Origin of the sequence: Alteromonas sp. CyTr2, from assembly GCF_947311905.1 — a bacterium.
Lineage (GTDB): Bacteria > Pseudomonadota > Gammaproteobacteria > Enterobacterales > Alteromonadaceae > Alteromonas > Alteromonas macleodii.
Genome location: NZ_CAMZMZ010000020.1, coordinates 1 through 57,671 on the forward strand (window position 1 = coordinate 1; position 57,671 = coordinate 57,671).

The window sequence follows — 57,671 nt, forward strand, 5'->3', positions numbered from 1 at the left end:
TTCCGGCCATTTACTTTCTCCAGCTAAAGTTCAATTATATCCTTAACTGGACTGGTCAACTCAATTAAACCACCTCACTTTTTTGGCGGTAAACAATTTAAAGGAATAAATGAAAACCGTTTAATTGGGTACTACAAAAAAGCAATAGTGTATCGAAAATCGCAGCGACTACCAGTAGATATGGTAACGCACGAAAAAAATCAACTAAAGTACTATCGATTTAAAGCGAAAGCTGAAGATGTCGTATTATTAAAACAAGTTGATCGGACTACTAAGTTTTCGCCCACGACCCAATCGCAATGGTGTTTTACTCCAAAGAAATATATTAACGTCGTTAAAAATATCTCTTTTTCAAAAGGTTCCATAGAAAAAAACTCTCCCAGAAAGTCTGGTAGAAAAAATACACCTTATTTACAGCGTATTGAAGTTGAGCGGAAAGCTGTAGCATTAACGATAACGCATTATGAGGAGTTCGGTTATGAGTATATCAAATCCGTAGAAAGCGAAAACTGCGGTTATGATCTAGAGATAGGTAAGGGTAAAGGTAAACTATGTGTAGAAGTAAAAGGTAGAGGCCAACAATCTCCAGACATAACATTGACTCCGAACGAATATAAGTATTTTAAGGAAAGAAAGAAAAACTATCGACTCGTAATTGTTACAGGATGTATGACCGATGAACCAAAAATTTTTATTTGTAAATTTAAGAATAAGAAGTTAATTGTCATAAACAATCAAGAAATGTCAGTAGTTGGAAAGACTGTGGAATCTTTCAGGTTACAAATTAATTAATCATGGGGTGAGACTTTTCTAGATACTTTCAATAATTACAAGCTTAGTTTTTATATAATACAATATTTATAGAAAAACTCAGTAAAGTGATAGTCATGGCAACTTTTTTACTTAGTACTACATAATTATAAAGTAGTTAAGTGTCTAGAGAGTTCTAGTCGATTCACTGGGCTAATAAATACACGCTTCATTACAGGTATACCGTTTCGTACTTGATTGGCGCTAGCAGCTTAAGAATACGGTTTTCTTGCTGATAGGTTAGCCCCACATCGCGCATCGCGCCTTGGACATACTCCACCAATATGTAAAATTCACGCTCCTTAATATTGAGACCCGTGTGAGACTCCAACATTGTTTTTCCATCGTATTCGCAAGGCCCGCCAATAAGCTCGCATGTTTGCAATACAAGTTGATCTCTTAAATGTTTTTTGGGAACACCTTTGAAGTAATGACCAATTACGGGGTCAGTGTAAATTCGCGTAATCGCTACGCCGTATATGGTATTGAGCGTTTTATGGCCGCCAATTTCTTCATAAAGGCTTTGTTCAGGAGCGCTGGCGCATGCGATTATCAATACGCTTAACGCAGCAATTACCATTAACCGGAAGCAGTGTCTGATCATTTCGTTCCCCTATCAAAAAGTGCTGTTTACCGTTAGATAAAATCCTGAAGAACTTTCTTGCAAAGGTAAATTGCCCAAATCCACATAGGCAGCGGTAATCGAAATAGATTTATTTGGGAAGTAGGCAATAAAGGCATCAACAACGGTGTCTTCTTCAGCTAAGCCTCCTAATCGATTGGTTTGCGTTCTAAACTCTGTGCCAATTGCTGTGGTAGGGCTAATTAATACTGCTAAAGAGCCCTCCCATTCGAGCTTAGCGCTATCGTTGTTTTCAGAACCAAATCCAAGTAAGCCAAACACATTCGCCTTTGTATATCGCGCGGTAAGATTGGTGAGTAAATTATAACCTGATGGAGTGCCTAACCACAGTTTCGTGGCTGAAAGGTAAACGTCGGTACCACTGTCGTCTTTCGCACCTAGCAGCATTGGTACGCCTACGCTGGGCAAGGGGGTCGTACCGTCGGGTAGCGAAAGAGAGCTGTCGTAGTCTCTGTTTTTCTTGTATTGTGCGCCGATGGATACTTGGGGTATCCATGAGTTTTGAGTAAAGACGCCATCGCCAAGAACCTTAACTTTTGCACCGATTATATCTTGCTCAATGGTGGTGCTGTTGGCGTTTGTAATAGCACCTTCTGTGAGTAACGCGAAAACGTTGCTTGTTAACCCTGAAGCAATATCGAGGCGCTGTCGCTGCACGCTAAGCTCTATACGGTCAAACAAACTAACGCTTGCCCCTGCTGTTGTAAGGGAATAATCGCTTAGGCTTAAGTACTGAATATTTGCCGAATAACTGACCTCTTCTTTACTCGCGTATCCGCCAATAAATGCCCAAGGCGTAATGCCGCCACCCGCTGTGCCCTCGAAACCTGTAATACCACCAGATGCAATTAAGCGAGATCCACTGTCTGCGAGTACGGGAGACGATGCGAGAAAAAGAGGGAGAAGCAAATGCCTAATCATAAGGTAAACCTAATGTTTTTAAATGGTTTTTTGTAATTCTATTTATCAGCATAGCGCTTAACCCATGAATTGTGAAATGCACGCTGCTGGCGATACTATCTATTATCGAATTTTTATTATCAAAAAATATTTGAAACTGATTCGTTTTTTATAGGGCTTATCATTGAAAAGCCGAATCTATACCATACACGCCATATTCATTGAGTACTTTAATTTTCTGTTCGCAGCATTCATGCGTGAACAACAAATAGCAGACGTATTGAGGAGTTAATTGTGTCTCATCCAATTATTGAAGATTTAAATAAGCGTTACACGGTTAAACAGTACGATGCGAGTAAACGCATTTCAGCTGATGATCTGGCGACAATTCTTGAGGCGTTGAGACTATCTGCGTCTTCAATCAACTCTCAGCCATGGAAATTTGTGGTTGTTGAAAGTGATGAAGCCAAGCAGCGTTTACACGATAGCTTTGCCAATAAGCATCAGTTCAATCAGCATCACGCTAAAGAAGCATCGCATACCATTCTGTTTGCCTATGATCCTAAATTTACGAAAGAGAAATTTGTAAAGCGTGTCGATGCAGAAGTAGCGTCTGGTCATTTGCCCGAAGATATGCGTGAAAACTTCATGGGCGCTTACGCATTTGCGGAAGCGAACACCGATGACAATGGCAATAACGCGGCGTGGACCAAAGCTCAAGTTTATCTAGCTCTCGGTAACGTACTACATACTTTGGCTCGCCTGGGGATCGCTTCTACACCTATGGAGGGTGTTGATCCTGAATTACTTGGTGAGTTGTTCAAAGATGAGCTGGATGGTCACGTTTGCGAAGTTGCACTTGCCATGGGGTACCCTGATACTGAGAATGATTGGAATCACGGCCTTCCAAAAGCACGCCTAGCGAAAGAAGACGTTATTACAATCGTTTAACTTGTAGAAATGTGACGTTCAAACAAACGCACGTCACTCGTAAATACGAGATGTAAAAAGAGCCCTTAGCATGGGCTCTTTTTACTACAGCAATTGAATTTGCTTTTTTAGCCCCCACTGTACTTTGCTTACAGACAACAATCACTGCTTCTTACTGCGAATGGAACTCTGGTGAATACAACCTTTAAACGCTTTTACCCCTCTACATTTGCGCCTTTCCTCATGGCGTGGGTATTGTCGTATCTGGTTGTTAGTACCGGGTTTCAGCCACCTGATGTAGCGAGTAATGCCGAGGTAACATCACAGTCACCACTTGCTAAGTTTGTTCATAACTCGCAAAGCTACTCTCTGCGATTTAACGCCAGCAAGCTGACGGACAACAACAGTGAGCAGCCTACCGATGCCGATCTCTTAGGGTTAATACCTGCTTCGTTGCACTCGGTTTATACCGGCCTTTTTGCTGTCAATACACGTTCAGCAGACGTTCCTTTTCAGTCACAAAAGTGGGTTAAACCAAGCCCTCGCGCACCACCCTCTATCCTGATTTAACAACTCATATGCGTCAACGTGGGGGCACACCTGTTGTGTTCTTAAATTTGGCGACCTTAAAAACATTATTATTCAGGATTCTAAAATGGCACGATTTTCATTTCGTGGCTTTGTGTATGTGCTCATCGTTATGCTCGGTTTACTGAGCGCTGCGCCCAACATATTGCCACAATCAATTAAACAGCAGTTACCTACGTGGTACACCACTTCCACACTATCTTTAGGCTTAGATTTGCAAGGTGGTTCGCATCTGCTATTAGCCGCAGACACCAACGCCTTGTTTGAAAAGCAACTCAATAGCTTTTCGAGTGACTTACTTAGCGAATTGCGCAGTCAAAACGTGCGCTATACAAAGACGTCTCATTCACTCACTCATAAAGATAGTCGTTCTGGAAGTATCGTCTTTACATTGCGTAGTGCAGATGATGCGAGAAAGGTAAAAGACACCGCATATCAAATTTCCGCTCAGCCAAATGGTTCAAGTGCACTTGATGTAGAGATAAAGCAAAGCACCGTTACCCTTACGCTTAACGAGCTATATACCGAACAACTGGTTAAAGACACGTTAAGCCGAAGTGTTGAAGTAGTTCGAAAGCGTTTGAACGAAACGGGGCTTACTGAGCCTAGCGTTACGCTACAAGGTAAAGACGCCATTTTAGTTCAGATGCCGGGTATGTCTGAGCCCACTCAAGTTAAAAAATTATTGGGCACTACCGCACAAATGACTTTTCACTGGGCCGCGAATAGCCAGTCTGAGCAGGTTATGAATAAGCAAGATGCGGCGGGTAATACCTATCGCTTAGAGCAAAAAGTGGCGCTAGAAGGTGAGCATATTACTGATGCGGCAGGTGTCTTAAGTAGTGAAAATGGCCAGCCAGTAGTGACGTTCCGATTAGACAGTGCAGGTGCCAAGCAGTTTGCCACTATGACACGTGACAACATCGGCCGTGTGCTTGCTATCGTCCTTGACGACAAAGTGGTTACAGCCCCCGTTATTAATAGCGTGATCCCAGGTGGTCGTGGCGAAATAACCGGTAACTTTACATTGCCCGAGGCGGGCAACACCGCATTAATGCTTCGCACTGGTGCGTTACCTGTGCCACTTACCATTATAGAAGAACGCACGGTGGGGCCAGATTTAGGCAGCGATGCAATTCAAACCGGAGTGGAAAGCGGCGTGGCAGGCGCGTTACTGGTATTGGCATTTATGGTAGCGATTTACGGCAGGTGGGGCGCTATCGCAAGTTTTGCTCTTTGTATCAATATGGCGTTGGTGTTTGGCGCATTAACCCTGTTTGGCGCAACACTGACGTTACCGGGCATTGCAGGTTTGATCCTAACCATGGGCATGGCGGTGGACGCGAACATTTTGATTAATGAACGTATTCGTGAAGAAAGTAAAAAAGGTCGTCCGGCAGCCAGTGCAATAGAGGTGGGTTTTGATAAAGCGTTCGCGACTATTGTGGATTCAAACTTCACCACACTAATAGCGGTAAGTTTGTTGTTTATGTTTGGAAGCGGCCCTATTAAAGGGTTTGCAATTACAATTGCCCTTGGTCTGGTGTCTTCGGTATTTACTGCTGTAGCCCTAACTAAAATGTTAATGCTAAGAGTGGTTAAGTCGAAGCAAAAGAATACGCAAGATCGCGCGCAGCAGCGCGTTCCTTTGCGCTTTTCATCACCGCTTTTGCGGTTAAGCGATAAGCTTAGCGGTATTAATTTTCTGGCAAAGCGTAAAATTGCACTCGCTGTTTCGGTAGTGCTAACAGTGCTTTCAATCGGCTTGTTTGCTAAGCCTGGCTTACATTATGGTGTCGACTTTACCGGTGGCACAATGATTGAGTTGACCGCACCAACCCTTACTACCGATGAGCTAAGGAATGTGATTGAAAGCAATGGCTTTGATCAGATAGCAATTCAAGAATATGGCAGTGAACATCACTATTTATTGCGAGCACCTGTTCTAGATAGCAGTGGCGAGCTTGAAAATAGCAACGCAAAGCAGACTGACGCACTAAAGCGTGCGATTTCGCAAGCCGACAGTGAGGTAAGTTTTGATAAAATTGATATGGTTGGACCCAAGGTCAGCGGAGGCTTTGCCGAGCTATCCATTCTAGCATTGCTTATCGCAGGTGGCGGCATGTTGTTGTATCTGTGGGCACGCTTTGAAGCGCATTTTGCGAGCGCAGCGCTGCTAACCGTGATACTCGATTTAACCAAAACCATAGGCTTTTTCGCGCTTACAGGCATCGAATTTAACTTAACGGCTGTCGCAGCACTGTTGGCGCTCATTGGTTACTCTATAAACGATAAGGTGGTGGTGCTTGATCGCATCCGTGAATTATTGCGTTTAGACCCAAACAAGCCATTGGCAGATACTATTAATGAGGCCGTGAACAGCACGCTAAGCCGCACGGTGTTCACTTCCGTTACCACGCTGTTGGCGTTGTTACCAATGGCTATTTTTGGCGGTGATGCCGTAGAAAGTTTTGCAGTCCCTATGGTTTTTGCTGTCGTGATTGGCACGTCATCGACCTTGTTTATCACCTCTACGCTGCTGTATTTGTTGGGCAGCAGAAGAGAGAAACAAGGTAAAGCGCAGTTAAAGCCTACTGCAGAAGAGATTAAGGCTTCGTTGTCGCACATCCCTTAGGCGGCACAAGTTCCTTAACCCCAATACCTCAGCGGGCTCTTGTACCTCAATACATTGGTGCAAAAACGCGGTAAGGTAGCAGTATTAACAGGAACCCTTGATGCTCTCACGCATACCCGAATAATTTGCGTGAGAGCATCAAGGGCAATAAGGAACGTATAATGTTTGCAGTTGATCACATTATTTTACTCAGTGCAGTGCTTGCCATTTTGGGCGTACTGGCCAGTAAATTGTCCCCGCGCTTTGGCGTACCTGTTTTAGTTTTATTCCTTGGTGTAGGTATGTTGGCTGGAGAAGATGGTATCGGCCGAATCTTCTTCGATAATGCTGATGCTGCGCATGCCATTGGTACATTTGCGCTTATTCTCATCCTATTTGATGGCGGTCTACAAACGTCAAAAAAGTCCATAGCGCAGGCGTGGAAACCCGCCGCGTTGCTCGCCACTTTTGGCGTAATTGGTACGGCAGTGGTCACCGGTATCGCCGCTATGGTTATTCTCGATTTACCGCTTTATAAGGGCTTATTGCTTGGTGCTATTGTAGGGTCGACAGACGCCGCAGCAGTATTTTCTGTTCTGCGCAACGCTGGTATACGCATTCCTTCAAAAATAAAATCCACACTAGAGCTGGAAAGTGCGTCGAATGATCCAATGGCCATATTCCTCACAATCGGCCTTATTACGCTTATTCAAGACAGCACCACTAAGCCAGTTGACTTACTTTCGCTGTTTGCCAGTCAAATGGGAGTGGGAGCGATAGTGGGCCTTGCCATCGGCGGTATTGCAGTATGGCTTTTCAGACGCGTCACCTTAATGGCCATCGGTTTGTACCCGGTATTTGTGATGTTGTTTGGTGTATTGTCTTTTGGCCTTGCTGCGAACTTAAATGGCAGCGGCTTTCTCGCTACCTTTATTACGGGTGTTATCGTGGGTAACAGCCGCTTTGCTTATCAGCGTAATACGTTTGTGTTTCTGGATGGGCTGGCCTGGCTTGGGCAAATTGCTATGTTCGTTATCTTAGGTTTGTTGGTAACGCCCACCGAGCTGTTTGTTAATTGGAAAGAAGGCCTTTTAATTGCGTTTGTGCTTATTTTTATTGCACGTCCGCTGGTGGTTATGCCTATTTTATTGCTTTCAAAATTCTCGTTCAACGCATCGCTGCTTATATCATGGGTGGGTTTACGCGGTTCGGTGCCAATTATACTCGCTATATTTCCGCTAATATTCGGCATGCCATACGCCGAGCTCATTTTTAATGTGGTGTTCTTTATCGTGCTTATTTCTGCCTTGTTGCAAGGTTCCACCTTACCTTATGCGGCGCGTAAGTTAGGCTTAGTGTTGGACGATGAAGTAAAGGAATCGAGCACGCTGGAGATTGTAAAAGTCGCTAAGAGCAAGCGCGAGCTTATAGAAATAGAGGTTTCGAAGTTATCGCCAGCACTACATAAAACCATTAGCGAATTAGCTCTTCCCGATAATACGGTAGTGGCGATGATTGCCCGTGGTGAAGAAACCCTTATACCTAAAGGAAGTACCAAAATAGAAATGGGCGATCAAATTTTCATTATCACCAAACTGCTCGATAAAAGTGCCGTTGAGCACTGCTTTTACAGCGAGCAGGAATAGGGTGCTATTGTAGGGTACTTCATGTAGAATGCGCCGCGGAGTTGGCCAGGCAATCGCCGCTTTCGTAAGAAAGGGGAGGAAAGTCCGGGCTCCAAAGGGCAGGGTGCCAGATAACGTCTGGGCGGCGTGAGCCGACGACAAGTGCAGCAGAGAGAAGACCGCCTAAGCATGTTTACATGCCGGTAAGGGTGAAAGGGTGCGGTAAGAGCGCACCGCACCTCTGGTAACAGAGTGTGGCAAGGTAAACTCCACCCGGAGCAAGACCAAATAGGATCCCTCAACGTGTGGCCCGCATGGGGATCGGGTAGGTTGCTTGAATCAGTGAGCGATTGCTGATCTAGAGGAATGGTTGCCCACGACAGAACCCGGCTTACGGCCAACTCCACTCTTTTCCTAAAAGAAAGTGAAGCCTCTACCTGAAGGGATATTTCCTCAGGCAGAGACATTTATCACTCTTTACTGAAAGAAATAGCGGAACGTCGCACCAATGGTGCGTGGCTGGTTTACCGTAAATCCAAGTCGAGCTCGTCCACCACGTTCTCTATCAAAGGATAGCTGGGCGTTTTCGTCGAACAGGTTGTTTGCATACAGTAATATTTCATAGTCATCGTAGGTAAGACCGAAGCTCATATTAAGCGTGCCGTAGTCGTCTAACAACAAGTCTAATTCCGTTGTTTCTGCGCCAGTGGCACCGCCAAAGGCAAGGCCTGAAGTGAATATACCTGCGCCTGCAACTTGGTCACTAGGCTGGGTTATACGGTCTCCCACGTACTGGTAAGAGCCTTGGAAATAGGTGCTGTTTGAAGAGAATAAAGGCTGCGCTAAATCGTAGGTAAATGCGATGGCAAAGCTCTCTTCAGGTACTGAAGCTAGGCGGTTACCGTCTTCTACGCCACCTAGTACCGCACCATCACCATCAACAACGGTTGAATCGAACTCGGCTTCAATGATACTACCCGTTAATGAGAAAAAGAGCTGGTCAGTAAACTGACGCGTAAGCTCAAATTCAATACCTTGGGTGTGGGCGTCCGGCACGTTAAATGATACACGTGACGAGCAAGAACCAGCATCCAATGTAACCTGAAGATCTTCAATATCGTTATAGAAAGCCGAGATGTTAGCTGACCATCCACGACCTGATGATTTCATACCGATCTCATAGTTGGTGAGCTTTTCATCGTCATAGTCTTGGAACGAACCAAAGATTGCTTCATCTTGGTCGGTACACAGGCTTCTATTTAGCGGGTCATTTACACCGCCAAGTCTAAATCCTTGAGACACCTGAGCATTTAAGTTCACGTTTTCGTTTACGCTATACTGGCCGATAACGCGAGAAGTAAAGCCATCTGATTCTGTAGAATCGGTCTGGTTGTCGCCGTTGGCAAATAAGCCCCCAGAGATAAACTGACGCTCTTCTTCATAATCGTAAAAACGAGAGCCCACGGTCATTTTAAAGTCATCGTTCACTTGATAGTTCACTTCACCAAACACAGCAAGCTGCTTCAAGTCGTATGGTAAATAGGCGTTGTAGGGAGAATCAGCTTCAAAACCATTGGCAACCGCTGCTGACGTGCCTTCACCTAAGGTGGCGTCGGTAAATGCGTCGTACCCAGGGGTAGGGAGTGATTGGTCGTAAACACGCTCTGTAGAAGAGTAGAAAGCGCCAACTAGCCAGTCTAGCGCGCCATCGCCATTGGATGCGGCGCGAAGCTCAAAGGTATCTTGCTCTACTTCCGTTCTGTCTAATAAGTTCGACGGTAATAGTACGGCTTCATCAGGAAAACCTAAGTCGATACTTACTGAGCCCGAAAGCGCGCTGGCATCACGACTTACAAGAATATCGCGGTCGGTATAGCTATAAACAAAGGTAAAATCAGCAACGTCGGCTTGATATTCAGCAGTTACGTCAGCAATCAAGGTATCGTCAGAGAAGCCTTCTTCAAGCAGCAGGTACTGTTCTCGTTCACCCAATTGAATAGCTGGGCGGGTCGTTGTGTAAGGGTTAGCAAACACATTATACACTTCCTGTCTGTTAAACCCGTTCATTTCCAATTCTTGGAAGATAAGTCGTGGTGTAATCGTGAGCTTATCGTTGGGTGCGATAATGAAAGCTACGCGTCCGCCAGTTCTATCGCCGTCGTTAACGTCTTCGCTAAACGCGCCGTTTTCACCTAACGCATCTATAAAGCCTGCGTAATCAGTGCGGTATACCACCGCGCGCATGGCAATGGTGTCGGAAATAGGTACATTTACCATGCCCTTAACGTGACCGCCCACGCCACCGTCTGTCACACTATTAAGATTAGCTTCAAACTTACCTTCAAAGGTATCTAACTCGGGCTGATTGGTGATGTAGCGAAGGGTTCCGCCGATAGAGCCAGATCCAAAAAGCGTACCTTGCGGACCGCGCAGGGTTTCAATGCGGTTAAGGTCGAAAAGGTCGAGATCTGGAGTAAATAAAGACAGCGAGATCACGCTTTCATCGAGGTATACGCCGACCTGCTCCTTAACGCCTGGTTGGTCTCGTACAATTTGACCCGCTGAAACGCCACGCATAGATACTTGGCTTTGGCCTGGTCCTAAGTTCTGAATTGATACGCTCGCCACGTTTCTTGCGACGTCTTCTAAGTTTCCTGCACCGCTGCGTTCAAAGTCTCGCTGCGTTTGTGCGTTGATTGAAAAAGGAATGTCTTCAATGGATTCTGCACGCTTTGTTGCAGTTACTATGATCTGCTCAAAGTCATCGTCATCCTTTTGTTGTGTGTCCTGCGCCATTGCACCGGAGCTAAGCAGCCCCATAACCGCAACGCTAAGTGTGCTTCGTCTAAACGACGATTTTTCTATTTTAAACATAAGTCCATCCAGGTTGGTTGTTTCTATTTTGTTATCAGGTAAGGGCGTAATGTGGCAAAAAAGTTGGGTTATTTCCATAACTTGCGAAACAAATATTTCATTTTTTGTTGTATCTAATGCGGTACGTTTTTCTTGTTAATTTAGTGTTAATTGTAAATGTGTGGGGAATGTGCGTCTAAAAGGTCAAAAGAAGCGTCTATCTGGCTAATTACAAAAGCAATAATCTAAGTATCATCTTTATGAGAGAGGTGTTGACCCTAAGAGCAAAAATGACTGGGCGATAAAAGCAAGCGGCAGCAAGCGGTTTATATCAGCGTCACAATAAAAGCTGATGGGTTAATTAGAAAGTACAACATGAAAGCATTGTTCAACAGTTAAAGCTAAAAAGGTGAGTAATAGAGTGGAGAAAGCAGTGAATACAAGCGATGTAGTAAAAGGGATATTAGCAATTGTTATCGCAAGCTTTCTGTGGGGGACAACAGGCACTGCCGCTCAGTTCGCCCCAGAAATCAGTCCTCTGGCAATCGGTGCCTTTGCAATGGGTATAGGCGGTGTATTGCTTTGTGTTTGTGCCCGAAAATCACTGATAAAGGATGCACCTATTCTTTTTTCTACACCACTGACCTTTCTGTTTGGCAGTGCATGTGTTGCAATTTATCCGCTGGCCTTTTACAGCTCAATGCGTTTGTCAGGCGTTGCCATAGGCACTGTGGTTTCTATCGCCAGTGCACCACTATTCGCTGCGCTTTTAGAGTACTTTCTAAGTAAAAAGCCCGTGTCTTTAAAATGGTTTGTTAGTTTTGTGTTTGGTGCGTTTGGGATTGGCATGTTAGCCATGGGGAAGGCACACGACGCAATGGCGTTGTCAGTATCTAAAGATGATCAGGTGTTCGGCGTTCTATTGGGTTTAATTGCAGGTTTAACTTATGCTGGGTACTCATGGGCTGCGAAGCAACACATTGACGCTGGCGCAAATTCAAAATCTGCCATGGCCGGACTTTTCGGTTGCGCTGCCGTTGCTCTGTTGCCTTCCCTCTGGTTTACCGGTCAAAACATGTTTGCTAATACTATCCACATTAGCGTTTCACTCTATATGGCTGTGGTGCCGATGTTTCTTGGTTATTTGCTATTTGGCTATGGTCTTCGCACCACCGAAGCGAGTAAAGCTACGCTTATTACGTTAATTGAGCCACTGGTTGCGACACTTTTCGCTATTTTTCTGATTGGTGAAGTATTCAAGCCGGTGGGATGGGTTGGCATGACGCTGGTGTGTCTTTGCCTCTTAATCCAATCGATAAAATTTCCATTTGCTTTAAAGCGCTATGGCAAAAAAGCAACGGCGTAATGTTGAAACCGCGTGTGGCTTATAATGAAAAGTCAGAATACTTGTTAAGTATTCTATCAATTTGACCCGTTTGTTTTAATTCAGCAATGGCGCGGTTAATGGCGGGGAGCTTATCTTTATGTCGATTGTGAACACGCAACGCCATTTGGCCTGCCGTATGGATGGGGCCCAGCGCTATTTTTACGTTGTGCATTGAAGACCAGTAACGCGCCGCTGCTTCCTCCATTATGATGACATCTATCCGTTTCATGCCAAGGGCTAAGATAAGGTTACTCTCGGCTTGAAAGTCCATTCTGACGAACTTATCAGAATCAAAATACACATAGCCGGAGATCATCCCTACGGTTTCACCGTAGATAGAGGCGACGGTTTGGTATCGGCTATGGTTTTCAGGCAGAGTAATAAAGTATTCTGTGATGTCTATAATGGGATCTGAGAAAGTGAAGTCGCCCGCGGGCTCATCTTTAGACAGCCAGCTTGGACTGAAAAAGTCGAAATCAAGAGCGCCTGTTTTAAATGCAAGCATGGCACGTTTGGTAGAGAGCATGACTTTTTCTGTCTTAATACCTGCTCTATTCATAATAAGGGGAAGGATTTCAACTAGAATACCGGCCCTATCTTCGTCGACAGCATTTTCGTACGGGATAGAGCTGCCTGACGTTCCAAGATTATACCGTAGTACTTCATCGGCAGTCGCGCCACCGCCAAAAAGCGAAACGTTAATCAATAAGATAAACGAAATAACTTTTTTGATGTGAGGGGCTAATCTCGCTAAGGCGTTCACTCAAGATGTTCCACTACAATAGGTTAATGAACGGCGCTTTCTTCACTATTTCTTTCAATGCTTGCCCAATGCTCAACTTTGTCGATGAGGTCAATAGCATCAAAAGGTTTACTTAGGTAATCGTCCATTCCGGCGTTAACGCAGCGCTCTTTGTCACCTTTCATGGCATTGGCGGTTAGTGCGATGATCGGCACGTTTAAATAGCGTTCTCCGGCCTCACCATTTCTTATGCGTTTAGTTGCTTCAAAGCCGTCCATTTCTGGCATTTGACAGTCCATCAAGACAACATCAAAGGTCACTTTCATTTTGTTCAACGCTTCAAGTGCCTCTAGGCCTGATTTGGCACTCAATGTAGTGTGGTTATTTAGGTGCTGTTTAACAATAACCTGATTAATGTCGTTGTCTTCGACAATTAATACTTTGCGTTTTTTCCCTTTTTCCCGTTTCACTCCTGAGGAGTGGTGAACTGGCTTAAGCAGGGCTTCGTCGGCTTGTTCAAGCATAATAGTGAAAGAGAACGTGCTTCCGTGACCTTTAACGCTCTCGAGTTTTATATCGCCGCCCATGAGTTCGCATAATTGTTTGCTAATAGAAAGGCCAAGGCCTGTTCCGCCGAATTTGCGAGTTGTAGAAAGGTCTTCTTGGGTAAAGACATCAAAGATTGTACTTTGCTTATCTTGTGCGATACCAATGCCGGTGTCTTTTACGCTACATAAAAGCTTAAGGCTGTTATCTGCGTTTTGCTGAATGCTGGTGGTGACTTCAATGCATCCACTGTCGGTGAACTTCACGGCATTACCTAACAAGTTCGAGAGTATTTGTCTAAAGCGTACATCATCGCCTTGTACAACGTGAAAGCCTTGTAAATCAAAGTGAAAATGTAGCGCTAACCCTTTTTCTTGGCACATAATCGCGTACTGACTTTGAAGGTTTTCAAGCGACTCTAAAATGTCGAATGGGTTTTCTTCAATTTGCAGTTGGCCTGCCTCTATTTTAGAGAAGTCCAAAATATCATTTACGATATGTAAAAGGCCCTGGATACTAAACTTAGCAAGAGACAGGTAGTGCTTTTGCTCCTCAGTGAGTTCAGAGCTAGCCATTAACTGCAAAACACCAGAAATACCGTGTATTGGCGTGCGTATTTCATGGCTCATACTAGCGAGGAAACTCGATTTAAGACGGGCAGACTCTTCCGCTTTTTCTCGCGCATCCTGAAGATACTGTTCGGTTTGTCGTTGTTGAGTAACGTCCTGTTGAAACCCGATATAGTGAGTGACTTCACCATTTATTTTTACCGGCGTTAAATTCAAACGATTATAAAAGGCGCTGCCGTCTTTTTTATAGTTGAGCAGCGTCGTTTCAATAGGCTCGCGCACTGCAATAGCCTCGCGGATTTGGTCAACTGTCTGCTTGCTGGTTTCATCGCCCTGCATCGACCTGCAATTATGACCGATTATTTCTTCACGACTGTAGCCTGTAAGCTCTTCAAAGGCACTGTTTACGTATATTATTGGTTGGCCGACGCGCTTAATGTCCGAAATGATGATCGACACGGTTGCTTCATCCATAGCGTGAGTGAGCACTTTAACGTGACTTTCAAGAGAGCGTTGTTCAGTTTCGTCGCTACCAACATAGATATCACCACGAATATTACCATTAGCATCGGCCAGTGATGTTTTAGTCCAATGAACAAACCGCTCTTGGCCGGTTGATACCGAAAAGTGTGTAAGTTCATTGCTCTGTGAAGAAGCAAGCTTTTGCATAATGAACTTCAAAATACCGTTCTTTTCACCGTACTGGTCATGACAAAAGTCGTCGAAGCGCTTGTTAGAAAGTAAAATTTGCTTGTCTTGATCAACCACAACAAGCATATCGCCCATTGACTCCAACACGTTGGAAAACTGTTCGTTAGACAGCGAAACCTCTGTCAGATCCCAAATCAGTTTGTCAAACGCTTCGCGAATATCCGCAAGTTCTTGGGCCTCAACGTCACTATCAAGGCGTAGTGAGGTCTTATCATCACTGTTTAGTCGATTCTTAATGTCATTGTACAAAGTCGAAAGTGTTCGCTCGGCAAGCGTTCCCGTCATACTCACCATATGCAAAATGATAAATACGAAGCCTACAATCATTGCCAGCAATACAATCCCAGTCCATGCGGCTTCTCTGTATGCGGTGATGGTGGGTTTTACGCTGTATAGGGTTAGATTTTGCCAGTCAGCCTTTTTTATAGCGTAGCCGCTGTCATCAAAATCGGAAAAGCTTGAGTTGGGAGCAATGAGTGAGGGCTCACTGCTAAACAGGACATGCCCACTAGAGTCGGTAACAAGCTGGTTAGTCAGTCTGGGGTAAGGAGCGAGCAAAGACTGCAAGCTATCCACATACATAACAAGCGCGCCTTCCGCTACGCCTCTAAGTAACACTGGAACGCTTATTAATACGCCGTACTTTGATACCGAGGAGTATGCATTCGATGAACCAAGGGTTTGCTGGCGCCATGCACTACTGAGCGACTCGGGGATAACAGCATTCCAGTTTTTATCAATCACCCGGTTCCCGGCAAAATCAAATAGTGCAAACTCGACACTTTTCGCCTGAGTTAAATTTAACGAGCGGAAAAACATGGGAAGGTAATTATCCCTTTGCTCGAAATCAACCAAAGAATTGATGATGATATCGTTAGCTGCCAAGTCTGCTAGCTGTCTAGTGGTGTCGCTAACAATGTAATTGATATCTTGTTCTAAACCATCAACAGATTGTTGTTGAAGCTGGTCGGTTTGTTTAACAATGAAGTGGAAAGAGAGAGCAAACAGAATGATAGACAAAACCGCGACGAGTAAAACCAGTCGCGGTAGCATGCTTGAAAGCAGAAGAGAGCGTAACCTTGGGGGCTGCTGCATCATTGCACGCCCGTTGTTACCAAGTGACCTTTTTCGTTAAACGTAGTCATAAAATAATCCTTTGCCCAGAGTGCATCGTGTCTGTCCTCTGAAAATGGAGCTGTGTAGTGCTTCACTGCACCTTGCACATTTTGAAGAGACTCTAGCGCAGCGCGTAATGCGTCTACTTCTATACTACCAGCTTTCGCGGCAGCTGCCGCGATTAAATGAGTTAAATCATAAGCATGAGCCAAACCTGTCACACCACCAATCGCAGTCGCATCCACCAAGCCATACTTATTATAATAGGCTTCTAACAAGCTTTTTGCTTTGGTATTTTTCTGGTGGTTGAAGTGGAAGGTTTGAAGTACTGACACATTGTAGTTAGCGATGGGCTTTGCAAGTAAAGAGGCGAACTGACCCGACGCGACTCCCCAATGCGACACAACAGGGAGAGAGGCGATGCCTTGTTTGGCCATCTCATCGAGTACCACAACACCTTCAGGAACGTTAGTGACAAGAATAATCGCTTCCGCTTTCGCGCTTTTTATTGCCGCGATATCCTCAGAAAAGTCTTTCTGCTGCCAATTTATCCAATGGGTTGCTGTTATATCAATATCATTATTACTTGCAGCTTGTGTTAATGATTCAAGGTTTGAGCGTCCCCATCCTGTTCTTTCCAATACCAACGCGATATTTGATAGCCCCATATATTTGACGTGATTAATTAGGACTGACGCTGCTTCAGCGTCGCGTACCGACACGCGAAATATGTTATTCGGTGAGTGCCCGTTGTCGATAATAGGCGTCCCCGCTGCCCAAGGAACCAACATCAAAATGTTTTTTTCGTGTATTGGGTCGATTTCAGCGAGAACTACAGGTGTATGAACGCCGCCTACTACCGCAAGTAAATTGGGAGTTTGGGAAAATTGCTCAATGTTATATACACCTCGAGCTGGGTTGCCGCGATGGTCTTTCGCAATAACTTTTATTTGACGACCTAGAATCCCACCAGCGGCATTTATTTCGTCGACGGCAAGCTCGACCCCTCTTGTAATAGCGATGCCACCTTCAACAGCTACCGCTGAAAGATCGGCATCAATACCAATCACCAGAGGCTCCGTTGAACTTAATGCTTTACTTGCAGTAAAAATTGAAAAGACGCAAGCCAGCGAGAGAAAGATAGAAAGTGCACGCATGAATAGGCTACCTAAATGTTAACCTTAAAAGTGTATAGCAATGTGCTCAGTCTTTTAGCGTAAACGTCTTATCCTTTAGTATAAGTTTAATGCTTTTTTGAGAGCTTTTACGAGATTTTTGAGCGCTGGCGACGGGGTGGTGTACTAAACGAGTGCGCATTAATTTTGGCACGATTCTACTATTAGCTTATATTTCGAGAAGAGTGGTTGTACATTTGCTAAACAGTGTTCGACGTTGTTTAGTTGTTCCTCTGGTGACGAGGTAGCAGTAAAACCGCCTGATAAAAATGGTTTGCGTATGTTGCAAGCAAGGATAAACAGCGGTTTGGAGCGTGAGTGCGAAAGAATACCCTGCCAACAATAATAGACATTGAAGCAAGTGGATTTGGCGCAGCGAGTTACCCTATTGAGATAGGAATCGTGCGCTATGATGGTGCAAAGTGGTGTAAGCTACTTCGGCCCTTTGACTCGTGGGTTCACTGGGATCGAAAAGCGGAGTCACTGCACGGCATAACGCAGCAGATGCTGCAAACTCGAGGAGAAGAGCCTCGAAAAGTCTGTGTTGAGTTAAATAATTTCCTTGGCAATACGGTTGTTTACAGTGACGGTTGGGTCGTTGATAACCCGTGGCTAATTAAGCTCTACGCCGCAGCGCAGGTAGAAATGTCTTTTACGTGTAGAGCATTGGAATATATTTTGTCTGAAGCACAAATGAATCAATGGCATGAGGTGAAAAGCCGCCTTGCGAGCCAACTTGATGTTAAGCGTCATAGAGCGAGTTCCGACGCGATGGTAATTCAACAGACTTACGCAAAAACCTTATCATTGGCATAACGGCAACTACGTTTCGTCTTTATGATGGGGTGTAATACTAAAAGCGCACTGTGAGTGCAATGTAGCGGTGACCTAAAACAAGGATGACTTAAAACAAGTAATTGACGCCCAATGAGAGAGCCATATTCTCTTCTTCCCCAACTTGCCTATGTTCAAGTTCTACCGCCATGTTTAATCCCTCGCTTTTGCCAAGCAGCCAGCCCAACCGAGTAAAAGTACCTACATCATGTGGTAAATAAAGCCACTCTGCGTAATGCTGAAAGGCGGTATTGTTGGTTTTGTACGTTGCATAGACCTTTTGCGGAACCCAAGTGTTAAACCGCCTGCTGGCGCTAAACATACCTTGTGACCCCGCTGGGTAGGTATAACTGTTGTCGTATAGATAAGTTTCGGTCGTAGATTGAATGCGGTACATACTATTTAGCTGCCACCGGGCTATTTTTTTGCTTTTGAATTGGATAGGGCTGTAGTGGGGAGCATTCATTTCCGCGAGCACGGGGGAAGCCGCCATAGACGCAGCCAAAGTAAGTGCCAGAAGAATACCAGTAACCACATTCATGGAAGAGCCCAAGTTGTTATCATGGCTTGTAAACAACCAGAAACTACAAGCGATAGTGTGTTCGTTATTTAAGCATAGCTGCAAAAAATAAAGGATGAAAATATTCTTTGCCGTTTTTTATTTGTTTCGTTGATTTTGCTAGCCAAATAAAAAACGCCGCTAGTTTATACCAACACTTTTATGCAAAGCGTTATATAAACTGAGCGGCGCATTTAAAAGCGTTATTTGGTTATCGAATTAAATCGATGCTTTTAACGCTTCTGCTTTATCTGTTGCTTCCCAAGGGAATTCATCACGACCAAAGTGACCGTACGCAGCCGTTGGGCGATAAATAGGGCGCTCGAGGTCTAGCATTTGAATAAGTCCATAAGGGCGTAGGTCGAAATGTTCACGGACCAGTGCTACTAACGTTTTCTCATCTACCACACCTGTACCGAAGGTATCGATGCTGATAGACGTTGGCTCTGCCACACCGATTGCATAAGACACTTGGATTTCACAGCGCTTAGCAAGTCCTGCTGCAACAATGTTCTTAGCAACGTAACGACCCGCGTATGCTGCACTGCGGTCTACTTTTGATGGATCTTTACCAGAGAACGCGCCACCACCGTGACGGGCCATACCACCGTAAGTATCAACAATGATTTTACGACCAGTTAAGCCACAGTCGCCCATTGGACCACCGATAACGAATCGTCCCGTTGGGTTAATGTGAAAGCGTGTATTTCCATCAATCCATTCACTAGGCAGCACTGGCTTAATAATTTCTTCCATTACCGCTTCGCGAACTGTTTCAGTGCTCACTGAATCACAGTGCTGGGTTGAAAGCACAACTGCGTCGATGCCAACAGGCTTGTCGTTTTCATATTTGAAAGTAATTTGGCTTTTAGCATCTGGGCGTAACCAGTCTAGCTTACCAGATTTACGCACTTCAGCTTGTTTTTGAACAAGGCGGTGAGAGTACGTGATTGGCGCAGGCATTAGTACGTCAGTTTCGTCGCTAGCGTAGCCAAACATTAGACCTTGGTCACCAGCACCTTGTTCTTCAAGGCTTGCGCGATCAACACCTTGATTGATGTCAGGTGACTGTTTGCCAATAGCATTTAATACCGCACATGAATCAGCGTCGAAGCCCATATCTGAGTGCGTGTAGCCAATTTCTTTAACTGTTTTTCGGGTAAGCTCTTCAATATCTACCCATGCAGAGGTAGTTACTTCACCACCCACTAAAACCATACCGGTTTTTACATACGTTTCGCAGGCCACCCGAGCGCGAGGATCTTGTTCTAAAATAGCGTCAAGAACCGCATCTGAGATCTGATCAGCAATTTTGTCCGGATGTCCTTCAGACACTGACTCGGATGTGAATAAATGCGTGGCCATAAATGCTCCGTAAGCGTTAAATTATCAAAATAGTCGTATATTGTACTAAAACAAGTTATAAATACCAGTCTTTACTTCTAGACGTCTAAAAGTCTCTTCGTTACGAATAGTTGACACAACCCGATCACTTGTAGGGTTATTCAGGTCGTAATTGTTTAAGTTAATGATGTATTTGTGAAACTAGGCGTCAGATATAACTGTTTTTGCTGTAATGGGAATACGTGATGGTCAGGGTATAGACCATTTTTTACTATGACTTTCACTATTGGCAATCAAAACCCATTGAACTGTAAGGTGGCATAGGTAAGAATAACGCCACATTCATTCGTATAAAGAAGTAGAGCGAACGCCTTACCTCTACGCTCGTCTAGCTTGCCTAGCCCGCTAAGATACGAAACAAAAGATACAAAATAAATCAGGAGACAACATGCCCTCTCGTCGTGAACTCGCCAATGCAATCCGTGCATTAAGCATGGATGCCGTTCAACAAGCTAAATCTGGTCACCCAGGTGCCCCAATGGGGATGGCTGATATCGCACAGGTACTATGGGGTGATTTCTTATCACACAACCCTGCAAACCCATCTTGGGCTAACCGCGATCGCTTTGTGCTTTCAAATGGTCACGGCTCGATGCTGTTGTACTCTCTTCTTCACCTATCAGGCTACGAACTGCCAATTGAAGAGTTAAAGAACTTCCGCCAATTGCATTCAAAAACGCCAGGTCACCCAGAGTACGGTTATGCGCCAGGTGTTGAAACGACCACTGGCCCACTAGGCCAAGGTATCAGTAATGCTGTGGGCATGGCGCTTGCCGAAAAAGTACTAGCGGCACAATTTAACAAAGATGGTCACACTATTGTTGACCACCACACCTACGCATTCCTAGGTGACGGCTGCTTGATGGAAGGTATCTCACACGAGACCTGTTCACTAGCCGGTACACTAGGTCTTGGTAAGCTTATCGCGTTTTGGGATGACAACGGCATTTCAATTGATGGCGAAGTGGAAGGTTGGTTCACCGACGATACACCAGCACGCTTCAAGAGCTATGGTTGGGAAGTGATCGATGGCGTTGACGGGCACGATGCAGAGCAAGTAAAAGCCGCTATTGAAAAGGCACAGGCGAATACTGCGCAACCTACGCTTATTTGTTGTAAAACCACCATTGGTTTCGGTTCACCTAATAAAGAAGGTACCGAGTCTTGTCACGGTGCACCACTAGGTGAGGACGAAATTGTCGCTACTCGCGAGAAGCTTGGCTGGAGCCATGGCGCGTTCGAAATTCCAGACGATATTTACGCTGGTTGGGATGCTAAAGAGAAAGGTTCAAACGCGGAAAGCGCGTGGAATGACGCTTTCGCTGCATACGAAGCCGCCTACCCAGAGCTTGCAGCAGAATTCAAACGCCGTGTAAATGGCGAGTTGCCAGCAGATTTCAGCGACAAAGCAGACGCTATCATCGCTGAACTTCAAGCTAACCCACAAAATATCGCGTCACGTAAAGCGTCACAAAATGCACTGAATGCGTTTGGTCCGCTACTTCCTGAACTATTAGGCGGCTCTGCTGACCTTGCAGGTTCTAACCTTACCATCTGGGAAGGTAGCAAAGGCGTTGAAGCAAACGATGCATCAGGTAACTACATTTATTACGGTGTACGTGAGTTTGGTATGTCGGCCATGATGAACGGTATTGCCCTTCACGGTGGCTTTAAGGCATACGGTGCAACCTTCCTAATGTTTATGGAATATGCACGCAACGCGGTACGTATGGCAGCGCTAATGAAGCAGCCTGCAATTTTTGTTTACACCCACGATTCAATTGGTCTAGGTGAAGACGGCCCAACTCACCAGCCGGTGGAGCAGGCGGTTGCGCTACGTGCAACGCCTAACCTTGATAACTGGCGCCCTTGTGATCAGGTTGAGTCTGCTGTGTCGTGGAAGTCTGCTATTGAGCGCACTGACGGCCCAACAACACTAATCTTCACACGTCAAGGCTTAGCGCAGCAAGAGCGAACGGCTCAACAAGTTGCTGATATCGCGAAAGGTGGTTACGTACTTAAAGACTGCGAAGGTACTCCAGAGCTTATTCTTATTGCTACCGGTTCTGAGGTTCAGCTAGCCGTTGAAGCCGCAGCGAAACTAACCGAGCAAGGTAAGGCCGTTCGCGTAGTGTCTATGCCATCAACTGACGTATTCGACCGTCAGTCTGCTGATTACCGTGAAAGTGTACTACCTTCTAGCGTTGTTAAACGCGTAGCGGTTGAAGCGCTGTCTAAAGATAGCTGGTACAAGTACGTTGGCTTTAATGGCGCTATCGTGGGCATGGACACCTTTGGTGAGTCTGCGCCTGCTGGCGACCTGTTTAAGCACTTCAACATTACCACTGACGCTGTAGTAGAGGCTGCACTGTCTCTGTAAGAGGTAATAGATAAGCCTATGGTAAATATTGCCATAAATGGGTTTGGTCGTATTGGTCGTAACGTGTTGCGCGCGCTGTATGAAAGTGGGCGCAACAACGAATTTAACGTGGTGGCCATTAACGACATTGCTAAACCCGAAGGCATAGCACATTTACTTAAATACGATACCGCCCACGGGCGGTTCCGTTTTGATGTGGCCTTAGAAAATAACACGCTAAATGTCGCAGGCGACGATATTACACTGCTCGCGATAAGCGATATTAAAGACCTACCCTGGAAAGACTTGGGCGTTGATATTGTGCTTGAGTGTACGGGCAAGTTTGATGACAGAGCATCGGGGCAAGCACATTTAGATGCCGGCGCTGGCAAAGTGCTTTTCTCGTCACCCGGGTCACCAGATTTAGACAATACGGTCATTTTCGGAACCAATGAAGACACGTTGACCAGTGAACAAAAATTAGTCTCCAACGGCTCTTGCACCACAAACTGCATTGTTCCTGTTATCCAAGCGCTAGACGCTGCGTTCGGTGTTGAAAGTGGTACGATCACAACCATTCACGCGTCTATGCACGACCAGCAAGTTATCGACGCCTATCACGAAGATTTACGCAGAACCCGTGCTGCAAGTCAGTCGATTATTCCCGTTGATACCCGACTTGCTGCCGGTATAGAGCGCATTCTGCCTAAGTTTGCGGGAAAATTCGAAGCCATTGCGGTTCGAGTGCCAACTATCAATGTTACTGCCATGGATTTAAGTGTAACGCTTCAATCTAAGGTAACGATTGAGCAAGTGAACCAAGCCCTTCGCAATGCAAAAGCGGGGCGTTTACAGGGTATTTTGGACTACACCGAAGAGCCTTTGGTGTCGGTAGATTTCAATCACGACCCTCACTCGTGTATTGTAGATGGCACACAAACAAGAGTCAGTCACAAACAACTGGTTAAAACACTGGTGTGGTGTGACAACGAATGGGGTTTTGCAAACCGTATGCTCGATACCGCAAAAGTGATGTTCGACGCAAAATAAAGCATTGATGCTGCCAAGGGTTGGTAGCACCAGCCCGCGCAGCTTTCACAGTTAATTTGAGCGTGTCTTACCTTCAAACACGCTCTACTGAATTTAAATTAACATAGGAAAGACGATGGCGATTCCAAGCATGAGCGATATGGCCCTAAAAGGTCAGCGCGTATTAATTAGACAAGATTTAAACGTGCCGGTAAAAGACGGCAAAGTAACTTCTGATGCGCGTATCAAAGCATCTATCCCTACGATTAAAGCAGCCCTAGACGCAGGTGCGGCAGTTATGGTGATGTCTCACCTTGGTCGTCCTACTGAAGGCGAGCCTGCAGACGAATTCTCTCTTCAACCTGTTGTTGATTATCTTAATGACGCCCTAGACGTACCGGTTAAGCTTGTAAAAGATTACCTAGATGGCGTGGAGCTTGCAGACGGCGAATTAGTTATCCTTGAAAACGTACGTTTTAATAACGGCGAAAAGAAGGACGACGAAACGTTAGCAAAACAGTACGCAGCACTTTGCGACATCTTTGTTATGGATGCGTTCGGTACTGCTCACCGCGCACAAGCGTCTACTCATGGCGTTGCTAAATTTGCACCAAAAGCCTGTGCTGGCCCATTACTTGCTGCAGAATTAGACGCACTTGGCAAAGCGCTAGACAACCCTAAGCGTCCAATGGTTGCTATTGTGGGTGGCTCTAAAGTGTCTACCAAGTTGACCGTGTTAAAAACATTGGCTGAAAAAGTTGACCAGCTGATTGTTGGTGGCGGTATTGCCAACACTTTCATTGCTGCTCAAGGCCATAATGTAGGTAAGTCACTAGTAGAGATGGACCTTACCGAGCAAGCCACGCAGCTTATGAATGAAGCGCAGGCGAATGGCGGTAATATTCCTGTACCTACAGATGTTGTCGTGGGCAAAGCGTTTGATGAGAATACCGAAGCGACGCTAAAAGTAGTCAGTGACGTTGCCGACGACGATATGATTTTTGATATTGGTCCAGACTCTTCAAAGGCGTTAGAGGACATTATCAAGAACGCGGGAACCATTGTATGGAATGGCCCTGTAGGCGTATTTGAATTTGAACAGTTCAGTGCTGGAACAAAAGCGCTGTCTGAAGCGATTGCGGCAAGCGACGCATTCTCAATCGCAGGTGGTGGTGATACACTAGCAGCAGTTGATAAATACGGGATTGCCGATAAGGTCTCTTATATTTCAACAGGTGGTGGCGCGTTCCTAGAATTCTTGGAAGGCAAAACACTACCAGCGGTAGCAGTACTAGAAGAAAAAAATAAATAAGCCTGGGCGCTGCATGTAAACGCAGCGTTTTAAAGCTCTAGATAGCTAAGGCCTAGTACAAACGTTACCCCATAAGTGTCACGCTCAGTAACAGCATTGTTGAGCGTGACCTTTTAATCGGAAACGATTACACCTGCGAAACAGTGAAGTACGCAGGCATAAATACCAACTTTATTACAGATGTGTTTACTTAAGGTGCTGGCATGCTGCGTCTGAGACAAACAGATCTTTAATAGAATTGGTATAACAATAAACCCTACACCTGTCTATTAAGGCAGTAATATACAAAAGGAGTGTTGCAATGGCATCACAAGCTCAGCAGGCAATGCTGGATAAACTGAAGACGCAAACCGGTTTTATTGCAGCGTTAGATCAAAGCGGCGGTAGTACCCCTAAAGCGTTGCGCTTATACGGCATCGAAGAGTCAGAGTATAGCTCAGACGAAGAGATGTTTAATCTTGTTCACGAAATGCGTACACGCATTATCACCAGCACCCCTTTTAGCGGCGAGCGCGTTCTTGGCGCAATCTTGTTTGAAAACACCCTTGATAGAGAAATTGAAGGCATGTCTTCTGCACATTTCTTATGGCAGAAGAAGCGCGTAATTCCGTTCCTAAAGGTAGATAAAGGATTAGCTGAAGAAAGCAACGGCGTGCAGGTAATGAAGCCAATGCCAGGTCTTGATGCACTGCTAGCTAAAGCGGTGGCGCAAGATGTATTTGGCACTAAAATGCGAAGTGTTGTTAAGCTTGCGAATCATCAAGGTATTAAAGACGTTGTTGCTCAGCAATTTGAAGTGGGTAAGCAAATTTTAGCCGCGTGCCTTGTTCCAATCATTGAGCCAGAAGTGGATATTCACAGTCCACAAAAAGCGGAAGCAGAAGCATTACTTAAGCTAGAGATTTTGACGCAGCTTAATCTGCTAAACGAAGGTCAGGAAGTCATGCTTAAGCTTACGCTTCCGACAGAGGCAAACTTTTATAAAGAGCTTGTTGATCACCCTCGTGTACTTAAAGTAGTGGCGCTATCTGGTGGCTATAGCCGCGAGGAAGCAAACGCGAAGCTGGCAGAAAACCAAGGTATGATCGCGAGTTTCTCTCGCGCACTGACAGAAGGCGTATCTGCACAGCAAACTCAAGAAGAGTTTGAAGCAACGCTTGATACTGCAATTGAAGGTATCTACCAAGCGTCTAAAGCTTGATCCTCTCCTTTTAAATTGATTGTAAAGAGCGCCTAATGGCGCTCTTTTTCGTTGTGCGGTTTTGTCACTTCCTATTCCATTTCGCTTTTGTCGATTCTGAAAACGTGCAATCGCTTATTGCCCGCGTTTACTAGCAAGAATGTTTCTTGTAAAAGCGTAATTGCCTGTGTAGCATAACGCCGCAATTTTCCTTATATAATTGAATTCCTGGAATAATCATCGGTGAATAATCATCAGTACATGAAGCAGTACACCATATACGCATTAATTGCGTTGTTGTTTACTTGCTTATCTGGACTTAAACAGGATTACAAGCCGATCACGTTCAAGCATCATTTTGATGCTTCTATCTCAGAATATTCCTTTGAATTTGATACTGAGGAAAGTGCACCGGAAGAGCCCGTCCCGCCACAAAATGTTGTGCTGGATTATCTTACGGACTCCTTCACGGATACCGCAAAACCACGTCCGCGTGGGCTTTTCAAAACATTCCTTAACTACGCAACGCCGTTAACCCGAGCGCCGCCTATTGCTTAGTTTTTTAGGTTTAGCGGTTATTGGCTACCTAAAAAACTCGTTAATTCGATATTCCTAACAACGCGCCAGCGCTTTGCTGGATGTTTTTGCGTGCTTAATTATCAGCGGTGAACCTATTTGCTGAAAGCGCGCTAGTGGCATGCTGTCTTTTTATAAGGCATGTCACGATTAGCCTTTTTATTACGAATTTACATTATGAGCAAAAAAGCACTTCTTGCAGTAAGCATTGTTACCGCACTATTAGGTGGGTGTGGCCATGAGGAACATGCTGCGCATCACGAAAAACTTCAATTCAACGTTACTCATCCCATCGTACAAGACACAACGCTGGTAAAAGAGTACGTCAGTCAGATACGTGCCATTCAACATATTGAAGTTAGAGCTATGGAAAAAGGCTATCTTCAATCGACCTTTGTTGATGAGGGACAAACGGTAGAACGTGGTCAGCCCATGTTCAAAATAATGCCGAACGTATATGAAGCTGAACTACACCGCGCTGAAGCCGAGGCTAAAGCGGTCGAGATGGAGTTCAAAAATACAAAGTCGCTTGTTGAACAAAACATTGTTTCTCCCAACGAACTTGCCGTCATAGAAGCACAGCTTCAAAAAGCTCAGGCTGAAGTTGAACTGGCAAAGACTCACTTAGCATTCACAGATATCAAAGCGCCGTTCACAGGCAAAATGGACCGACTGGAAGCTCGAACGGGAAGTTTGCTTGATGAGGGTGAACTGCTCACCACATTGTCTGATATCAGCACAATGTGGGTGTATTTCAATGTGCCTGAATCAGAGTATTTAAAGTACGCGCAGAACAGCGCATCAAATGATCAAACGTCAGTGCGATTAAAGCTTGCCGATGGCAGTATTTACGCGCATCAAGGCGTGATAGATGCCATTGAAGCTGATTTTGATAATCATACCGGTACCATTGAAATGCGTGCGTCTTTCCCTAACCCAGACCAACTGCTAAGACATGGGCAGACCGGTAATGTCATGGTGGATATTGCCTATCCGGATGCTTTAGTTATTCCTCAGAAAGCCACATTCGAAATTCTCGATCAAAGCTTTGTGTATGTGCTGGATAGCGAGAACAAGTTAGCAACCCGCCACATTAACATCGCTGCAGAACTCCCTAACATCTATCTGGTTTCAGACGGACTAGCGCCGGACGACACTATTTTGATTGAAGGACTGCGAAGAGTTTCGAACGGCGATGAGATAGAGCCTGAACTTATTTCAGCCAGCGACACATTAGCTGAACTGTCATTGCACGCAGAATAAGGGGGCGCTATGTTTGGAGTTTTTATTAAACGTCCAGTGATGGCCATCATGCTATCGCTGATGATTATATTTTTGGGCGTGTTGTCGGTGTTTAGCCTACCCACGTCACAGTTTCCAGATATTGCTCCGCCGCGAGTGCTTATTTCTCTGGCATATCCCGGTTCGAGCGCTGATGTATTGGTGAAGTCATCGCTGGTTACCATTGAGCGTTCAATCAACGGTGTGCCGGGCATGAAGTACATCGTGTCTGATGCGACCAGCGCGGGTGAAGCCACCATTCAAGTTATCTTCGATTTAGATGTAGATCCGAATCAGGCGCTCATTAATGTGAAAACGCGGCTTGACCAGATCATGAACCGGCTGCCCCAGCTCGTGCAGTTAGAAGGGGTGGTACTAGAGCGGGTTCAGCCTAGCATGTTGATGTACATAAACGTTTATAGCACCGACGAAACGGCTGATGAAAAGTTTCTGTACAACTATTCCAATATCAACCTTATCCCAGAGATACAGCGAGTAAACGGTATTGCCAGTGCAAAAATATTGGGAAGCCGTCAGTACGCCATGCGAATTTGGTTAAAGCCCGATCGCATGCGTGCCTACAATGTTTCTGTTGATGAGATCATGGAGTCGATAGACGAGCAAAGCTTGATTGGACGCCCTGGGCGACTTGGCAGAAGCTCAGGCATTACTGCTCAGTCCAAAGAATACGTGCTTATTTACGAAGGACGTTACGACGAGCCTGAAGAATATAAAAATATCATTATTCGCGCCGATTCCGACGGTCGCTTGCTCAAATTAGGTGATATTGCCGATGTTGAGTTAAGTAGTGAATTTTTCGATATTTATTCGAACAAAGACGGATATCCTTCCGCTGCCATAGTACTTAAGCAGAACTACGGAAGCAGTGCCAACGAGGTTATTTCTCAGGTGAAAGGCACTATGGCTGAACTAGAAAAAACGTTTCCAGAAGGCATGAAGTACGAAATCAACTACGATGTTTCCAAGTTTCTAGATGCCTCTATTGAACAAGTGCTGCATACCTTGTTTGAAGCCTTTATTTTGGTTTCCTTGGTGGTGTTCATCTTTCTGGGTGACTGGCGCTCCACATTGATCCCGCTTCTAGCTGTGCCAGTTTCACTGGTGGGAACATTTTTCTGCATGCAGGCCACAGGGGTGAACATAAATCTTATTACTCTGTTCGCTCTCGTATTAGCGATAGGGATTGTAGTGGATAACGCTATTGTTATCGTGGAGGCCGTTCACGCAAAAATGGAAGAGAGCGCCAGCCTAACCCCTTATATGGCGACCCAACATGTACTGGGCGAAATGGGGGGAGCTATTATAGCGATTACACTGGTGATGACGGCGGTTTTTGTGCCCCTTATTTTTATGACGGGCCCGGTAGGTGTCTTCTATCGCCAGTTCTCTATTACCATGTCATCGTCAATTATCATCTCGTGTATTGTGGCGCTTTCATTAACCCCAGTGCTGTGTGCAATGTTGCTTAAAAACCCTCATTCACACACAAGAAAGGCAACGCCATTAAGCAAGTTTATTGATGGATTTAACCATTATTTCAATAAGTTAACCGGTCGTTATACAGGCATTATCAAAGCTATCGTTACACGCCGCAGTGTTACTGTAGTGCTGCTTGCAGGCTTTGTGGTAAGTACCTTTGGCATTAATCAGGCATTACCTACAGGCTTTATTCCCGGTGAAGACCAGGGGCAAATCTATGCCATTATTCAAACACCGCCAGGCAGTACCCTTGAAGCGACGAATACAGTAGCGCGAGAGCTGCAAAGCTTGGCGCTGGACGTTGAAGGCGTCTCCTCGGTGTCTTCGCTTGCTGGCTATGAAATTCTCACGGAAGGACGAGGTTCAAATGCTGGTACCTGCTTGATTAACCTTGAAGATTGGGCTAATCGCGAACAGTCGGTACGTGACATTATTGAAGAACTAGAAGCCAAAACACACCACTTAGGTGCAGTGATTGAGTATTTCGAACCGCCTGTTGTGCCGGGTTATGGCGCGTCGTCGGGGTTATCATTTCGTTTACTCGATAAAACCAACACAACCGACTATCAAGAGTTCGACCAAATCAACAAAGCCTTCATGGAAGAGCTCGGTAAACGTGATGAGCTAAAAGGTTTATTCACGTTTTACGCGGCCGATTATCCTCAATACAAAATTGAGATAGATAACCAAGCTGCAATGCAGAAAGGGGTATCTATTGGCGCGGCCATGGAGAATTTGAATATTCTTATCGGTAGTACTTACGAGCAAGGTTTCACGCGTTTTAATAACTTCTTCAAGGTGTACACGCAAAGTGCACCGGAATATCGCCGTTATCCCAGTGACTTAATGGATTACTACGTGAAAAACGAAGAGGGTGAAATGGTGCCTTACTCGGCCTTTATGAAGCTGATTAAAACCCAAGGCCCTAATGAAATTACGCGCTACAACCTTTATACCTCGGCAGCTATTCGGGCAGAGCCGGCAGCAGGGTATACCTCGGCGCAAGCGATAAAAGCAGTTGAAGAAGTAGCGGCTGCAACCTTGCCAAAAGGATACGACATTGGTTGGGAAGGCCTGTCATTTGACGAGGCTAAACGAGGTAATGAAGCCATTGTTATCTTTGCCGTAGTATTGTTGTTTGTATATATCGTACTGGCATCACAGTACGAGAGTCTGCTTCTACCTTTTGCGGTTATTCTTTCACTACCTACCGGTATTCTCGGCTCATTCCTGTTTCTAAAAGGTATGGGGCTGGCCAACGATGTTTATGCGCAGCTCGGCTTAGTTATGCTGGTTGGTTTACTCGGTAAAAATGCCGTGCTTATTGTGGAATACGCAGTGCAAAAAAATCAGCAGGGCTTATCGATTGCTGACGCAGCTGTTGAAGCGGCCAAACAGCGCTTCCGTCCAATCTTAATGACATCTTTCTCGTTTGTAGCAGGGCTAATTCCGCTTGTTATTGCAACGGGGGCAGGCGCAGTGGGAAATAGAACTATTGGTGCTTCTGCCTTAGGCGGTACTTTGTTCGGCACTGTTTTTGGTGTGCTGGTTATTCCTGGGCTTTACTACTTGTTCGCCAAACTTGAAGAAGGTAAGTCATTAATCAAAAACGAAGATCATGTCCCTCTTACTGAAACTTACCACTATAACGATGAGGTGCTAAGCGATGATAAATAAAAAGCGATTTACTTATAAGCCGCTGTGGTTAGCGCTTAGTAGTGCGTTGTTAGTACAGGCATGTGCCATCCCTACCATTGAAACGCGAAACCCTAATCTAGATTTGCCAGAGCAGTTTAACGCGAAAGTTTCGCAAGTGGATACTCAGGCTGGTCAAGGGATTAACCAGAGTACACAAGCAAATATTCAATGGAGTGAGTGGTTTAACGACCCTACGCTTTCTGCGCTGGTGGATACGGCGGTTAAGAACAACCAAGAGGTGTCTATATTAATTCAACGCATTAATATGGCGTCGAATGAAGTGTATGCACGGGAAGGGGAATATTTGCCTCGACTCTCTGCGGGGGTAGCCGCTGAAACCGAAAAGGTAGGCGAATATACCCGGGAAGGCGCAGTAGAAGAACAGTTAAATATCAAGGAGGATAAAGAATTTCCCGACCCGCTGGCAAACTTAAAGCTAGGCCTTAATGCGTCGTGGGAAATTGACGTTTGGCATAAGCTGAGAGATGCGTCTAAAGTGGCCTCGCTTGAATACTTGGCATCGGTTGAAAGTAAGAACTTTTTCGTTACCCAGTTAGTATCTGAAGTTGCGCGTACTTACTATGAACTGCTGGCGCTAGATAACAAGCTAGAGAATCTTGACTCAACCATTTCGCTACAGCGTAATGTTATTCACACTATTAATGCGTTGAAAGAATACGGGCGGGCGTCATCGCTACCTGTTGCGCGCTTTAACGCGGAAGTGAAGAAAAACGAGAGCGAGCGTTACTTGATTGAGCAGGAAATCCTAGAGAAAGAGAACACGCTCAATCTGTTATTAGGACGCACTCCACAGCCCATTCAAAGGGACAGTAACGTGTTGCTCAGCGCCGAGCTAAAAAGCCCGCAGGTGGGTGTACCCTCTGCGCTATTAGACAATCGCCCTGATATAAAACAAGCTGCACTCACGCTCCAAGCAGCAGAGTTAAATATCGATGTGGCTAAAGCCAACTTCTACCCTTCTTTTGAGCTAAAAGCAGGGGTAGGTTTATCGGCGTTTGATAGTCGCTACTTGTTTAATGTGCCTGAGTCATTGGCATATTCTTTATCTGGTGATGTTTTTGCGCCATTAATAAACCGCAGGGCGATTGAGGCGGTTTATCAAAATGCCAGCGCCGAACAAATTGAAGCGGCTTACGAATATGAACTGACCGTTTTAACGGCGGTAGCTGAAGTAACAAACAGTTTATCGAAGCTTGATAATTTGGAGAAAAGTGCTGAAGCACGGCGTCATCAAATTGCTTCACTCGAACAGTCGATTGATATTGCCAATAGGCTTTTTTCGTCAGCTCATGGTGAATATTTAGAGGTGCTGCTTGCGCAACGAGAAGCACTGGAAGCGCGTAGCGAGTTTATAGAAACTCGTCAGCAGCAAATGGCCGCACTGGTCGATTTGTATCAGGCACTCGGAGGCGGATGGCAGTCTTAAAATAAAAAGGAGAGCGCTCGCTCTCCTTTTTTCGCCTTTATCAAAAGCTGGCTGCGAATTTCAGACTCAACGTGTGACAAAAGCAGAACGCATGCGGTGTTAAATGTTAACGCGTAAAGTTAAAGCGGGCAAAAAAGCGCTCAGCTTCGTCACTATCAAAATCATAGCCATTATTCGTCATCGCTTCCAAAGCATCTTCTACCGTTTCGTAAAAGCCATAAGCAACTTCGGCAGCGTCGTAGCACTGAGAAATCTGATGCTTAGTTGTCAGCATAATGTCGGTATCTAATATCACCACGGCAAGAAACGACAGGCCGCGGGTTTTTCTTACCCGAGTTTGTTTTACAAAAATATCAAAGGTGGAAGGGGGCATCAGGCTTTCACCGTAAAGACAGCTTACTTGTGCCCATTTAGTGCCCTTTTCGAATTTTGAAATGTCAGAAGACATCTTAACTACGCCATTTCTCATGGTTTCGTCATTCCACGGTCCGCGCGCTGAGAAGAGCAGCAACTGACCGCTTACGCTACATTCAAACTCGCCGTGTGGATTATTCATGGGCATTACCTTTAAGCCTTATATAGAAGTTAGCACTTTACCGCTATCACGCAACTAACCATTCGGCTAAAGCCAACGCCCCTGTGTACTGCGCTTAATCGCCTAGCGATGTCGCTCAACGTTTAATCTTTATTGGCTGAATATATTCAGTAATATGGAGACGATAAATGCATCACTACAACGTGATCACCCCATAAAAAAGAACGGATAAGAACAAATAGATTAAGGTGAGATATGTCTTTTATGAGAAATCACAGGTACCCGTCAGTCAAAAAACGGTTTGCTATATGGGCTGCACTATTTAGCGTAGGCACGCTAGCTATGCCATCCACAGCGCTTGCAAGCAATGAGAGAGAATCTCTTACTACCGACTCTGAACGCTATTTTAAATCGGAAGATATTTTTAATTTGGAATACGTGAGCGAAGTTCAGGTGTCGCCAAACGGTAAATATGTTGCGTATGTGCGCCGTTCAAACGACATTATGTCGGATAGCAGTCGAGCGAACGTCTGGCTAGCGTCGGTTGATGGAAAGTCACACCGCCCCTTACTGTCGTCGAAAAAGAGTTACTATTCTATTCGCTGGTCACCAGACGGTAGCCGATTGGCTTACCTTTCTAATGAAGAAGGTAAACCGCAATTGTATGTGCGCTGGATGGATACAGGGCAAACGGCACTCGTAACAAATGTCACCTCAAACCCAAGTAACATCACTTGGTCGCCAGATGGTAAGCACATTGCTTTCACTATGAGCGTTGATGCCAAGGAAAAGCCGCTAGACATTAAAATGCCTAAAAAGCCTGACGGTGCAAAGTGGTCTCCTAGCTTTCAATATATTACCAAAGCGCGCTATCAAGCCGACGGCCGAGGCATTCTTGAACCTGCTTACACCCATATTTTTATTGTTCCTGCTGACGGAGGCACAGCACGACAGCTTACTTCAGGGAACTATCACCACAATGGGCGCTTAAGTTTCTCTCCTGATAGCGACAAAATCTATTTCTCTGCCAACCGCAGTGACAATTGGGAGTATGAGCCTGTTGAGGGGGACATCTTTTCTGTGGATATGATGGGTAATATCGCACAGCTTACCAACGACAAAGGCCTTGAATCATCGCCTGTCGTATCGCCTGACGGAAAGCACATTGCTTACGCACGCCGCGATGACGAAAAAGTGATGTACAAAAATAGCTATTTGTATGTGATGAAGAGCGATGGTACAGATGCTCAAAATTTAACAAAAGACATTGATAATTCAGTGTCTAACTTTCACTGGAAAGATAATAAGCACGTTTATTTTCAGCAGTCGGTTCGCGGTTTAGCGCAGGTAGATGTGGTATCGCTATCGGGCAGAGTTAAAGCCGTAGCTAATGGGCTGGGCGGTACTACGTTAGGACGGCCTTATGTGTTTGGCACCTATCACGCTGTTGATGATGTAGTGGCGTATACCAAAGGACGTACCGATCGCCCCGCTGATTTATATGTCACTACGCGAAACGAGCGACAGCTTACTGCACTAAACGAAGACGTTCTAGGTCATAAGCAACTTGGCGAAGTAAAAGAAATTGTCTATCCGTCTTCTATTGATGGCGAAGAAATCCAGGGGTGGTACATTCTGCCGCCAAACTATGACAGCTCGAAAACGTATCCGCTTATCTTGGAAATTCACGGCGGACCTAATCTCGCTTATGGCCCTGTCTTCACGGCTGAGCTGCAGCGCATGGCTGCAGAGGGCTACGTGGTGTTTTATGATAATCACAGAGGTAGTACAGGTTATGGAGAACGCTTTGCATTGCTACTTCAAGGGAAATACAGTTCGGAATATGACTTCTCAGACCATATGTCGGGTGTTGATGCGCTTATTGAAAAAGGTATCGCTGACCCAGAACGACTGTTTATTACTGGTGGTTCAGCAGGCGGCATTGCATCAGCCTATGCTATTGGCCTTACTAACCGATTTAAAGCAGCCGTAGTCGCTAAACCCGTTATCAACTGGTTATCGAAAGTGCTGACTGCCGATTCAGGTCTATATCAAATCCCTTTCCAATTTCCGGGTAAGCCTTGGGATAACGTAGAGCACTACTGGAAGCGCTCACCGCTATCGCTAGTAGGCAATGTAACGACACCCACTATGCTGATCACGGGAGTGGAGGACAAACGCACGCCAATGTCTGAGACCGAGCAGTTCTATCAAGCGTTAAAGATTCAAAAGGTTGATAGCGTGCTGGTAAAAGTACCTGGATCGCCGCACGGGATTGCTTCTAAGCCATCTAGAATGATTGGTAAAGTTGAAAATATCTTGGCGTGGTTTAAAAAATACGACAGCGTGCAGTCACAAAGTACGCAAGTTGAAGCTCAATAATTAGTGTGCTGAGACTAAGTGGGGCTAATGCGCCGACTCAATCGGTTCAAGGCCCCATTTTTTTAGTATTCGAGTATATTCGCCATTCGCTTTTAAAATCGAAAGCGCGATTGTGAGTGGCGCTGTTTGTCTATTCCACCGCGGGATGTAATTGCTCGATATCAGGAACAACTGTGAGTTTTAAATCAAGCGCTTTCCAGTAGTGGCTTTCTCGTAGCAGGTCAGCTGAGATAATAGGTTTTTCATCTAACCAGCCATCGGGGAAGGTAATGGTCAGTTCGTTCTTTTCTACATTAACAACGAGGTCAGGTACAAAACCCTCTTGGCGTTTAATATTAAGCAGTACACCCAAACGCAGTAACGCGATTAAATGCTTAACCGACTGCTCATCGAAAAGATTAAATGCGGGCAATTCATTGGTTCGAATTTTCTTTCTATGGAATCGCACGAGCGTAGCTAGCAGTAATTGTTGTTCCTGCGTAAACCCAGGCATGTCCACATTACCAAGAATATAGGCGCTGTGTTTTTGTATGCCTCGAGAGTTAATTTGCATGCCGACTTCGTGAAGTAAAGCTGCCCAGCCGAGCATGCTTTTAAAGTCACGCCCTTTAAGTTTCCACGCTTTTTCAACATCGTTGAAAAGTGAAAGGGTTGTATTGAGCACCATAGTGGCTTGGGACGTATCTACATCGTAGCGGGTTGCCAAACTACTCGCGGTTCTGCCGCGAATATCAGCGTGATGAAGCTCATCTTCCATCTGATAAAGTACGCCTTCGCGCAAGGCGGCAGGCGAGTACACCAAGCCTTCAATCTCTAGGGCTTTGAAAACGGCGATAAGAATAGCGAGGCCGCCAGCAATAACCACACGACGATCTTCACTTAAATCTGGGTAGCTTAATTTGTCTATATGCCCTGCGCTTATGAATTGCTTCATTAAATTGCGCAAACTTTTAAGTGTCACCGGAATATCGTGGCCATTAGGTCTGTCTTGCTGACAAAGGGTGAACAGCGAACGAATGGTACCCGACGTACCGATACACTGGACCCAGCCCAGTCTGCGATATTTATTGTCTATTAACTCAAGCTCTTGCTGTGCAGCCGTGATAGCGCGATCAAAGGCTTTTGGCTTTAGCTCACCGTCAGGGAAAAACCGTTTGGTATAGCTTACGCAGCCCATTTGAAGGCTGCGGCAAAGTAAAGGCGTAAAACCTTCGCCAATAACGAACTCAGTAGAGCCACCGCCTATATCAATAACCAGCTGTTGGCCGTCGGAGTGGTTAGTATGTGCAACGCCTGAATAAATAAGTCGCGCTTCTTCTACACCAGAAATGACTTCGATAGGGTAGGGAAGGATATCTTTTGCTGCGCTGATAAAATCGCGGGCGTTACGCGCCCTGCGCAACGTGTGGGTGGCGACAATTCTCACGGAGTCGGGCTCAAAACCTTTCAGGCTCTCTGCTACTACTTTTAGCATAGCAAGCCCACGCTCCATCGCTTCATTAGACAAGATATCGTCGTCGTTGAGACCTTCGGCCAAGCGTACTTTTTGTTTAACTCTATGCAGAATCTGCACAGACCCAGCAACAATGCGTGCTACTACTAAGTGAAAACTATTTGAGCCAATGTCTAGTGCTGCGACTTTATTGACTTCGCGGGTTTCCACGTCATTAAAAACTGATTCGTGCTGGGTCATGTACTAATTTTCTATCCTACAAAGTGTCTTCTAGCTTCTTCAAATAGTCATAAATTTCTATCTGAGAACGAAGTTTTTTACGATTTCCCCTGCGAACGTACTTGTTGCTCTGATCCTTGTCAATCACTCGAGCCTTCAGGGTATCTTTAAATTGTAGCTCCATTATATCAACAATGCGCTGCTGAAGACCTTTATCATACACTGGACAACCTACTTCAATGCGGTTGTCCATGTTACGGGTCATCCAGTCGGCAGAAGAGATATACACTTTTCTATCGCCGCCTCCTTCAAAAATCATCACGCGTGGGTGTTCGAGAAATCTATCAACAATAGAAATAATTTCGATGTTTTCGCTTATTCCTTTTATCCCTGGATTAAGTGAGCACATACCGCGCACTATACCGCGGATCTTAACCCCCGCCTGGCTAGCCCGGTACAAATCATCAATGAGTTCTTTATCAACAAGGTTGTTAATTTTGAAAGTGATTTGTGCCTTTTGACCTTGGTTCAAATGCTGAATTTCTTGACGAATTAACGACTGAATTTTGGTTCTGGCGTTTAATGGCGATATTTGAAGATGCTGGAACTTGTAGCGTCGGTAAGGGTATTGAATAAGATCGAATACCGCCACGCCTTCATCGGCGAGTTCTTGATTACGGGTGAATAAGCTGTAGTCGGTATAAATCTTTGCTGTTTTCTCGTTGAAGTTACCCGTACCGAAATGCGCATAGTTCACCAAACTGCCCCGTTCTTCACGGGTCACAATACAAAGTTTAGAGTGAATTTTAAGAGTAGGCACGCCAAGTACAACGCGTATACCTGCATCAGTCATGCGCTTAGACCATTCGATATTTGCCTCTTCGTCAAAACGGGCGCGAAGTTCTACCACAACGGTTACTTTTTTGCCGTTGTCTACTGCGTCAATCAACGAGTTTACAATGCGTGAATTACTGGCAACACGATAAATATTAATACGTATGGTTTTAACATTCGGGTCGAAAGCCGCCTGACGCAAAAACTCGGTGAAGTGTAGGAAGCGGTGGTACGGGTAGTACAGTAGTATGTCTCGCGCAGTAATGGCATCGAAAACGGTGTTGTACTTAGAGAATGCCTTGCTGTCGATAGCAGGCAGCGGCGTATGCTCTAAATATTCTCGACCCACATTAGGGAAGCCAATAAAGTCTTTAAAGTTACGATAGTGCCCAGCAGCGTGCATGGTATCTAGCTTGGTTATCTTAAGTCGCTTGCGCAAGTCAGATTTCATGTCCTCTGGCATGTTCGTGTCGTAGATAACACGCACAGGCTCAGCGATAAGGCGCTGCTTCATACTTTCAGACATCTTTTCAACGAAGCTTTCGTCAATTTCTTCGTTGATAGAATATTCCGCATCACGCGTCATTTTAAACGAGAATGCTTCAATTTCGTCGAACTTCACGAAACCGCGGAAAATGTCTTCGATACACAGCTGAATCATGTCATCGAGCATAATAATGCTCTTCTTCTTGCGGCTTTTTTGCGGTGGGATCAGCATAAAGCGCGACATTTCAGAGGTAGGAACCTGAATAACCGCAAATTTAGGATTGCGGTCCTTTCTTCTAAGCGCCACATATAAATACACCGACGTACCGTTCAAACGGCTAAGTAGGTCGGTCTTCTTATCTATTAAAATAGGTGCAATGTGACGCAGTGCTTTGTTAACGAAGAAGTTGCGTACCCACTGCTTTTGATAATCGTCTAAATCGTCTTTTCGAAGAATATGTATGTTGTAGCGAGCTAGGGACTTAACCACATCCTTATGAATTTGGTCGAACTTTTCAGAAAGCTGGACGACCTTTTTCTGAATAAGCGCCATAAGAGCGGTTTGGCGTTCAGCTTCCTCTTCATTGCCGTCATTTTGCGCAATGGTAATTTGTCGTTTCACGTCAGCGGCGCGCACGCGATAAAACTCATCTAGGTTATTAGAGTAAATACCAAGAAAACGAATTCGCTCCACGGCGGGATTGTTTTTATCTGCGGCTTCTTGCAATACGCGTTCGTTAAACGCAAGCCAGCTTAATTCTTTGGGATAATATAAAACGTCGTTATCCATAATGTCTCAATTCACGTTCATAAAAATGGTCAAAGACTGCCATCAGTCAGTGACACTACTGTGACAACACGTATTCTGGTGCAAGTGCGCACGCATTGCGTTGTGGTTATTCCATTAACTTTCAATATGATAAGTTCGTAATTGTGATGCGCGGATAGTGTATGGCACCACAAATACGCCCTTGTTTTTATCGCTTCGCGGTAATATCCACCACCAAATCGTTTGCCAACGACTCCAGTGAGTCTTGCAATGCGCCGTCGTCAAAATCTTCTGGCACCGCAATTTCTGCTTTTGCTTTGAAAATTAGGCTGCCCCAGTTAGGCGCGCTTTCACAGTGTGAAGCAAAGGTGAGAATATTCAAATTGAACTGGTTTAAAACAGAGGTAAGCTCTTGGACAATACCGGTTTTGTCATTGCCCATTACATCAACCGTCAATTTGGTGGTGTTGTTATTTTCACTGCTCGCTACCGCTACAGATTGCACCGACAAATCTTTAATGGCGTCTAGCGCATCGATTAAGCCCTGTTTGTTCTCATCGGCAACATGTACTTCTACAAAACCGGTGAACATTCCTGCCATATGCGCAAAGCTCGACCCTTGCCAGTTGCCCTCATGTTTGTATACACACTTAGCCAGTGCGTCTACTAAACCCGGCTTGTCTTTACCCATAATGCTTATAACCAATGATTGCATACGATGCTCCTTATTGGGCGTGTAGAGAAAAACTTTGATCGTCTTCCTGTTGGGTAATACCATAGGCGCAGAGTAGGTTGCGCGAAGGTAATGCTTTAAACTTTCACTTGCTATTAGCATAACAAAACTTACACTGCTCACCAGTGCAATTTAGAGTTATTCTTCTTAAAAATGAAGAATTTCGAAAATAAGAATTACTAAACAGCCGCATGACTTTCGACAGCAACAGCACAAACAAAAAACGCCAGCGAAGCGACAGGTGGTCACGCTATGTAGTGACCGGCTTCGGCGGCCTTGTTTTGTTGACGTTAGTTATTCTTATTACTCATCTAATCAGCCAAGCTCTGCCGTTGGCATATACCCCTAGCTTAAATCATCTGTTGAGCTTGAAAACGTCAGATAATGAAAAAATTATCAGCGCAGGCGACATCATTAACAGTCAGCCAATGCTGGTTAGGAAGTCTGACTGTCGATTGGGATTAAAGTTGCTTAAAGGCGATGCTCTGGTAAGTAATCACGATTATATCCGTCCTTGCGAGCATAGGCTGTCTTCCCACAGTGTGATGGGAGAGAACTATATCGTAGACGTTTCTCCCAACGCCCAAGTGAGAGTTTTACCGGTCAGATCGTTCAATATGACCGACGGTAGCGCAGAGGATATTGCCACAAGTACACCGCAAGCAGCGTTGTCGAACAGCATTACGTTCGCGCTTCCCAAAGGTGAGTGGGAGATACGCAGTGACTGGAGCATTGCACTGTCCTCAAAATGGGCAGTGGTTTCTATCGTTCAAGACAATAAAGTGTTTATCCGTTGGGTAAATCGGCTTCGTCCTACACAGGTTGTGGATAAACGGTTTCATAATATAGACAGACTCGTATTGTTACCCGGCAGTCAGAGCGTGTTACTCCAAGTGGATGATGCGCTTTACCTAAATAGGCTCACGGATGAAGGGGCGTCACTACTGCCAATAGCAGGAAACATCACAGCGTCATTAGATGAGAAGATTGTATTCCCACTTGCTAAAGACCGCACCTTTTTCCTAATGAACAGCAATACACAGGCACTTACTCGCTGGGTGCTGAGCAAAAGCGATAAAGGCCTTACCTTTGAACAAACCTACCAAGTAGCGCTACCAGGAGAGAACGTTAAGGATGTGGCAGAACATGCCAGTATGAACTTGGTGGCTGTGCTGACCGATAAAGCAAGAGTGTTGTTGGTAAACCGTGTATCAGGCGATGTAGTGGCATCACAACAGATAGAGCGTTCTGCTGAGAATATCATTTGGTACGGCAATAAGCTTTATGGCTATTCAGATAGCACCTTATCAGTATGGGAAGGCAGGCACTTAAGCGGCGTTACTACATGGGCCTCTCTGTTTGAACCGCAGCACTACGAAGGGTATGAAACGGAAGAAACCGTATGGCAAACCACCAGTGCCTCTGATTTTCAAGAGGCAAAGTTTAGCTTAACACCGCTATTAATAGGCAGTATTAAAGCCTCTCTTTTAGCGCTGCTTATTGCTATTCCGGTTGCTATCGGTGCCGCAATTTACACCGCGTTTTTTGCTAAAAGCCGCCTTCGCAACGTTATTAAGCCGGCTATCGAATTGCTCGAAGCGATTCCCAGTGTACTCATCGGCTTCATCGCGGCTATTTGGTTGTCGCCAAAAGCTGAGCAGTTTTTATTTTCCTTTGCCTTTTTCCTAATCGTTATCCCTTTTGTGCTTATTGTCGTTGCCCTGGTGCAGCGTCCTGTTGCGGAATACTTACCAAAGAAGCTAAGACACGGAGCAGAGCTACTATTTGCTATAAGCGGAGTGTTCCTTTTAGGTTTTATTAGCGTGGAGTATGCGCCTTCGCTTATTTTCTCGATAATGGGGGGAGACGGGTTTACAATGCTTGCGGCCGAGTCCGATAGTCCCATCGGGAAAACGACTATAGTGGTAGCGTTAGCGTTAGGTGTGGCCATATCACCTAGTATCTATTCCCTTGCTGAAGATGCCATAAACGGCGTTCCAAATGATTTAAAACACGCCTCTTTTGCTTTAGGCGCCACACGATTACAGACCTTACTTCATGTTGTTCTTCACGTTGCACTACCGGGTATTGTTGCCGCGATTATGCTAGGTTTCGGCCGCGCGTTTGGTGAAACCATGATAGTCCTTATGGTGACGGGGAATACGCCAATCTCCAGCTGGGGCTTGATAGAAGGTTTGCGAGCACTTACTGCTAACTTGGCAATTGAACTTCCAGAAGCAGATGTATCATCGGCGCACTATCAAATTCTATTTTTCACCGCGTGTATTTTGTTCCTGTTTACCTTCTTGGTAAACACCATGGCAGAGCTATTGCGACAGCGTATAAGAAGTAGGGCGTACTATGGTTAATCGAACAACGTTTGGGTTAAGTGCGGTACAGCGTCAATCGTTAGTCATTAGCTTAACGGCTTTTTTCACCAGCCTGCTGCTTATTGCGCTAGTTAGCATTCTTATACTTATTAGTTTTCGAGGTACGGCATATTTTTGGCCAGAGCCCATCTATACGGTTACCGGTACGCATCAAGACGGCACAAGGTTTTCGGTGCTTGCGAACCTATTTGATGAATCGACAAATGAGGATGTGACACTTAAGTTCTCAGATGCTCAGCATCCTTATGGCTTTCAAGTCCAGTTATCTCGAGAGGAAATAGAGACTTCTCTACTTGCAAACCAAAGCGCAGAAATAAAACTGTTAGACGGCAGGCGTGTGTTGGCAATTCCTGAATACATCGTCGTGCCATCTAAACCGCCTCAACCTCTTGGTAACATTGACATTGTGCTAGAGGAAGTGGCCCAAATAAGCGCTCAAATTGAAGATTTAAATACGCAACACCTTGCACCTATTCACGAAGCGCTATCTCAATTTGATAAACGTAATGTTGTTGCCGACGCGCCAGCAAGAGAGCGTTTAGTGGCATCGTTTGACGAATACCAAAAGCGTGTGGAAGCGTTAGAAGCAACACGAGCCGAGTATACCTTATTGGTAAGTTTTGCTGACGAAACGCCGTTTGTTATTCCCATATCTAGTATTCAAGATGTGGATTTTGTCAGTCGTCTAAGTACATGGGAAAAGTGGCAGGTGGCGTTTTCGGAAATCGGTGTTTTTCTCACCGATTCCCCTAAACAAGCGAATACCTCAGGTGGCGTCTTCCCTGCGTTGTTTGGTACTGTACTCATGGTATTTTTAATGACCATCATCGTAACGCCCTTTGGTGTATTAGCCGCTATTTACTTGAGCGAGTATGCACCTAACACGGCGCTTACCACTATTATTCGTGTCAGTGTAAGCAACATGGCAGGTGTACCTTCTATTGTTTACGGCGTATTCGGCCTTGGTTTCTTTGTTTATACCTTGGGCGGCAGTATTGATGAGCTATTGTTTAGTGACACACTGCCAGCACCCACAATGGGAAGCCCTGGCGTTTTCTGGGCTGCCTTAACCATGGCAATTTTGACCTTACCTGTAGTGATTGTGGCGACTGAAGAAGGCTTGCGCAGGGTGCCGGAAGGATTGAAAGCGGGCAGTTACGCATTAGGAGCTACCAAAATTGAGACTATAGTGCGTACCGTATTGCCTATTGCGTCTCCGGGTATTATGACTGGCGTAATTTTGGCGATTGCGAGGGCGGCAGGTGAAGTAGCGCCACTTATGTTAGTGGGGGCGGTCAAGTTTGCGCCAACCTTGCCTATAGATGGAGAGTTTCCTTATCTCCACCTTGATAGGCAGTTTATGCATTTGGGCGTGCTTATTTATGACGGAGCGTTTCACAGCCAAACTGATGGAAAGAGCGCAAGCATGATGTTTGCCGCTTGCTTGCTTTTACTCGTGGTGGTGTTTGTATTAAATATTCTGGCAGTTGTACTTAGAGCGCGCCTGCGCAAACGCTATCTCAAAGGATAATACAGGTTTTGTAACATGTTGAAGTTGTTTGAACACAATACGCTGAACGTTAACGACATTGGTGAAGAACAAACTGCGGTAGAGGTTAAAAACCTCAACCTGTGGTTTGGCAACAAGCATGTGTTAAACGACATCAGTATGCGGATCCCAAAAAACAAAATCACAGCGTTAATTGGTCAAAGTGGTTGCGGTAAATCTACACTCATTAGCTGTTTCAATCGCCTTAACGATTTGTATGACGGTTGCAAATACGATGGTGAAATTATTATTGATGGGCAAAACATCAATAGCCGCAAAGTAAATGTGTCACGCCTAAGAACGAACGTGGGCATGGTTTTTCAGCGACCCAACCCCTTTCCTATGAGCATTTATGAGAACGTGTGCTACGGGCTTAAGCTTCAAGGCGTTAAAATTCGTCGACACTTAGACGACGCGGTGGAAAGCGCACTGAAACAGGCGGCGCTGTGGGACGAGGTTAAAGATCGTTTATTTGAATCCGCTCATGTTTTATCTGGCGGTCAGCAGCAGCGTTTGGTGATTGCAAGAGCACTAGCGTTGAAGCCTGACATTCTACTTCTTGATGAACCCACCTCGGCCCTTGACCCTCTGACCACGCTTTTTATCGAAGAACTGATGGATGCATTAAAGAAACAATGCACCATTATTATCGTGACGCACAACATGCAGCAAGCGGCTAGGGTAAGCGACTACACCGCCTTTTTCCATCAGGGCAGGCTGATAGAATATGCAGACAGCGATACGCTGTTTACTATGCCAGAGAAGAAGCAAACCGAAGACTACATAACGGGGCGATATGGATAACGTAGCAGTAGGTGTGTGTTCTAACATGGGTTTGCGCCGTAATGCTTCAATTTGGCAAGATGTAGCGGTTTGTCACGATAGTTCTGCCACAGGTAGCGGCACGATTGATTGTCGTTATTCGTTATGCTTACGCCGCGAGGAGAAAACACCATGCGACAGGTAGCCTTAAACACGCATATTTCGGGTACGTTTAATATCGAGTTGGAAAACTTGCGTAACTCGGTATTAACCATGGGGGGCGAAGTTGAACAGCAGCTGGTGGATACGTTAAAAGCGGTAAAGCACAATCATGCCGCTCTGGCTGAAAAAGTGGTGTTGAACGACTTAAAAATTAACTCCATGGAAATTCAAATTGACGAAGAGTGCTTGCGCATTATTGCAAAACGTCATCCTACCGCCAGCGATCTGCGTTTAATTATGACCATTTCCAAAGCCATTACCGATATAGAGCGAATGGGCGATGAAATCGAGCGTATTGCCAAACTAGTAACGCGCAATAAGTTGCCGAGCTCAGATACCATTAAGAGCAGCATGTTACTTATTGGCGAGCGCGTGGCCGCCATGATGCGCGGCACATTCGACGCTTTTGCTCGTCAGGATGAGGCTGCGGCGTTAGAAGTGTATGACCAAGACAACCGCATTGACAGTGAGTACAAACGGCTGCTGTCGTATACCACCTCCGAAATGCAGAAAAGCACTGACGACATGCAGGATTGGCTGGATGTGTTGTGGGCAATGCGCTCGTTAGAGCGAATTGGTGATAGATGTAAAAACGTGTGTGAATATGTGGTTTATCTCACTCGCGGTACCGATGTTAGACATACACCGCTGGAAAATATGCAGCAAAAGCTGGAAGATTTGACGTAAACCTGTCCAAATGGTCAGTGTTATTTTGCGTAGTAATATTCAAATATGAAAGTTCGTGAAATTTATTTGTCATAAAACTGAAATATTTGGTGGTTTTATCATCGCATTCAAATAATTCCGCATACTTTTATCGTTTTTCAGTGATTTTCGCTATGGCTTCTAACATGATTACGTTATCATGCGCCGCAGCCAAGAACAGATCGTGCAAAATTTAATCGAACCTTATGATAAAACACAATTTGTCTTTAACTTCATTCTCTAGCCTTTGTGGTGAAGAGATCATGCTACTTACTCAAGTAGCGTCCAGCCTAAATCGCGTTTAGATCGGGAGCGATTATCCGTGGAATTTTTTGAAAGTTATGGCCTAATTCTTATAATCCTTGCCGCCGGCGTTGGTTTCGTCATGGCATGGGGTATTGGAGCGAATGACGTTGCCAACGCAATGGGTACGTCAGTAGGTTCTAAAGCTTTAACCATAAAACAAGCCATTATCATTGCTATGATATTTGAGTTTGCTGGCGCCTACCTAGCAGGTGGCGAAGTAACGTCTACCATTCGAAAAGGGATTATCGACTCAACCTATTTTATAGACATACCTGAATACCTTGTATTAGGCATGATCTCATCACTACTTGCAGCTGGAATCTGGCTTGCGGTAGCGTCATGGTTGGGGTGGCCTGTATCTACCACTCACTCAATTATCGGTGCAATCATCGGTTTTACTGCCACTGGCGTCAGCATGGACGCAGTAGCATGGGACAAAGTGGGTGGTATTGTTGGTAGTTGGGTAGTAACCCCAGCTATTTCAGGCATCATTGCTTATCTTATTTTCATGAGCGCGCACAAGCTCATCTTCCAAACTGCCTCTCCGTTTGCAAATGCTAAGCGTTATGTGCCGTTCTATATGGCATTAGCGGGTTTTGTGATGTCGCTTGTTACTATCAAGAAAGGCCTTAAGCACGTTGGTTTAGAGCTAAGTGCCGTTAATGGATATCTGCTGGCGATTGCTATTGCCGTAGCGTTGGGCTTCTTGGGTAAATGGTTTATCGGCCGTATGAAGTTCAGCGGTTCTGAAGATGCAGATCTACAGGCGGCTAACGTTGAGAAAGTATTCGCACTGCTAATGGTAGTAACAGCCTGTTGTATGGCGTTTGCCCACGGTTCAAATGATGTAGCTAACGCTATTGGGCCATTGGCTGCGGTAGTTAGCGTAGTAAGTAGTGGCGGCGAAATTAACTCTAGCACTACGCTTGCACCTTGGATCCTTCCTCTTGGTGGTTTAGGTATTGTTGCGGGTCTTGCGCTATTTGGACATCGCGTTATCAAGACCATTGGTCAAGGTATTACACACTTAACACCAAGCCGCGGTTTTGCAGCAGAACTCGCTGCAGCGTGTACGGTAGTTATCGCATCAGGTACGGGTTTACCTATTTCGACTACCCAAACGCTTGTAGGAGCGGTACTAGGTGTAGGTCTGGCGCGTGGTGTATCAGCGCTTAACCTAGGCATTGTGAGAAATATCGTCGTATCGTGGATTGTTACGTTGCCTGCAGGCGCAATCCTCTCGATTATTTTCTTCTACATTCTTAAAGCGTCGTTTGGCGTAGCGTAACACAGCGCTTACAAACGTTCGTATTAAGCGAAAAGAATTAAAAAAGGCCGTGCTTGAAGTGAAGCACGGCCTTTTTGTTTGTGGAATGTTTTCTTTAATCAATAGAGATAGGCGTTTCAAAGCCACGGGGTTTAACACCCACAACGGCACACTTAAGCTGATGAATAGTTTCTTCTGCGGTGTCGCCCATGATGTAGCCAGGCACACCTAAACGTGCCACTGTGCCCATAACAATAATGTCGGTATCAAGGGATGTGGTTGTGGCTGCAATTTCTCTTCGAGGGTAACCGTGAACAATGTGCTTCTGAGGTTTCAAATACTCTAATACATTGTCATCCAATTCATTGCCTAGTTCTTCAAGCAATTTGTCTAGTTCCGATTCACGCTCGGCATGGATTTTTGCAAGATCGGTTTCCATTCTATCGTTATCAACCGATATGAAACCGTCTCTTGCTATGTTCTCAGGAACCGCATCAAAAACGTGAACAATGTGTAGCTGTGCAAACTCTAACAAGGCTATTTGGCTTGCGTGACGCAAAATGTCGCGATTAAGATCGCGCCTAATAGACACTTCATGCTGTGGATAGTGATAGTTCAAATCCAGTGCTGCAACTACGTTTTTGTACTGACTGCGAGGCTTGTGGTTAATGATCCAAACCGGACAAGGGCATTTGCGGAATAAACGCATATCTAAGCTTCCGAATAGCTTATCTAGAAAGCTCTCTTCTGCCCGTTTAATTACTAGATCGATATTGTTCTTTTTTACATAACGCACAACGTCAATAAGCGGCTGACCTACCGTTACCGCAGTAGACACAGGATAGTGTTTTCCCCAGCTTTCCGCTTGTTCTTTTAACCAATGCTGGGCTTGGGTTTCCATGGTTTGCTGAGAATCAACATAAGAGAAAGACTCCATGACCATACTGGCGTTGGGCGGCAAAGATTCTAACGAAAGCATAATGGTAAGCGAGGCTTGATGCGCTTTGGCGATATGCAGTGCTTGGGCTACCGTATCATCTTGACGATGAGAGTCGCTCAATACACATAAAATGTTCTTATAATGTCCTTTCATACTGCCCTCAATAGTTAATCGCTCTATTGACTGAATGATACAAGAGCGGGTCTTACTTCGCTGTAAAAATATGTTGCGTATAACGCTTTAATTTAATCCTAACGCTACTTATGGGGGCTTTCCAGCGGGAAATGTCAAATTCTCAAAAGCTTCTTATAGATTGCACAATAAACAGAATTATCTACCTCTTTTTTAGGGTGTTGAATACGTGCAGCTGCGAATAATAGAAGATCGCTCTCGTTAACCATGGGCATCAACCCTAGGCGCTATTTAATCTTTATGTTAGATTAATCCAATATTTTTTAATCCCTTTTTAAATAATTGTGAGATGCCCATGAAATGGCCTAATCTTAAGCACCTGCACTATTTGGTGACGCTACATCAAGAGCAACATTTTCACCGTGCTGCACAGCGCTGTAACGTAAGTCAGTCAACATTGAGTACGGCCATTCAGAACCTTGAAGAGCACTTCGGAAGCCAACTTCTTGAGCGTGAACATAAAACCTTTGTGTTTACATCGTTGGGACTAGATATTGTTGAACGCAGTAAAGTACTGCTTCAGGAAGCGGGAGAGCTGGTTGAGTATGCGCAAAACGCGGGCAATTGGCAGCGAGGCACCTTAAAATTAGGTGTTATTCCAACCATTGCGCCGTTTCTTTTTGAAGGCATGATGGGGGCGTTTTCTGCATTTTTACCCGAGATCAACTTAGAAATGCAGGAAGACACAACGGAGAAGTTGCTACAGCAATTGACCGACGGCAGATTAGACTTACTTATTCTAGCGTTGCCAATGGAAACACCAGGGTGTAAACAGATGGTCTTAGGGCATGACCCGTTCCATCTTATAGCGCACAAAGATATGGCTGAGCAACTACCTAATCCTGTCGACATTTCAACCTTGCCGAAAAAGAGTATTTTCTTACTTCAGCAAGAGCACTGTATGACCGGGCATGCGGTAAGTGCGTGCAATCTTCAGCACAGCGACCAAATTAGCAGCGTAGCGGCAAGCAGCTTATATACCTTGGTGCAATTAGCGAATAGCAAAATGGGCTACACCTTCTTACCTGAACTTGCGATAAACCAGTCTATTCTTGAGCACACGGGTCTTAAGAGCTTTCCAGCGGAAGAGCAGGGGTTTCGTGAGATTGGCTTAGTATGGCGTTCAGGCACGACACGTATGCAGCTGTTTCGTCGTATTGGTGAAATTATCTCGCCACTGCTGCCTATTCCCACGTTAAAATAAGCTAGGCGCTGAGCGCGCTACCTTTCATATTTAGCTAAAGCGGTTGAGCCTGTAAGTTCAGCCGTTTTTTATTGCTGACATCAATTATTGTCTTGTGCACCAACCCCAAAGAAGTTCTTCATCCATCGCTTAAAGCACAGTTTCATTGGCGTTATTCCCTAAATGACAATTTATTTATCAATTAAACAAACTTTTTTGCAAAGCTTATCGACTTAATGGTTAAGTAAAAAAACAGAGTGTAAAAACGGGGAACGGCGTGTTTAATAAACGAGATGAAAAACTCGTGGAACAGGCATTAAAGGGTAATAAAAAAGCGTGGTTTACGCTTATATCTCGCTACGAAACCGCTATGTATCAATACGGTATTCGAATGACAGGGAATAGCCAAGATGCAGCAGATTTAATGCAGGAGATTTTTATCTCTGTGTTTCGCAGTCTTGCTTGTTTTAAAGGTGAGGGCAGTTTTAAAAGTTGGCTCTATCGCATTGCCCACTGTCGCTGCGTTGAACTGTATCGCAAGCGAAAGCCGCATTCTGACATTGACGATATACAGGCGCCACTTTGCGGTGCGCCATGCCCTGAAATGCAGCTTTATAGCGACAGAGAGAGTAGAGCATTAACGCAGGCTATGCAGACCCTACCTTTGTGCCAAAAGGCGGTGGTGGAATTGAAGTTCTTCGGCCACTTCACGTTCGAAGAAATTGCACAGCAAATGGATATCTCAGTAAATACCGCTAAGTCGCGACTTTACGCAGCCTTAGCAAAGTTGAAGTTGGAGTTGGAATAATGACCTTATATGACAAAGAAGCCTTATTCTCAGCTTATCTGGACAACTCGCTTGATAGCGAGCAAGAAAAGCAGTTTAACGCGTTGTGTGATTCAGATGCTGAGTTCGCGCAGGCGGTAGAAAATAGCGCCCGTTTGAACAGCGCAAGCTCAAGCTTCGTTGCTCCGGCACTTCCCCAGTGGGACAAAGAACAGACCTTTTTTAAGAAAGATGAACCACGTTCGCTGTCGTCTTGGTTTAGCTTGCCAGCGTGTGCCATGGCCATGTCGGCGTGTGCGCTGTTAGCCGTACTCACCGGCGCAAAGCTGTCGTATAGCGATAACGGTATAGCGCTTACGTTTTCAAACAAAAGCGCCAACACAGTGGATGAAATGGTTGAGCAGCGCGTGACACAAGAAGTCGCTAAAGCTTTAGGTGAGCAACGTGATTTCTATCAACAAGCAAACCAAACACTATTCAAAGAATACGCTCAGGCGCTATCTACACAGCAGCAACAAAGCAGTGCAGAGCTTACTAAGTATTTGTTAGCGTCGAGTAGAGAAGAACGCAAACACGACTTTGCCGAGCTTATTAAATTTATCAACGAGCAGCGTATTGACGATCAAAGATTCTATGCACGCCAATTTACGCGTCTCCAGGATGAAATTGATGACATTGAAATAGGGTACAGCGCGGTAAGTTTATCTAACAGCCGTTCTGAAGTGCCATTAACCATGCCATATGAAACAAACAATCCACAGTCGTCGCTAGATGATTAATGTAATTAGGTGAAATTATGAAACGTTTATTAACTGCTTTACTACTTTGCTCTGCTGCTGGTGGTCTTGCGAACGCACAAAGTGCGCAAAAATATGACACGCTATCGAATGAATTAGAAATAATGTCTGGGGTACTCAAAACGTCCTTACGACAAAATGCCGCAACTGATTCTTGGAGAGTGAGTCAAATTGAAACCAGCTATCTTGCTGGGCAGGGGGCGGTATTTACTTTTTCAGTAAGAGGCCAAAGCGGTAACTGGGTACGAGAGATAGAAACGCTGGTAGAAGGATTAGTTGCCACCGTACCACCTGCACCGCCTGCACCACCAGTTCCGTCTGCAAATTCGTTTAGTGATGTTGATGACATTGTGTTTGAAGCAGCCAGAGAGTGGGAAGCTTACGCAGAAGAAACCAGCCATCGTTTTTCTCAGGCGTTTGCTGACAACAATAGTCGCTTACGCGACTTGCGCAACATGCAGCGTGAACTTGCCTGGGAAGCAAGAGAAGTAGAGCGTGAACTGCGAGATATTACCTTCGAATTGCGTCACGCTGACGAGGCGCGAAAAAAAGAATTACTCGTGCAAAAAGAGCAGTCTGGAGAGCAGCTTAAGCAATTAGAAGCGAAAGAAAAAAGCATGAAGGATGAGCTTAAAGCAATTGAAAAAGAGCAGACTAAACAAATGGAGGCGCGTAAAGCGCAGCAGCAGCAAGCTTACAAAACGTTTCTGGCCGGTTTTGAGTCGGGCATGAGCGAGACCTTATGCAGATTTGGGTCAGGCTTACGCGGTCTGCCGGAAAATGAACATATCAGCATGGTGCTGAAAGATTTTGAGATGGACGAGAGCCGCGAGCGCAAAGACCGAATTTATGTATTTACTCGTGCTGATATAGTGCGCTGTGTTCAAGAAAAAATAGACGCGAATAAACTTCTCACCAACGCTAATATTTATCAGTTTTAAATAAATAAGCTCGGCGCACTTATGAACGCTTTGCTTTGTTAAAACAGCACGCGCGCCTTCGTTGATGAACGTTGATAACGAAGGCGCGCTTTTTATTGGCCTACATTTTAGGTGCAATATGCCCTAATTCTGCTGCCCATGTGAGCTCGGATCTCTTAAGGTTATTTGCCGCACTAGCGCCAAAGCTATGCAGAGCGTTATATGCACTATTGGATGGAACGCGGCAATAGTGGCAAAGGGCGTAAAACAATAAACTACAGCGGTGCTGTGAACCGTCGCAGTGTAAATATATCTTCGCTCCCTCACTGAGCATTTGAGAGAGCTCGTGAAGATACTGATGAAGGTGAACATCTTCGGTTGGCGACGCCGATGACGGATGCATAAAGGGAACCCATAGCCACTCCAAGCCCACGGCGAGCGAACTGTCGCGTATAACTGGTGCATGTTCTTCACTGGTCTGAACCGTTGCAATATGGGTAACACCCAGTGACTTAAGGCGTTCAAAGTCACTTTCAACGGGCTTTTTACCCAAGCATATTTGTCCTGCGTGTAGTGAAAACCACGCAATACCTGGTGTCAACGTAGTGCTGTTTTCCTTTTTCTCGGCGTCTTGCTTGTTTGTTAGCATAAGTTTTTACATGGTTTTGGCATAGCAGCTTAATTTGGGCCTTTTGTTAAACGACAAAAAAATAAATTGAAAAGTAGTGGCAGCTACATCCGCCAATCACGAACATGTGCCAAATTGCATGGGTGTACTTTACCTTTTTTGCCACGTAAAAGCACACGCCTACACTGAAACACAGCCCGCCTGCTACCAATAACCATAGGCCAGCACCGGGAAGGGCGACATAAAGAGGGTAGATAAGACCCAGTGCAATCCATCCCATCAGCAAATAAGTCATCACGGATACCTTTGGGAAACGGTGCTGCGCGACGAGCTTAAACGCCACGCCGCCAATTGCCAAGCTCCAGATAATCGCGGTCATAGTAATACCCAACACGCCACCAATCGAAACCAGTAACAATGGTGTGTAAGTACCTGCTATCAATAAGTATATTGCGCTGTGGTCAAATAGCTTAAGCCATCCCTTTGCCTTTTGATGGGAAATAGCGTGATAAAGGGTTGAGCTTAAAAACACCAGAATGAGTGTAGAGCCATAAATAGCTGCAGTGGTTAACGCGAGCGTATCCTCCGCTCCATACAACATAAATACTAAACCCACGATAGCAGCAATAAAGCCAACCCCATGACTAATACTGTTCAGCCACTCTTCCAGTACAGAGTAGGCTTTTGCAGGAATGCTTTTTGATTGCGGCACAGCCTGTGTCTGAATCTGTTCTTGGATCATCACAGCTCCTGTTTTTTTTTCTTTCTAAGAATAATGGGTAGTAAATGCCCTTAAAGCCTCTTGTCGCACTTTCTCGATAAGACATGCGATCATTTCAGCGACTAACGCTTTCAATTGAAACGTGCAGCTCAGCATTTTCCCTACTACGTCCATTAGGACAATTATAGCGCACACTTGTTCGCTCAATGCGAAAATAATAACAGAAAACGTCAATAATCTGATGACAATCAGATTACAAAAAGAGGTTAAAATACCAATACGCATAGATAATTGCCCACTCACAAGGCGCTGGCAAGTTTCCTAGCAATGCTTGGGAATGTAGGGCTGAGTGGTGATTATCTATCCGGACTAGTTTAAATCTGCATTCTCAAAACAGCCGCCTAATTTGTCCAGTAGGACTTTTAACGTGCGGCTTTCATCTGCAGTCATGCCATTAAGCTTGCAGAGCATTTGCACAGGCACGTCTTCTGCTATGGCTTTCTCCTTCTTGCCCGTTTCAGTGAGTTGAACGCGCTTAACGCGTTTGTCGGCTTTATCTTTAGTGACAACTAAAAAGCCTTTGTCTTGTAGCTTTTTGAGAATCAGCGACATAGCACCACCGTCTATGGCCGTTCTCTCCAGAAGCTCGGCAATAGTAATGCCATCGTTTTCCCATAGCGCCATTAAAGTCACATATTGAGGATAGGTGATATCCAGCGCTTTAAGAAGGGGGCGGTAAGCACGAGTGAATGCATTCGACAGCGTATAAAAACGGTGGCAAAGCTGATTTTCCAACTTCAATAATTCTGACATGATGCTTAACCCTTATCGGTAAGGCTTTTTCTTAACAATAATATTTTGCATACAAAACACTTGATCTGCAAGTTGGTTTGGTGATAATTTATTTTGCATGCAAAGTAGTTGTTTAAATAAACCTATGAGGAGAGTAACATGCATAAACTTCAACAAGTCGTTTATACCGGAAGTGCAACAGCAACGGGTGGTCGTGAAGGAACAGTGAAATCAAGTGATGGTAAGCTAGACCTTAAACTCTCTACACCTAAAGAATTGGGCGGTGCAGGTGGAGAAGGGACGAACCCTGAACAAATGTTCGCAGCGGGCTATTCGGCGTGCTTTATCGGTGCACTTAAGCATGTGGCTGCATCGCAAAAAATTAAGCTGGCCGATGACATTAGTGTAACTGGCAACGTTGCAATTGGACCTATTGAACAAGGCTTTGCTATTGCAGTAAAACTGACGGTAGATTTGGGCGATATGGACAAAGCACAAGCGCAAGGCTTGGTGGAAACTGCGCATCAAGTATGCCCATACTCAAATGCGACCCGCGGTAACATTGAAGTAGATATTAGCCTTGCTTAATTGAACGGCAAACGAGTCAGCGGTTAACGAAGATAGTTAATGCCCTCGTCAGATAGCTACGCCTTCGTCAGATGGCGTAGCTGTCCTGCACTTATTCACGATAACCCTTACTGCTTTTCGAAATATAGCGCAGTTACAACGCAGCTCTTCGAATTAGAGTCGCCAGTCATATAACAGATTGATACACTGAGATCGTATCAATCATCCTTTAGGAAGTTATATGAAAAAATACGGATTACTGGCTACATTCGTATGCGCGCCTGTTCTGTTCGCATGCAGCGACAACAGCAATGTAGACGCAGCCAAGACAGACAAAGATCAAGCCGTCAGCGTAGGCTCGACTTCAGACACTGAAGCACAAAATGTTGCGGTAGCAAACCAAGCTGACGCGGCTATTGCCTCTGGGGTAGATTATCACTCCTTCGCGAACCCTAATGAGATTCGGGTTACCCATCTCAGCCTAAACCTAACTGCAAACTTTGAGACCAAGCAGCTTGTTGGCGACGTAACGCTTGATGTAAAGCGTGAAAAGCCCGACAACAACACATTGGTTTTAGATACGCGAGCATTGGACATTCAAAGTGTTACCGTAGACGGTGAAAGTGTTCCGTTTGACATGGGAGAGGTTGACCCAGATTTAGGTACACCTCTTATGATTACGTTACCTAGTTCCGCAAACGCAGTAACGGTTGCGTATTCAACTTCACCTGATGCGTCTGGCGTACAATGGTTAACGCCAGCGCAAACTGCAGGTAAAAAGCACCCGTTTCTGTTTACCCAAGCGCAAGCGGTTCACGCGCGAAGCTTCATTCCGCTTCAAGACTCACCGCAAGTACGCGTAACGTATGACGCGACCATTAAGACACCTGAAGCGCTGTTGGCGGTGATGAGTGCGTCAAACGATCCTACCACCGAGCGCGATGGTGAATATGAGTTCACTATGCCGCAGCCTATCCCTTCGTATCTTATCGCGTTGGCAATAGGTGATTTAGAATTTAAAGCCATGGGTGAGCGTACCGGTGTGTATGCTGAGCCTGCGCTACTTGAAAGTGCAGCGAAAGAATTTGAAGATACAGAGGCGATGTTAGAAGTAACAGAAGAAACCTATGGACCTTACCAATGGGACCGTTACGATCTGCTAATTCTACCACCGTCATTCCCGTTTGGTGGTATGGAAAACCCTCGTTTGTCGTTTATCACCCCAACGGTCATTGCTGGTGATAAAAGCTTGGTTTCATTGATTGCTCATGAACTGGCGCACAGCTGGTCTGGTAACACGGTAACAAACGCTACATGGCGTGATCTGTGGTTAAACGAGGGCTTCACAACCTACTTAACTTACCGAATTATGGAAATGATCTACGGTCACGATCGTTTTAAAAAAGAAGCGGTGCTCGGTTATCAAGACCTGGAGAATGATGTTGCTGCATTAGAGGAAAATGATGAGATCCTGGCTATCGACCTTCGTGGTCGCAATCCGGACGATGTTTTCTCAAATATTCCTTATGAAAAAGGCGCACTGTTCTTACGTGAAATTGAACAAAAGATTGGCCGAGAAAACTTTGATGCTTTCTTAATGCAGTACTTTAAAGACTTTGCTTTTAAGAGCATTACTACCGACACGTTTATTGCTTATTTAGATGATACCTTGTTAAAGCAGTATCCAGATAAGCTAGACGCGGAGCGCATCCAAACGTGGATTTTTGAACCAGGCATTCCCGAGGGGGCGCCACAGCCAGAATCTGATGCGTTCACTAAAATCGATGACACACGAAGCGCTTGGCTTTCTGGCGACGTGAAAGCGGCGGATATTGAAACCGCGCAGTGGACTGTACACGAGTGGCTATATTTTCTAAACAACATGCCTGAATCGCTAAGCAACGCACAGCTGGCTGAGCTAGATTCAGCGTTTTCACTCACCTCGACTAAAAACAACGAAATTGCTCATAGCTGGTTGATGATCGCAGTAGAGAATAACTATCAGCCTGCCTATGATCGTTTGTATAGCTACTTGGTGTCGATAGGGCGCAATAAGCTTGTTAAGCCCCTTTATCGTGAGCTATCAAAAACATCTGAAGGCAAGGCGTTTGCTAAACGCGCATTTGAAGAAGCGAAACCGGGCTATCACCCACTTACAGTGAAAGCTAATGAAGGCTATGTGAACTAAGACTTTATTAGACTCATGCGAACCGGTCTTGATAAGAAGACCTTCGTTTTTGTGATAACGACAGTAAAGGTCTACGTTTGTAGATTACCGTTACTTGGCTAAAAAATAAAAGCAGCTCAATTGAGCTGCTATTTTTGTGTCTGTCACTGGTATAGAAAACGCGAGAGGAAAAATAATAAAAATTTGAACAATTGTTCAAATAAACGATCTGAAAGTTGGGTACAACGTATAGAATTTTACTTTGATGTGTATCTGTACAAAGCAGCTTATCGCGATCTCGCTTGTACTTTGAAGGATTAAACCGACTTTAAGGAGTTTTTATGTATACGCAAAAAATGCATCCAGCAACGACATTTCCCGATGTCTCAGCAACCCTATCCACAGGGGAAACGGTGTCGCTTACCAATAAAGAAGAGGGATGTGATTGGAAAATGGTGGTTGTTTATCGCGGTAAACACTGCCCAATATGTACTAAATTCCTGAACAAATTAGAAGATTATAAAGGTCGTCTACGTGAGCTCAATATTGATTTGGTGGCTGTAAGTGGTGACAGCAAAGCACAGCTCGATGAGCATCTAGACGACCTGTCGATTACGTTCCCTATTGCTTACGGTCTCTCGCAAGAAGATATGGAAAAACTTGGGCTATACATCTCCAAGCCGCGCTCAGATAAAGAAACCGACCACAATTTTGCTGAACCTGCGCTATTTGTAGTGAATGAAAAAAACGACATTCATATTGCTGAAATAGCAAACGCGCCGTTTGTGCGCCCTGACTTAGAGCAACTCGTATCAGGCTTGGAGTTTATACGTAACCCGGATAACAACTACCCCATTCGAGGCACCTTTAAAGGATAAGGTTAACAGGCCCTAGTTATGTGTGATTAAAAGGTAAGGCTCTGGTGGTTTTCAGAGCCTTTTTTATTTACATATAGAAACCGTCAAAAGCTAGTCTTA

The 57,671-nt window shown here is 45.1% G+C and carries 44 protein-coding genes and 1 other RNA gene; 29 read left to right on the forward strand and 16 right to left on the reverse strand.

The window, feature by feature from the left end; translation table 11 throughout:
- Positions 1-180: 180 nt before the first annotated feature.
- The gene (locus QME20_RS11735) at positions 181-792 is read left to right on the forward strand and encodes a DUF3883 domain-containing protein (RefSeq protein ID WP_281715971.1); all 612 of its coding nucleotides are present in this window, start codon (positions 181-183) and stop codon (positions 790-792) included.
- Positions 793-982: 190 nt separating this feature from the next.
- Here QME20_RS11735 and QME20_RS11740 read toward each other — a convergent pair whose 3' ends face one another.
- Together QME20_RS11740 and QME20_RS11745 are read right to left on the reverse strand one after the other, a co-directional pair.
- Positions 983-1,414, reverse strand: coding sequence for a group 1 truncated hemoglobin (locus tag QME20_RS11740; RefSeq protein WP_101563532.1), 432 nt, complete (start codon positions 1,412-1,414; stop codon positions 983-985).
- Positions 1,415-1,426: 12 nt separating this feature from the next.
- Complete coding sequence (locus QME20_RS11745) at positions 1,427-2,374, reverse strand: DUF3034 family protein (RefSeq protein ID WP_281715972.1); 948 nt, start codon at positions 2,372-2,374, stop codon at positions 1,427-1,429.
- A gap of 273 nt (positions 2,375-2,647) precedes the next feature.
- On the opposite strand from QME20_RS11745, the gene QME20_RS11750 reads away from it, so the two are divergent.
- The 5 genes from QME20_RS11750 to rnpB all read left to right on the forward strand — a co-directional run bounded on the left by QME20_RS11750 (position 2,648) and on the right by rnpB (position 8,519).
- Entirely contained in the window at positions 2,648-3,304 is a 657-nt protein-coding gene (locus QME20_RS11750; RefSeq protein ID WP_187446903.1) for an NAD(P)H-dependent oxidoreductase, read from the forward strand.
- Positions 3,305-3,475: 171 nt separating this feature from the next.
- Positions 3,476-3,853, forward strand: a complete 378-nt coding sequence (locus tag QME20_RS11755) for a hypothetical protein (protein ID WP_239239508.1) — start codon at positions 3,476-3,478, stop codon at positions 3,851-3,853.
- Between the two features lie 85 nt (positions 3,854-3,938).
- Positions 3,939-6,506: a protein translocase subunit SecD gene (secD, locus tag QME20_RS11760; RefSeq protein WP_187446902.1), complete on the forward strand. Its 2,568-nt coding sequence runs from the start codon at positions 3,939-3,941 to the stop codon at positions 6,504-6,506.
- A 161-nt stretch (positions 6,507-6,667) separates the two neighbouring features.
- The gene (locus tag QME20_RS11765) at positions 6,668-8,131 is read left to right on the forward strand and encodes a potassium/proton antiporter (RefSeq protein ID WP_187446901.1); all 1,464 of its coding nucleotides are present in this window, start codon (positions 6,668-6,670) and stop codon (positions 8,129-8,131) included.
- Between the two features lie 37 nt (positions 8,132-8,168).
- Positions 8,169-8,519, forward strand: an RNA gene (gene rnpB, locus QME20_RS11770) — RNase P RNA component class A.
- 68 nt (positions 8,520-8,587) lie between these two features.
- Here rnpB and QME20_RS11775 read toward each other — a convergent pair.
- Positions 8,588-10,984, reverse strand: coding sequence for a TonB-dependent receptor (locus QME20_RS11775; RefSeq protein ID WP_170826494.1), 2,397 nt, complete (start codon positions 10,982-10,984; stop codon positions 8,588-8,590).
- A gap of 400 nt (positions 10,985-11,384) precedes the next feature.
- Between QME20_RS11775 and QME20_RS11780 the strand changes: the two genes are divergently transcribed.
- Positions 11,385-12,329 (forward strand): EamA family transporter, encoded by a 945-nt coding sequence (locus QME20_RS11780; RefSeq protein WP_281715973.1) that lies wholly within the window; start codon positions 11,385-11,387, stop codon positions 12,327-12,329.
- Between the two features lie 19 nt (positions 12,330-12,348).
- Here QME20_RS11780 and QME20_RS11785 read toward each other — a convergent pair whose 3' ends face one another.
- Genes QME20_RS11785 through QME20_RS11795 form a run of 3 tightly spaced genes read right to left on the reverse strand, consistent with a single transcriptional unit; the run spans position 12,349 to position 17,191 of the window.
- Positions 12,349-13,113: a transporter substrate-binding domain-containing protein gene (locus QME20_RS11785; protein WP_281715974.1), complete on the reverse strand. Its 765-nt coding sequence runs from the start codon at positions 13,111-13,113 to the stop codon at positions 12,349-12,351.
- 23 nt (positions 13,114-13,136) lie between these two features.
- Positions 13,137-16,016 (reverse strand): ATP-binding protein, encoded by a 2,880-nt coding sequence (locus QME20_RS11790; RefSeq protein ID WP_239245069.1) that lies wholly within the window; start codon positions 16,014-16,016, stop codon positions 13,137-13,139.
- Positions 16,013-17,191 (reverse strand): ABC transporter substrate-binding protein, encoded by a 1,179-nt coding sequence (locus tag QME20_RS11795; protein ID WP_239245070.1) that lies wholly within the window; start codon positions 17,189-17,191, stop codon positions 16,013-16,015. The genes QME20_RS11790 and QME20_RS11795 overlap by 4 nt, the downstream gene beginning before the upstream one ends.
- Before the next feature lie 336 nt (positions 17,192-17,527).
- Here QME20_RS11795 and QME20_RS11800 point away from each other — a divergent pair, with 336 nt between their 5' ends.
- A complete protein-coding gene (locus QME20_RS11800) occupies positions 17,528-18,025 on the forward strand; it encodes an exonuclease domain-containing protein (protein WP_014948380.1) in 498 nt (165 codons plus the stop codon).
- An 88-nt stretch (positions 18,026-18,113) separates the two neighbouring features.
- Here the strand turns inward: QME20_RS11800 and QME20_RS11805 are convergent, their stop codons facing one another.
- Positions 18,114-18,584, reverse strand: coding sequence for a hypothetical protein (locus tag QME20_RS11805; RefSeq protein ID WP_014975740.1), 471 nt, complete (start codon positions 18,582-18,584; stop codon positions 18,114-18,116).
- A 237-nt stretch (positions 18,585-18,821) separates the two neighbouring features.
- The gene (gene metK, locus QME20_RS11810; protein WP_014948382.1) at positions 18,822-19,967 is read right to left on the reverse strand and encodes a methionine adenosyltransferase; all 1,146 of its coding nucleotides are present in this window, start codon (positions 19,965-19,967) and stop codon (positions 18,822-18,824) included.
- Positions 19,968-20,394: 427 nt separating this feature from the next.
- On the opposite strand from metK, the gene tkt reads away from it, so the two are divergent.
- From tkt to QME20_RS11850, 8 genes are all read left to right on the forward strand, one after another.
- Positions 20,395-22,386 carry a transketolase gene (gene tkt, locus QME20_RS11815; protein ID WP_281715975.1) on the forward strand — a complete coding sequence of 664 codons (1,992 nt, stop codon included), beginning with the start codon at positions 20,395-20,397 and terminating at the stop codon, positions 22,384-22,386.
- Between the two features lie 18 nt (positions 22,387-22,404).
- Positions 22,405-23,415, forward strand: coding sequence for an erythrose-4-phosphate dehydrogenase (epd, locus tag QME20_RS11820; RefSeq protein WP_014948384.1), 1,011 nt, complete (start codon positions 22,405-22,407; stop codon positions 23,413-23,415).
- Between the two features lie 115 nt (positions 23,416-23,530).
- Positions 23,531-24,706 (forward strand): phosphoglycerate kinase, encoded by a 1,176-nt coding sequence (locus QME20_RS11825; protein WP_014975742.1) that lies wholly within the window; start codon positions 23,531-23,533, stop codon positions 24,704-24,706.
- Positions 24,707-25,007: 301 nt separating this feature from the next.
- Positions 25,008-25,907, forward strand: a complete 900-nt coding sequence (locus tag QME20_RS11830) for a fructose bisphosphate aldolase (protein WP_281715976.1) — start codon at positions 25,008-25,010, stop codon at positions 25,905-25,907.
- A gap of 222 nt (positions 25,908-26,129) precedes the next feature.
- Positions 26,130-26,444, forward strand: a complete 315-nt coding sequence (locus QME20_RS11835) for a hypothetical protein (RefSeq protein WP_231506410.1) — start codon at positions 26,130-26,132, stop codon at positions 26,442-26,444.
- 195 nt (positions 26,445-26,639) lie between these two features.
- Entirely contained in the window at positions 26,640-27,725 is a 1,086-nt protein-coding gene (locus QME20_RS11840; RefSeq protein WP_281715977.1) for an efflux RND transporter periplasmic adaptor subunit, read from the forward strand.
- Between the two features lie 9 nt (positions 27,726-27,734).
- Positions 27,735-30,920: an efflux RND transporter permease subunit gene (locus tag QME20_RS11845; protein WP_281715978.1), complete on the forward strand. Its 3,186-nt coding sequence runs from the start codon at positions 27,735-27,737 to the stop codon at positions 30,918-30,920.
- On the forward strand, positions 30,910-32,388 hold the full coding sequence (locus QME20_RS11850; RefSeq protein WP_049586197.1) for an efflux transporter outer membrane subunit: 1,479 nt from the start codon (positions 30,910-30,912) through the stop codon (positions 32,386-32,388). Before QME20_RS11845 ends, QME20_RS11850 begins: the two co-directional genes overlap by 11 nt.
- A gap of 106 nt (positions 32,389-32,494) precedes the next feature.
- Here QME20_RS11850 and QME20_RS11855 read toward each other — a convergent pair whose 3' ends face one another.
- The gene (locus QME20_RS11855; RefSeq protein ID WP_049586200.1) at positions 32,495-32,944 is read right to left on the reverse strand and encodes a hypothetical protein; all 450 of its coding nucleotides are present in this window, start codon (positions 32,942-32,944) and stop codon (positions 32,495-32,497) included.
- Positions 32,945-33,178: 234 nt separating this feature from the next.
- Here QME20_RS11855 and QME20_RS11860 point away from each other — a divergent pair, with 234 nt between their 5' ends.
- Entirely contained in the window at positions 33,179-35,305 is a 2,127-nt protein-coding gene (locus QME20_RS11860) for a S9 family peptidase (protein WP_281715979.1), read from the forward strand.
- Positions 35,306-35,435: 130 nt separating this feature from the next.
- Here QME20_RS11860 and ppx read toward each other — a convergent pair whose 3' ends face one another.
- From ppx to QME20_RS11875, 3 genes are all read right to left on the reverse strand, one after another.
- The gene (ppx, locus tag QME20_RS11865; RefSeq protein ID WP_049586202.1) at positions 35,436-36,998 is read right to left on the reverse strand and encodes an exopolyphosphatase; all 1,563 of its coding nucleotides are present in this window, start codon (positions 36,996-36,998) and stop codon (positions 35,436-35,438) included.
- 16 nt (positions 36,999-37,014) lie between these two features.
- Positions 37,015-39,087, reverse strand: a complete 2,073-nt coding sequence (gene ppk1 / locus QME20_RS11870) for a polyphosphate kinase 1 (RefSeq protein ID WP_014948398.1) — start codon at positions 39,085-39,087, stop codon at positions 37,015-37,017.
- Between the two features lie 187 nt (positions 39,088-39,274).
- A complete protein-coding gene (locus QME20_RS11875) occupies positions 39,275-39,781 on the reverse strand; it encodes an ACT domain-containing protein (RefSeq protein WP_014975755.1) in 507 nt (168 codons plus the stop codon).
- Between the two features lie 209 nt (positions 39,782-39,990).
- On the opposite strand from QME20_RS11875, the gene QME20_RS11880 reads away from it, so the two are divergent.
- The 5 genes from QME20_RS11880 (at position 39,991) to QME20_RS11900 (ending at position 47,021) form a co-directional block, all read left to right on the forward strand.
- The gene (locus QME20_RS11880) at positions 39,991-42,168 is read left to right on the forward strand and encodes an ABC transporter permease subunit (protein WP_049586203.1); all 2,178 of its coding nucleotides are present in this window, start codon (positions 39,991-39,993) and stop codon (positions 42,166-42,168) included.
- Positions 42,161-43,720, forward strand: coding sequence for a phosphate ABC transporter permease PstA (pstA, locus tag QME20_RS11885; protein ID WP_049586204.1), 1,560 nt, complete (start codon positions 42,161-42,163; stop codon positions 43,718-43,720). Before QME20_RS11880 ends, pstA begins: the two co-directional genes overlap by 8 nt.
- Before the next feature lie 15 nt (positions 43,721-43,735).
- Positions 43,736-44,542 (forward strand): phosphate ABC transporter ATP-binding protein PstB, encoded by an 807-nt coding sequence (gene pstB / locus QME20_RS11890; protein WP_014948402.1) that lies wholly within the window; start codon positions 43,736-43,738, stop codon positions 44,540-44,542.
- 150 nt (positions 44,543-44,692) lie between these two features.
- Positions 44,693-45,409 carry a phosphate signaling complex protein PhoU gene (gene phoU, locus QME20_RS11895; protein WP_014948403.1) on the forward strand — a complete coding sequence of 239 codons (717 nt, stop codon included), beginning with the start codon at positions 44,693-44,695 and terminating at the stop codon, positions 45,407-45,409.
- Between the two features lie 340 nt (positions 45,410-45,749).
- Complete coding sequence (locus QME20_RS11900) at positions 45,750-47,021, forward strand: inorganic phosphate transporter (RefSeq protein WP_014978444.1); 1,272 nt, start codon at positions 45,750-45,752, stop codon at positions 47,019-47,021.
- A gap of 94 nt (positions 47,022-47,115) precedes the next feature.
- On the opposite strand, the gene QME20_RS11905 is transcribed toward QME20_RS11900, so the two are convergent.
- On the reverse strand, positions 47,116-48,093 hold the full coding sequence (locus QME20_RS11905; protein ID WP_014975760.1) for a universal stress protein: 978 nt from the start codon (positions 48,091-48,093) through the stop codon (positions 47,116-47,118).
- Between the two features lie 334 nt (positions 48,094-48,427).
- Between QME20_RS11905 and QME20_RS11910 the strand changes: the two genes are divergently transcribed.
- The 4 genes from QME20_RS11910 (at position 48,428) to QME20_RS11925 (ending at position 51,840) form a co-directional block, all read left to right on the forward strand.
- Positions 48,428-49,336 carry a hydrogen peroxide-inducible genes activator gene (locus QME20_RS11910; protein WP_014948406.1) on the forward strand — a complete coding sequence of 303 codons (909 nt, stop codon included), beginning with the start codon at positions 48,428-48,430 and terminating at the stop codon, positions 49,334-49,336.
- A gap of 256 nt (positions 49,337-49,592) precedes the next feature.
- On the forward strand, positions 49,593-50,123 hold the full coding sequence (locus QME20_RS11915; protein ID WP_168462780.1) for an RNA polymerase sigma factor: 531 nt from the start codon (positions 49,593-49,595) through the stop codon (positions 50,121-50,123).
- Entirely contained in the window at positions 50,123-50,881 is a 759-nt protein-coding gene (locus QME20_RS11920; RefSeq protein ID WP_168462779.1) for a hypothetical protein, read from the forward strand. The genes QME20_RS11915 and QME20_RS11920 overlap by 1 nt, the downstream gene beginning before the upstream one ends.
- Before the next feature lie 17 nt (positions 50,882-50,898).
- Positions 50,899-51,840, forward strand: a complete 942-nt coding sequence (locus tag QME20_RS11925; RefSeq protein ID WP_014975764.1) for a hypothetical protein — start codon at positions 50,899-50,901, stop codon at positions 51,838-51,840.
- Positions 51,841-51,940: 100 nt separating this feature from the next.
- On the opposite strand, the gene QME20_RS11930 is transcribed toward QME20_RS11925, so the two are convergent.
- The 3 genes from QME20_RS11930 to QME20_RS11940 form a co-directional block, all read right to left on the reverse strand.
- Positions 51,941-52,468 carry a hypothetical protein gene (locus QME20_RS11930; protein ID WP_049586212.1) on the reverse strand — a complete coding sequence of 176 codons (528 nt, stop codon included), beginning with the start codon at positions 52,466-52,468 and terminating at the stop codon, positions 51,941-51,943.
- A gap of 46 nt (positions 52,469-52,514) precedes the next feature.
- Positions 52,515-53,189 carry a hemolysin III family protein gene (locus QME20_RS11935; RefSeq protein WP_168462778.1) on the reverse strand — a complete coding sequence of 225 codons (675 nt, stop codon included), beginning with the start codon at positions 53,187-53,189 and terminating at the stop codon, positions 52,515-52,517.
- Between the two features lie 348 nt (positions 53,190-53,537).
- Positions 53,538-53,981 (reverse strand): MarR family transcriptional regulator, encoded by a 444-nt coding sequence (locus QME20_RS11940; RefSeq protein ID WP_049586214.1) that lies wholly within the window; start codon positions 53,979-53,981, stop codon positions 53,538-53,540.
- Between the two features lie 138 nt (positions 53,982-54,119).
- On the opposite strand from QME20_RS11940, the gene QME20_RS11945 reads away from it, so the two are divergent.
- From QME20_RS11945 to QME20_RS11955, 3 genes are all read left to right on the forward strand, one after another.
- Positions 54,120-54,548, forward strand: coding sequence for an organic hydroperoxide resistance protein (locus QME20_RS11945; protein WP_168462777.1), 429 nt, complete (start codon positions 54,120-54,122; stop codon positions 54,546-54,548).
- 220 nt (positions 54,549-54,768) lie between these two features.
- A complete protein-coding gene (locus tag QME20_RS11950; RefSeq protein ID WP_168462776.1) occupies positions 54,769-56,715 on the forward strand; it encodes a M1 family metallopeptidase in 1,947 nt (648 codons plus the stop codon).
- Positions 56,716-57,035: 320 nt separating this feature from the next.
- Entirely contained in the window at positions 57,036-57,572 is a 537-nt protein-coding gene (locus QME20_RS11955; protein ID WP_014975770.1) for a redoxin domain-containing protein, read from the forward strand.
- Positions 57,573-57,671: the final 99 nt, after the last annotated feature.

Bases quoted from the DNA above. Each gene is read 5' to 3' on its own strand.
- QME20_RS11735 (WP_281715971.1), top strand. From the start codon at position 181: ATGGTAACGCACGAAAAAAATCAACTAAAGTACTATCGATTTAAAGCG.
- QME20_RS11740 (WP_101563532.1), bottom strand. From the start codon at position 1,414: ATGATCAGACACTGCTTCCGGTTAATGGTAATTGCTGCGTTAAGCGTA.
- QME20_RS11745 (WP_281715972.1), bottom strand. From the start codon at position 2,374: ATGATTAGGCATTTGCTTCTCCCTCTTTTTCTCGCATCGTCTCCCGTA.
- secD (WP_187446902.1), top strand. From the start codon at position 3,939: ATGGCACGATTTTCATTTCGTGGCTTTGTGTATGTGCTCATCGTTATG.
- QME20_RS11765 (WP_187446901.1), top strand. From the start codon at position 6,668: ATGTTTGCAGTTGATCACATTATTTTACTCAGTGCAGTGCTTGCCATT.
- QME20_RS11775 (WP_170826494.1), bottom strand. From the start codon at position 10,984: ATGTTTAAAATAGAAAAATCGTCGTTTAGACGAAGCACACTTAGCGTT.
- QME20_RS11790 (WP_239245069.1), bottom strand. From the start codon at position 16,016: ATGATGCAGCAGCCCCCAAGGTTACGCTCTCTTCTGCTTTCAAGCATG.
- QME20_RS11795 (WP_239245070.1), bottom strand. From the start codon at position 17,191: ATGCGTGCACTTTCTATCTTTCTCTCGCTGGCTTGCGTCTTTTCAATT.
- QME20_RS11805 (WP_014975740.1), bottom strand. From the start codon at position 18,584: ATGAATGTGGTTACTGGTATTCTTCTGGCACTTACTTTGGCTGCGTCT.
- metK (WP_014948382.1), bottom strand. From the start codon at position 19,967: ATGGCCACGCATTTATTCACATCCGAGTCAGTGTCTGAAGGACATCCG.
- tkt (WP_281715975.1), top strand. From the start codon at position 20,395: ATGCCCTCTCGTCGTGAACTCGCCAATGCAATCCGTGCATTAAGCATG.
- epd (WP_014948384.1), top strand. From the start codon at position 22,405: ATGGTAAATATTGCCATAAATGGGTTTGGTCGTATTGGTCGTAACGTG.
- QME20_RS11825 (WP_014975742.1), top strand. From the start codon at position 23,531: ATGGCGATTCCAAGCATGAGCGATATGGCCCTAAAAGGTCAGCGCGTA.
- QME20_RS11830 (WP_281715976.1), top strand. From the start codon at position 25,008: ATGGCATCACAAGCTCAGCAGGCAATGCTGGATAAACTGAAGACGCAA.
- QME20_RS11840 (WP_281715977.1), top strand. From the start codon at position 26,640: ATGAGCAAAAAAGCACTTCTTGCAGTAAGCATTGTTACCGCACTATTA.
- QME20_RS11845 (WP_281715978.1), top strand. From the start codon at position 27,735: ATGTTTGGAGTTTTTATTAAACGTCCAGTGATGGCCATCATGCTATCG.
- QME20_RS11850 (WP_049586197.1), top strand. From the start codon at position 30,910: ATGATAAATAAAAAGCGATTTACTTATAAGCCGCTGTGGTTAGCGCTT.
- QME20_RS11855 (WP_049586200.1), bottom strand. From the start codon at position 32,944: ATGAATAATCCACACGGCGAGTTTGAATGTAGCGTAAGCGGTCAGTTG.
- QME20_RS11860 (WP_281715979.1), top strand. From the start codon at position 33,179: ATGTCTTTTATGAGAAATCACAGGTACCCGTCAGTCAAAAAACGGTTT.
- ppx (WP_049586202.1), bottom strand. From the start codon at position 36,998: ATGACCCAGCACGAATCAGTTTTTAATGACGTGGAAACCCGCGAAGTC.
- ppk1 (WP_014948398.1), bottom strand. From the start codon at position 39,087: ATGGATAACGACGTTTTATATTATCCCAAAGAATTAAGCTGGCTTGCG.
- QME20_RS11875 (WP_014975755.1), bottom strand. From the start codon at position 39,781: ATGCAATCATTGGTTATAAGCATTATGGGTAAAGACAAGCCGGGTTTA.
- QME20_RS11880 (WP_049586203.1), top strand. From the start codon at position 39,991: ATGACTTTCGACAGCAACAGCACAAACAAAAAACGCCAGCGAAGCGAC.
- pstA (WP_049586204.1), top strand. From the start codon at position 42,161: ATGGTTAATCGAACAACGTTTGGGTTAAGTGCGGTACAGCGTCAATCG.
- pstB (WP_014948402.1), top strand. From the start codon at position 43,736: ATGTTGAAGTTGTTTGAACACAATACGCTGAACGTTAACGACATTGGT.
- phoU (WP_014948403.1), top strand. From the start codon at position 44,693: ATGCGACAGGTAGCCTTAAACACGCATATTTCGGGTACGTTTAATATC.
- QME20_RS11905 (WP_014975760.1), bottom strand. From the start codon at position 48,093: ATGAAAGGACATTATAAGAACATTTTATGTGTATTGAGCGACTCTCAT.
- QME20_RS11910 (WP_014948406.1), top strand. From the start codon at position 48,428: ATGAAATGGCCTAATCTTAAGCACCTGCACTATTTGGTGACGCTACAT.
- QME20_RS11920 (WP_168462779.1), top strand. From the start codon at position 50,123: ATGACCTTATATGACAAAGAAGCCTTATTCTCAGCTTATCTGGACAAC.
- QME20_RS11925 (WP_014975764.1), top strand. From the start codon at position 50,899: ATGAAACGTTTATTAACTGCTTTACTACTTTGCTCTGCTGCTGGTGGT.
- QME20_RS11930 (WP_049586212.1), bottom strand. From the start codon at position 52,468: ATGCTAACAAACAAGCAAGACGCCGAGAAAAAGGAAAACAGCACTACG.
- QME20_RS11935 (WP_168462778.1), bottom strand. From the start codon at position 53,189: ATGATCCAAGAACAGATTCAGACACAGGCTGTGCCGCAATCAAAAAGC.
- QME20_RS11940 (WP_049586214.1), bottom strand. From the start codon at position 53,981: ATGTCAGAATTATTGAAGTTGGAAAATCAGCTTTGCCACCGTTTTTAT.
- QME20_RS11945 (WP_168462777.1), top strand. From the start codon at position 54,120: ATGCATAAACTTCAACAAGTCGTTTATACCGGAAGTGCAACAGCAACG.
- QME20_RS11950 (WP_168462776.1), top strand. From the start codon at position 54,769: ATGAAAAAATACGGATTACTGGCTACATTCGTATGCGCGCCTGTTCTG.
- QME20_RS11955 (WP_014975770.1), top strand. From the start codon at position 57,036: ATGTATACGCAAAAAATGCATCCAGCAACGACATTTCCCGATGTCTCA.